Raw genomic sequence first — 45314 nt, 5'->3', positions numbered from 1 at the left:
TAACAGTACTGGTGCTAAGCGCGTAAAAAGCAGCAGCTTCTCTAACAGTCAGACCATTATCGATGCTAGACAGCACTTGTTTACGATAGTCGATTGAATAAGTCATGGTTTATCTGAATAGTTGATTAGTTTTTATGTATTGTATCGGTTTTATCTGAACTCTACTATAGCCATTAGCGCTTAGCACCTCATCTAATAAAGATAACTTAATGACTGCTGACAGTAATTGGCTCTTAAACATATTTATAAACGCTAGTATTCAAGATAACCCTTAATCCGACGCTTTTTAAATTCCGAAGCATCCGATTAAAGCGCTCGATGATCTTGAATTCTTCTATAGGCATATCTTAAACAACTGGGCTAGTAGGATTTACTACATTAGTTATAGTCTGCTATAAAATCATATTATCCCAGTTTATGATTATAAAAAAACCAATGAAACCGCTACGATATTTTCATAGCAGTTTCATTGGTTATACGGTCTTTAACGCTAAAAATTATTAGCCGAATACTTTCATACGCTTGTCTAAAGGCTGAAACGCTTTGTCGCCTGCTGGCTGCTCAATAGCGCCGAACACCATTTGCGCATTCAATTCCCAATCTTCAGCTATGTCCCAAGCATCAGCAACTCTCTGATCGATGACAGGATTATAATGCTGCAAATTAGCGCCGACATCAATGCTTGCCAATGCCGTCCAAATAATATACTGGTGCATCGCGCTGGTTTGATGTGCCCAGATTGGGAATTTATCCGCATATAAAGGTGCTGCTTCTTGCATGTTTCTCACGACGCCTTTGTCCTCGAAGAACAATACTGTACCCGCACCCGCTCTAAAGCCTGCAATTTTATCTTTAGTACCTTGGAACTTCTCGTCATCGCCAACAATCACTTTGAGTGTCTCTTCAGTGATGTCCCATAATTTTTTATGATCTTCACCGAATAACACCACGATACGCGTCGATTGTGAGTTAAAAGCGGATGGCGTATGCAAAACCGCATGCTCAACCAAATTAACGATTTCGTCATTTGATACTGGCAATTGATTACTCAATGCATAGATAGAGCGACGTTTTTCTGCCAATTGCTGTAATGTTTTTAGGTTTGACATTATTTTCTCCAGTGATTATTTATGAGTTTACGTGATTAAGAACTAAGTTATAAAGCTAAATGTTAACCAACCTTTAACCTTTAAAACCTTGAGGTAATTCAGGTGCTGGCAAACGTTTCATATCAGAGTCGACATTACCGAAACGCTCATGACCATTATTCCAGTCGATGATGGATTGCTCGATCTCTGCTTTATTGTCCGCAACAAAGTTCCACCATAGTAGCACCTGGTTATTCAATGGTTCACCACCGATAAACATCACACGTGTGCCTTTTTTAGCCGCTATTTTAATGCTTTCATTATTAGCAACATCGCTATCGTGGAAACGAAAGAGTTGATCCTGCTTACATACCTTTCCTTCAGATTCTATCTCACCCTCTGAGACTAAGATGCCGTATTCAAAGCCTAGTTCTAAAGTCAGTGTAGCCTCGCCATCTTGGGTAAAGTACACGTCGATACCGACCAGCTTGGAGTATTGGATAGTAGGCGCTTCAAAGTGCTGACCTGACACATTGGTATAGCTACCGGTGGTCAGAGTCATCTCAACACTATCTTCCGTCCACGTTGGTAGCTCTGGATAATGATGAAAACCGCGCTCAATCTCTTGATCAGTCGGTAGCGCAATCCAGAGCTGTACCATGCTGAGGGCACGCGCCGCATCCGACGAACCTCCTGTATCTGGAAAGACGCTTTGTTCCGTATGACTGATACCTTGGTTTAGACCAGTGCCTGCGGTCATGACGTTGACCTGGTTCTTGGTAATCACTTGCTCGTTACCTAAGCTGTCCTTGTGCAGTACTTCGCCATTAAGCATCCAGCTAAAGGTTTGTAAGTTGATATGTGGATGACGACCCACTTGCATGCCTAAATCGTCTTCACCAAAGTCAGCAGGACCAGCGTGATCCAAAAAGCACCACGCACCGATAGGCTGTTTTCCTTTATTGGGTAATAAACGGGCAATCGGAATACCGCCAACATCAGCCAACCTTGGCTCTAGGGTTTGAATACTCATCATTCACCTCTTATTATAGATGGTTATAGATTATTGAATGCTTACTGATAAATTACTACTAGGTTTTGTATGGATTGATACTGCTGTTGACTGTATAAATGTTTAATACAAGATTATTCAATAAATAGGTACTGAATAATTAGTTACCTAATACATAGGTACTTCCATTAACAATACTCTAGCGTTTTCGGTCGCATCCATCGTGAAGCTTTTAGTATCCCAAACGCCTAAACCATCGCGAGTAGCTAAAATGTTACCGTTGATAGTCACTTTACCCTCTAGTACCAAGACATAAACAACGTTATTGACATCTTTTAAATCATAAGTCTGGGTAACGCCTTTGTCTAAATTACCCATATGGAACCAAGCGTTTTGATGAATCCAAACCCCAGCGTCGTCCGCGTTTGGAGATAGCACTTGGTTGAACTCATTAGCTTTCATGTGCTCATCCATACGCACTTGCTGATAACGCGGCGTCACGCCCATTTTGTCGGGTATCACCCAAATTTGTAAAAACTTGACAGGCTCATTGGCATCGCCATTCATCTCGCTATGAGTAATACCTGTGCCCGCTGACATAACCTGAATCTCACCCGTTTCGATGATGCCTTGGTTACCGATATTATCGCCATGAGCTAACTTCCCACTTAGAGGAATACTGATAATTTCCATGTCGCGGTGTGAGTGCTTGCCGAAACCTTGACCACCAATAACAAAGTCATCATTGATGACCCGTAGCGCGCCAAAACCCATACGCTCTGGATTATGATAATTGGCAAAGCTAAAAGTATGCTTACTTTTGAGCCAGCCATGGTTAGCATCGCCACGAGAATCTGCTGCATGATAGATCGTTTTCATAAGTTATCCTTTATTTTTAATTGGCTTGTTTAAGCTATGGTCCTATTATAATTGTTGACCATATATAGATAAACAGTGCTTATTGCAAATGACTATTCTTATTTATAGAACAATAAGTGCTTAGAATTAACGTAATATAATAGTCACGCCATCATTCGCGTTACCCGTCAGTACCAATAAACAGGTGCAAAAAATATTAATGATAAAGAGAGAATAACAATGTCAAATCAGCATACAACGCATTACGATGTGATCGACAATAAAAGCCAAAATCGATTTGAGATTCATATTGATGATCAAATTGCCTTTGAAGACTATGAGTTTTTTACCACATCCACAGGTGAAGAAGGTATTGAATATAAGCACACATTTGTGCCTGATTCGCTTAGTGGTCGTGGTATTGCAGGCTACTTAGTTAAGGTTATCTTAGATTGTGCAGCCGCTAGAAAACTGCGCGTAAAGCCAACTTGTCCTTATGTGAAGTCTTACATTGATAAGCATCCAGAATACCAAGCCAATTCGGTGTTTCATGGTGCGAAAGCCTAAGACAATATGCATAAAAAAAGCCATGATAAATCATCATGGCTTTTTACGATTAATGACATTACTCAATGTAGGTAAAACTTTTATTAGCTAATATGCTGTAAGAACTCTGAATTACGGGCTAGTAGCGATAAGTACAGCACAGGGATGACAAACAAACCGACTGCCCAATAACTGAGGTTGACGTACAGCACCGCCCCAAGTAGCGCGCCAATCACAAAGCTGATAACCAATGCCGCGCTATGCCCCAATTTTTTGGCATTATCAGCGCTACGGTTGGCAATATAATCTGACAGTCCAATACCTAATTGCGTCGTATTACCCGTCATTAATACCGTTGGACTCATGTGTTTGATGACTGTTTTACTAGCCGTATTACGAATAGCAAGTGCTGTTAAACCTAGACCACCAGTAATGGCGACGGTTATATCTCCAGCCTCAGTGAAAGGTTGAAAGGACAATCCTGCTATCATAAAGGTGGTCAAAAATAGTGCTTCTGCCAAAAATAAATGACTGAGTACTAATTTTTGCCTCCGACTTTTATCAATGTATATTTTGGTAATAACCACCGTTATTATAAAAAGCGGTACCGATGCTAGCTTGATCCACAAGCCATCTTCACCTTTAACCAAACCGCTACCAGCCAGTACTAAGTTACCCGTGACATGAGCGGTAAAAAAGCCAAATAAAGTGATGAAGCCAATCGTATCAATCGCCCCACCAACTATCGTTAATAGGATAGGCGCTTGATAGCGTTGCCAAAAGCTTGGTGTCTTACGATCTAGAGTGTTGTTATCAGCGACAGCTTTAGGCACTGGTATTCCCTGCAAAATCCACAAAATCAGTCACAAAGCGCTGTAAGAATTTCTGTGTGCGCGGGCTAACACTGCCATCTTCATTTAAGCTGTCCGTTGCACGGCTTAAATGAATTTCAGGATCAATCATCATTTGTGCCGAGAGCATTTGCATGCTTTTTCCGACATCGAGGCCACTATTGATACCGCCAAAGCTGCCTGGCGAGGCCGTCACTACCGCAACTTTTTTATGGGTCCAAACACTTTCTTTATAAGGACGTGAGGCGATATCTACGACATTTTGCAAGGCGGCAGGCATAGTGCGGTTATGCTCTGGCGTGACAATTAATACGGCATCAGCGCCTTTCAGCTGCTGACGCACACGCTCATAGCTATCGATAGTCGTATCATCATAATCTTGATTATAAAGCGGTAAGTCTGCGATATAGACTTCTTTTATAGACACGCTTTCAGGCATCTGCGACACCATATATTCTGCAAATTTACGATTGATAGATTCTTTTCGCAATCTGCCAATAATTGAGGCGATGTTTATGGATGCGCTCATAGCGGCTCCTTGATTATGATGATAAGACGATATTTTCTAAGCCATTTACTCTACTATATTCTGCGATGATTACTGTTATCAATTGAATAAGCACCTGCCCCATGAGCAAATATCATTAAGAAACCACCCGCCATCGCAATGTTTTTCATGAAAGGATTCATCTGTGATTCATCTATCCAGAATTGATGGAAAAGCAGCGCTGATATAATATTGAATCCAACCAGTAAAATAGCAACAAAACGCGCTTTGAAACCAAAGAGAATAGCAAGGCCGCCGAAAAGTTCAACCGCGATAACCAGTGGCAATAACATCCCAGGCACACCCATTGATTCCATATAACCTTGAGTGGCCGCGTAGCCGGTAATTTTAGTAAAGCCTGAAAAGATAAAAATCATTGATAAAAATAGGCGACCAATTGGGGCGCTAAGCTCTTGTAGTTTATCCATGGGTTTTCTCCAGTAATAGAATGTTTTTTAAATTTTATTTGATTATGTGACAGGACTATTGTATTCGTTGCTTATAACTAGATAAACCGTGATAATTACAAATGTAAGTTCTTATTTAAAGAACAATTAAGAGGTGGTTCACATGGGACAATTAGAAGATATGGCAATGTTTGTGCGTGTTGTCGAAGCAGGCAGTATTACCAAAGCCGCAGAACAACTAAACATCGCAAAATCTGCGGTAAGCCGGCGTTTAAAGGAGTTAGAGACACGCTTGGGCAGTCAACTGATTAGCCGAACCACGCGTCAATCAAACTTAACCCAAGCCGGTGAGCAGTATTATCAAAAGGTGTACCATATACTCAGTGAAGTAGATGCGCTGAATGAAGAGACGAGTGGTACTCCGACGCGTATCGAAGGGACATTAAAGATGACTGCACCACTGTCCTTTAGTTTAATGCATTTAAACGATGTCATCGATGAATACGCCAATCAGCATCCTGAGTTAAAGTTTGAGCTAGATTTTTCTGATCGGCATACTGATTTGATTGAGGAAGGGTTTGAATTAGCGATTCGTATTAGAGAGTTGCAAGATTCCAGTTATCAGGCCAAACGTCTGGCACTGATTCGTTATGCGTTATGCGCCAGTCCTGAATATTTAGAGAGAATGGGTACGCCAAAGACTTTTGACGATCTGACAGAACATGAGTTTGTACAATATGGTATGAGCAAATCTAGCGCGATAGAATTGATAGATGAGCAAGGTAAGAAGCATCAAGTCACCGTAAACGGTAAAATAAAAGCCAATAATGGGGACTTTTTGCGGGAGATGGCAGTCAAAGGTCATGGCATTGCTTTTCTGCCAACTTTTATTACGTATCAAGCCTTAATCAGCGGTGAGCTTGTGCCTATCCTCCAGCAGTATCAATTGCCCACTTTAAATGCTTATGCGGTCTATCCTAAAAATCGATTTTTATCGCAGCGTTGTCGTTATTTGATTGACTTTATTGCTGAGCGTTTTGGTGATAATCCGTACTGGGATAACTTTTGATAAGCACTTACGGCTCAACACTTAACGGACAAGCTTAAATGATCACTATACCTACCATTAATACAATAAGCGCCCGCGATTCCAATGAACCAAATCGACCCTCAACAACGCTTGAGTTATTATTTGATTTAGTCTATGTCATTGCCGTTTCAGCAGCAGCAAGCGGGCTACATCATCGTTTGCTTGAGCATGACTTTTTAGGGTTTTTGACCTTTATCATCGCCTTCTTTATTTTATGGAATGCTTGGACGAGCTTTACATGGTTTGCTTCCGGCTACGATCCTGATGATTGGTACTATCGTCTCTCAGTATTGCTGCAAATGTTTGGCTCATTAATGATCGCCGCCAACATCAATCAGTTTTTCGAACAAGGACTAACATGGATAGGAGTCACTGGTTACGCGATCATGCGATTGGCCAGTTGTAGCCAGTGGTGGCGTGTTTATCAGCAAGTTGAAGGTCACAAACGGGTGGCTGGTCGCAGTATTATTGGCTTACTAACGCTACAAAGTGTTTGGATACTTTGGTTGTTTCTACCTGCTTCGATACAAACGCCTGCGTTATTTTTATTTATAGCTGCTGAACTACTGATGCCAATATGGGCGCGTGCCGCACAGAACATCAATTGGCATCCTCATCACATGGCTGAACGTTATGGTCTGTTGAGCATTATTGTTTTAGGCGAGGGTGTGCTAGGCGTCAGTAACAGTATTCGAACCTTTTTAGTCAATTCCGAGTCTGCTGCTAGCGCTATTATATTATTAGGTTCAAGCCTTGTGGCATTGGTTTTCGCCTTATGGTGGCTCTATTTTACTATCCCGTTTGGTACTATTTTGAACAATGAGCGTCGCCGTTATGATTTATTCTTATTTGGCTATGGGCACTTTTTTGTTTTCGCTACGCTTGCAGCGTTAGGCAGCGCGCTTAATTTAGTGACCGATGCTTGGGCAAATACTTCAAATCGTACGGTCACTCAGCCTTATGCTATGGGATTATTGATGATAATGCTATTTGGCTTTTTAGTGACACTAACTTTGCTTCGAGCCTTAATGTGCCGCAAATCAAGTCACAATATGATGGCTCTTATACTTGCCACCTGTATTATTTTTCTGAGCTATACCGTAGTAGCGCAAGGACTATCGATTACTTATGGTATTTGGTCAAGCATACTCGCACCTATAATAATGACGTGGTACTTTCATCAAGATAACAAGCAGTGGCAAGCCTAAGCTCTAATTTAATATTGCACGATAACAATGACTTGCAGAAAAACTCTAGTTTGCATTATCATAATTTTTTTTAATTATTTGACTTCCAACCTAATATTTATCTATAAGGATTATTATGAAAAACTAATGGCTGCGGCTCCTATTGTGCTACTAACGCACCTATGACTAGCACTGATCAAACAACTATTATGTCCTGTCAGGATAATGGTCAAATTGCCAATCTAAATGTGACGTTGCCTAAAGTGGGTATAAATAATAAAAAACTCACCTTGAATCAAGCAGTTTCAGCTTCTGGTGCTCGTTATGTTAATAGCCCTGACCCTTAGATGAGCTATGATTGGCATACCAAAGCAAACTATGGTGTCATGAACGTAAACATGGCAAACGGTCAGACATATAGTGTCAACTGTAAAATATAAGTATTGATATTAGTGCTATAGTCAGTCCACAATAAAATTAGTACAGCCCATATCATGAAACAGTTTAGACAGATCGTTCTCCATCCAGCTTTGGCGTAGAAACTTTGCTTGTGCCCATTTTTTCTCGATGGGATTTAAATCAGGGCTGTAAGGTGGCAACCATAGAATACGATGGCCATTTCTGTTTAGTAGCTTTTGAATGCATTTGCTTTTATGAAATCTAGCATTATCCATAATAATCACGCATTTAGTCTTAAGGCTTGGGATAAGCGTGTGTTTGCACCAGTGATAAAATATATTGCTATTGATATTCTGCTCAAAGTAATCAAGCGCAAACAGCATTTTTTCATAGAGCGTACCAATAATATTAGTACGCTTTCTTGCTTGCCAGTTATAGCGATCAATACAAGTTTTACCAATAGGTGCATATCCGTAAGGTCTTATGCTTACAGCCTCAAAGCCACTTTAATCCATATGAATAATGGGGAAGCCTTACTGCGTAAAGCTATCAAGCTTATTCTGATATATCGCACTTTTTATTGGACAAGTTTTTGGATGCTCTAAGGTCTTTTTTTGACTGATTCCAAGACGCTTTAAAGCAGTGTGCATACCTGTCTTACTACCGTTAAAGCGCCTAGCCCGTTCATACAGATAATCATCAGGATATTATTCAACGTCTTTTAAAGAGTGCTTCATTCGGTATTTTAGTTGGTGGTTTATCCCTAGTTTTTTTGAGAGCCAACTTCTGTGCCAGCTACGAATGGTGATGGTACTCAGGTGATAGCCGCTTCTCTTATCGTCATGCTTTTTTTAATGCTATGCATTACTTGCTTGCGAAATTCGATTCAGTAATACATCGTTCCTCTAATTAAATAAAGTTGTTATAAAGACTGTATCAGTTTTACATATTATTAATTGCATAATCCCTTTTCAAATAATCTGAATGAGTTGACCACTACTTTGATAGACCGCTAAATAATATTAATCTCATAACTGAATTTTTCTGCCAGTCCATATGATTCTCTATATTCGATAGGATCGCCTTCTAGATTCTTCGCAATGCGGCATACCTTAACTAAGTTTTCTTGCTTATTGTTGCCCAGATAATCATCACTGTGATCGGTTATAAAATACAGCGTCTCTACGGCAGACGACACAAACTGGCCACACTTTGTATAGTAAAACGGATAGAGAAGATTCTCGAAATCTTCAGGATTTAAGGTTGCAAAAGCTTGGAAGCGACTCTTAGGTAACCAAATCTTTTCACTTAACAATACTCTGTCTTCAACCATACGCGTACGTTCTATATAAATAAGCGCTTTGTTTTTACCTATATTTAGTTTTTTATTAATGTCATCAATACCGTCTATAACCATGATTTTTTTAATTATGCCCGTCGGTGTGACATAGCGAGCATCTTTATCACGAAACTTAAAAAACCTTAATAATGAGCTTGCAAAATCTGGACGTTTTAAGAAGGTGCCTTTGCCTTGCTGCTTTATTAACACCCCATCTTCTACCAATTTTTCGACCGCTTTTCGGACAGTTCCTACAGATACTTCATACTTATCTGCAAACTCCTGCTCCGTTGGTAAGGGTGTATTTTCATCCCACTTACTCTCTGTCAGTAACGTCTGTATATGCCATCGCACTTGTTCATAACGTGGCATTTTAAACTCTTTGAAATTATTTAGCATTTTTTTCACCACAGTGGAAAGGTTTTTATTAATTGGCTCAATCTTGTCAAGCGCCGTTATTGTTCTACAAGGAAGTATATGTCTGGTCATACTACCTTAAGCCTTAAGTAAATTTTATATGTAACGCTGCAACTGACCTATAAATTGGTGATCAATTTCATCTAGTTAGTGTGACCTTTTTTGCTATCATTCTACTCAACTAAATGCGCTTTTAAGACTTATGAGATTGTCTAGTCTAAAAAGCTATTTTCGATATTATTGTAATGCTCTTTACTCTGTAAAAACTGCTATGGTTTTTTATAGAACTCATACAGTTAAGGTCAAGGAGTAGTCGTGACTCTTTATATTCTCGCCGCCATCGTGATATGTATCATTTTGGGCTATACCACTAAGATTAATATTGGCCTATTTGCTATTGCATTTTCATATCTGATCGGTTGTTTCGGTATGGGGATGAAGGCACATAAAATTGTTGAGCTATGGCCTCTCAAAATTTTCTTTGTTATTTTTGCAGTGACGCTTTTCTATAACTTCCCCCTAGCTAACGGTGCTTTAGAGAAGCTATCTAATCATTTAATCTATAAGTGCCGTCACTTTCCCGAATTTCTACCTTTAGTCATTTTCCTTGTGGCCACGATTATTGCGGGCTTAGGGGCTGGTTATTATACGGTCTTAGCGACGATGGCACCGATGATCCTGCTGTTGTCTAAACGCACTAACTTGAATCTTGTCATTGCTACTTTATCGGTGAACTATGGTGCCTTAGCGGGTGCTAACTTTATCACCTCACAAAGCGGTGTTATTTTTAGAGAGCTGATGCGCGGCGCAGGCGTCGCAAATGATAATACCTTTACTTATGTGTTAGGGATATTCGCTGTCACTTTTATAATGCCTATGATTGTATTGGGTGCTTATAGCTTTATCAATGCCAAAAATAGCAAAATAGCGATTCAGACGACCATACCAGAACCCTTTGACAGTAAGCAAAAACAGTCTCTTGTGCTGATTTTTATCATGATGGCTATTGTACTTATCGTGCCCATTTTAAATCTACTCATGCCACAAGTATCAGCAATTCAATTTTTGAACGCTCGGATTGACATTGGTTTTATCGCCATATTTTTTGCTTTAGTGAGCTTATTTCTAAAATTAGGCGATGAAAAAGCAGTGATTGCTTTAATACCTTGGAATACCCTCATTATGATTTGTGGTGTTGGTATGTTGATCAGCCTCGGAGTAGAAATAGGCGTTATTTACGAGCTGACAGAATGGCTAAGTACCAATGTGCCTATCTGGATGATACCGATTTTAGTCTTCGTTATTAGCGCCATTATGTCAATATTTGCTAGTACCCTCGGGGTAGTCGCCCCTACTTTATTCCCTATGGTGCTACCCCTAGCCGTTGCTTCTGGACTAAGCCCTTTATTATTATTTACCTGTATTGTTGTGGGCGCGCAAAGCTCATCACTCTCGCCTTTCTCATCAGGAGGTAGTTTAATGTTAGGCGCTTCTCAAGTCGTTATAAACAAAGACCAGCTTTTTAATGCGCTACTATTCAAGGCAGTGCCCTTAGATATTGGTATTGGAATACTCGCAATTTTACTTATCCAGCTGATATTTTAAATTCTCATAGGCAAAATATACCGTGATTTTTTAATATTTTTACATATGCTTGATATATTTTGATCCCAATATATCTATTTTTCTCACTAAATGCACAACTTCTTAAATCGTTGTCATAGCCTCGTAATGGTACTGATATCAACGTTACTTTTAGGATATCTCAATAATCTTCGCCATCAACAAATCATCTTATCTATTTGTTTTAATTAATTTAAATATTTTTTTCGAAGAAATAAATATCATTTATTCATCCTGCATATTGCTACAACAGGAGACCTTATGCCGCCTTCAATTTAATATATTACTATAAAATTCATATATACATACATATGTTTCTTGTTATTTTTAAAATATTCTGTTACTTTTGCATAGCAATGAAAAGCATACGTTTATGAAGTTAATGAGACACATTAATCGAATGCTACCTTCACCTGTAATAACTTTATATTTTGGCCAAAACTCTATTGAATTTTTACTGTAAAAATACACACAAGGAGTGTCGTGTGAAAAAACTATCCTATCTGGCTCTTGGCCTGTCTGTCCTATCTTTGACCGCTTGTAACAATGCAAACGAAACTGCCAGTACAGATGCGACTGCCGCAGATGGCTCAACTGAGCTCACTGCCCCTTCACGTCCAGAATGTATCGCACCTGCCAAACCGGGCGGCGGCTTTGACTTGACTTGTAAGCTTGCCCAAGCTGGCTTAAGAGATACTGGTATCTTAAAAGATCCTATGCGCGTCACCTATATGCCAGGCGGCGTCGGCGCTGTTGCTTATAACAAAATCGTTGCCAATGATCGTGACAATGGCGATGCGATTATTGCCTTCTCTACCGGCTCTATCCTTAATTTATCGCAAGGTAAATTTGGTAAGTTCACTGAAAAAGACGTGAAATGGCTCGCGGGTGTTGGTACTGATTATGGCGCTATCGCAGTCAATGCAGACTCTCCTATTAAAGATTTGGCCGGCTTAGTTGCTGAGCTCAAAAAAGATCCAAAAGCGATCAGCTTCGGTGCTGGTGGTAGCGTTGGTGGCCAAGATTGGATGCAAACGGCCATTTTAGCCAAAGCCGTCGGTGTCAAGCCTAGTGACATGACCTATGTTGCCATGGAAGGCGGCGGCGAGGCGATCACAGCGGTGATGGGCAATCATATTACGGTCGTTAGTGCTGGTATTGCCGAGATTATGCCGCAAGCCAATGCAGGTAAATTGCGTGTATTAGCGGTATTTGCAGATGAAAGATTGGGCGGCACGATGACCGATATTCCTACTGCGAAAGAGCAAGGTTATGATGTGAGCTGGCCAGTCGTTCGTGGTTACTACATGGGTCCAGACGTAAGCCCTAGTGCTTATAATTGGTGGAAAGAGGCTTTCGATAAGATGCTTGTTGATCCGAAATTCGCTGAAATACGTGAGCAACAAGAATTGCTGCCTTTCTCTATGACTGGCGATGAGCTACAAGCCTACGTTTATAAACGTACGGGCGAACTACGCGAGTTATCTGCTGAATATGGTCTTGTTGAAGCAGCACCAACCAAATAGTTACGTTGAGATTTAATAACCTTTAGCAATTGAATATCAAATATTTTGGTATTTCTCAAAGGGCTGGCAGGATGTCTATCTGTCAGCCTTTTGCCCCAAAATTCAAGGAATGCTCCTTATGACAATGGAACGTTTGTTTTCCGGGCTGATGGCACTGGTCAGTATATTCTTAATATACTTAGCCATTGGTTATGTTGCCCCTATTGCTTATGACCCAATTGGTCCTCGTCCTTACCCTATTTTAATCTTTTCCCTGCTTGCCTTTGGCTGCTTAGTCGTGGCTTTTCGTCCCGCCAGTTTTACTAAAACGATTGAATTGGGTTTAAATAAAACGATCATCCGTAATCTTATTTTATGTGCGCTTGCCTTATTGGTCTATGGTCTCATTTTTGAAGTATTGGGCTTTATTCTTGCCACTATTCTGATGTCTTTCGCCGTAGGTTTACTGTTTGCAGGTAATCCTCTCAAGAGTTTTATCTTTTCAGTGTTAATCAGTATTGGCTTATATGTCTTATTTGACCTATTTTTAGATGTCAAATTACCACTCGGATTGTTGTCAGGGATAATAGGATAGCCAATATGGATACTTTTGATTTTTTGATGCATGGCTTTGCTGTTGCATCTACCCCAAAAAACTTACTGCTGGCACTAATCGGAGCTTTTTTAGGTACGATTGTGGGCATGTTGCCGGGTCTTGGCCCGATTAATGGTGTAGCGATATTACTGCCATTCGCTTTTGCCCTTGGTTTGCCGCCTGAGAGTGCGCTCATTTTGCTAGCAGCCGTTTATCTTGGTTGTGAATATGGTGGTCGTATTTCTGCCATTCTTATTAACGTACCCGGTGATGCCGGCGCCATTATGACGACTTTGGATGGCTATCCATTGGCAAAACAAGGCAAGGCTGGTATTGCACTGTCTTTATCTGCTATCAGCTCTTTCGTCGGTGCCACTATCGCGACAATCGGCGTGGTGCTATTTGCGCCATTATTAGCCAAATGGGCAATCTCATTTGGACCTGCTGAATATTTTGTACTGATGGTATTTGCTATCACGTGTTTAAGTGGTTTGGTAGGTGATCAGCCAGTTAAGACGGGTATTGCCGCATTAATTGGTCTTGGTCTAGCAACTGTTGGGGTTGATGCCGTTACGGGTATTTATCGCTTTACCTTTGATTCCGTCAACCTATCTGATGGTATTCAGTTTACCACCATTGTTATTGGTTTCTTTAGTGTGAGTGAAATTCTAATCTTGCTCGAAAAAACAACGACTGGACACAAGGTTATTGAACAAGGTAAGCGCAGTTTATTAAACTTTAAAGAGTTTACTTTTGCTTTTGGAGCCATGCTACGTAGTGGTCTAATGGGCTTTGTCGTTGGTATCTTACCAGGTGCAGGCGCAACGATTGCCAGTGCAATGACTTATGCTAGTGAACGTAAAATCGCTGGTGATACTGGAACCTTTGGTGATGGTGATCTTCGCGGTGTTGCATCGCCAGAAGCAGCTAATAATGCCTCAGCTTGTGGCTCATTTGTGCCAATGTTGACGCTAGGTGTGCCAGGTTCTGGTACGACAGCAGTCATGATGGGTGCGTTGACGTTATATAACATTACACCGGGTCCACAGTTATTTACTGAGCAGCCAGATATCGTATGGGGTCTGATTGCCTCATTATTTATCTGTAACGTTATTTTGCTAATCATGAACATCCCTTTGGTAGGTTTGTTCGCCAAACTGCTTGATGTACCAAACTACATCTTGATACCAGCCATTGCTGCGGTCAGTTTCGTTGGCGTATATTCTATCCATAGCACGACTTTTGACTTGGTATTTATGGTGGCACTTGGTGTCTTCGGTTACTTCTTACGTAAACTAAACTTCCCCTTATCAGCGCTTATTTTGGGCTATGTATTGGGTGAGCTCATGGAGTCTAATTTAAGACGAGCCCTATCTATCTCTCAAGGCGAGCTTAGTATCTTATGGAGCAGCCCTATCACAGTAGTGCTATGGTTGTTGGCTATTTTGATGGTATTCATGCCAGTTATACGTAGTATCTACCGTAGAAAATTTAAGCCTACTATTTAAGTTTTAGTTACTCTGTTCTCAAAATACTCTCCGGTGGTGGTTATACTCTATGTATGACCACCATTTTTTTAGGAAATAGTTACACCCGATACTTTCAATGAACGCGTTGAAATTGCTAGAGGAATAAAAATGCTACTCTAATAAAACCTCTTATCAGTTAGCCAGATTTAGTTGACTACTACCACTTGATGTCACTCATGAAATAGGATTTTATAGTGCTCCTTGTTTTAGATTTACTACAATCCATCCCAAGTTGGCATTTAGTAGGCTTGTTTTTCGCTGGCATGGCCGCTTTTATCATCTCTACTATATCGGGTGGTGGCGGTGCCATGTTACTGATACCAGCCACTTCTTGGATGATAGGGACAGCGGTTGCACCACCTGTGATCAATTTGGCTACTTTGATTAGCAATACATCTCGACTATATCTATTCTGGAATGATATTGATTGGTCGTTGACCAAATATTACGTACCAAGTGCCATTGTAGGTGTGTGGCTAGCAGCATTTGTTTTTAGTCGTTTAGATGCTGGCTGGATTCAGTTATTGGTTGGCGTGTTTTTGGTGTCTACCATATTCCAATATAAGTTTGGTAAGGTAAATAAAACTTTTGATATGCCAAAAGCAGGTTTTATACCTTTGGGCTTTATGATTGCTTTCATGAGCACATTAGTGGGCGGTCTCGGCCCTATCCTTAACCCTTTTTATATGAATGCTGGACTAGAAAAAGAAAACCTTATTGCTACCAAAACGGCTAATTCTTTTTTTGTAGGTATGGTACAAATCGGCAGCTATTCTTTTTTTGGTATATTCACCGTCAAGCTTTGGGTATATGGCATTGTTTTAGGATTAGGTGCCGTTATTGGCAATATCATCGGCAAACGCTTTTTGGCCGGTATGAGTATTAGTCAGTTTAGAATAATGCTACTCATGCTAATGGTTATTAGTGGCGTAATAATGATAATAAGAAACCTGAATGTGCTGTTTTAATAAGCCTTTCATTCGATGCTGTGACTATTCACAGCAAATTTACATAGATAATCGCGGTGAGTTTACATCGCTTATCCTTACCAATTTAGCACATGCACATGATACATTTTTTGAAATGTACTCAGCTTGGTTATCCTTGACCTATGCTGTCAATCCTGTAGAAACTAGCTTGAGAGAGTCTAACTAACCAACTGGACAGTAAAATTCAAACCCCTAGCAATTTTGTTCACAAGGCAACCTCGTAATTTGTACTACGCTCAGAAGCATCATATTTTTCCAACATCCCCTTCTCTATCAAATCATTGATACTTCGTAGTACTGGGTCTATAGAACACTTGGGCATCATTGCCCATTTCTTAGTACTCAGCCTGCGATAAAAATCAGTGAATAAAGTATTACCTCTACCGTCAAATCCGTAGAAACAAAATTGGGAGAACATTGATTCTAATAGGTACAAATACGATACTGGATATATTTCTAAGGTTTTGCCCTTCTCTCCCGAAATGGATATTGAATTTCCTATATAATGTGAGCCATCTCTTTGTTGATAACCCCTTTAATTTAGGCTTTTTTCTTAGTAAAAAAATGCTGCTTATCAGGTAAAACGGTGCTTTATGTTTAACGCTTCCTCAACTCGTTTAAATAAATACATCAGCGAAAGCGGTATTTGCTCCAGGCGAGACGCTGACCGCTTTGTTGAACAAGGTAATGTATACATCAATGGTAAGCGTGCTCAAGTAGGTGATCAAGTGGTTGCTGGAGATACGGTAAAAGTCAACGGGCAACTCATTGAGCCGCGAGAGGCGGATGATTTTGTGTTTATTGTCTTGAATAAACCCGTGGGTATTGTGAGCACTACGGAAGCTTCAGAAAAAGATAATATCGTTGATTTCGTTCGACATAGTACACGTATTTTTCCGATTGGACGGTTGGATAAAGACTCTCAGGGTTTAATCTTTTTGACCAGTAATGGTGATCTGGTTAATAAGGTACTTCGTGCTGGTAACAACCACGAAAAAGAATATTTGGTGACGGTGAACAAGCCGATAACAGATAGTTTTATTGAGGGTTTAGCTGGTGGCGTGCCAATGCTTGGGAAGGTGACCAAGAAATGTCCAGTTACTAAGGTGGCACCCACCGTGTTTAACATCACGCTAGTGCAGGGTTTAAACCGTCAAATTCGTCGTATGTGTGAGCATTTTGGCTATGAAGTGGTGAAGCTTGAGCGTACGCGGATCATGAATGTCAGTCTTAAAGGTACTCCCGTTGGAGATTGGCGAGATTTAACCGAAAAAGAGTTGTCTGTTTTACTTAAGTCCATAGAAGGTTCTTCTTCAGATGCCAGTAATCCGGGCAAGAAATCTCGTAATGCGCCACGAAAAAATGCTCGTACTGATGATTCATCAAAAACAAAAACGTCTTCGAAATCAGCGGGGGCAGCAAAGGGCAACAAGAAACACGCCAAGGATGACGCTAGAAAACCAGCGGGTTCTAAAGGTAAAGATAGACGTCCTTTTGGTAATGGCAAGAAGGCTGTGGGCAATGGCAAACCTGCTACAAATGGTAAGCGCCCTGCAAAAGGTCGAAGTTCTAAGCGGTAGCAGTATCGCGACTATAGATTGATGGTTAATGGTTAACTAATTAAGACAGCTGATAAGAAATACTGCACAAAAAGCCAGACAACTTAAATTGTCTGGCTTTTTTGTGGTCTGCAGATTTTCTCAACCAAATATTTTTTATTATAAAGCCAACTCATAACTAGGATGTGTCTTCACGAAGTACCGTTGGTATGGGCGGACTAAAAATAGCAGAGTCTAAGACAGTTAGCAGATGTCATTGTTTAAAAATTCGATTATAGTAGATATCAAATCATACATTTAAAAGTTGAGGACAAAATAATGAAGACACTAAGTTTATGTATTGCAGCAGGACTGGGTTTAAGCGCTTGTGCTGGTGGAATGACAGGGAGCACGGGTCAAAACAATAATGACAATGGTATCGTCACTCAATACCCTGTTGAAACTGCCATGCTCAACATCTATACCAAACAACGCAGTGATAAATTAGTTGCAGTTGTCGGCAGTCAAAGCGTGTCAGCAGAGATTCAAGTGACGCCTAAAGGCAGTATGGTATTTAATAATAAGTCTGTACAAGGTACCGAAATAAACACCATCAATAAGATGAATAATCAAATCACCAATCAATCCGTCGCTATCAATTACTTCACCCTAAATCCACTGATATTCCATGGTTTTACAGACGGTACAGGTAAATACTCACTATCTAACCAGACGACCACCATTCCTAAAGTGGCGACAGTGGGCGCTTCTAGTAAGCTACTGACGGAAAATGTCTATGCCGATAGCAGTATGCGTAACAAGATAGGGACTTATAACCAAGACTGGTCTTTATCGCGTGATACGAATAATACCGCATGGTTCTGCATAGAAACCTCAGGCAATCTATTACTCAGCTTTGACCCTGCAGGCACTTCATCAGAATGCTACAAGATCAATGCCAAAGGCGATATCTTAGCAAGCAAAGTGACACTGAGTCAGCCTAGTAGTAATGGTAGTACTAAGACGGTGACTTTAAACAGTCAGTAGTGATTATCATGGTGACATGCCCTTTACCATATAGCCTTGTTACATAGCTTTCGTCACATAGCACTTATTACATAACAACGAAACAAAAAAATAGCGCCTAATATGGGCGCTATTTTTATATCAGTCAGCTGAACGATTAAGAACGATGTCCATGAGTATGCTTAGCTTGATATTTGCTTTTTGCTTTGAGATGAGCCGCTGGTTTTTTTGATTGATGCTTTGACACTACTGCCTTTTTCTTCACATGCTGATGTTTATTATCAAACTTTGCATTGACCTTTTGATGCTTCACTTGAGCAACATGATGCTTAGCGATTTGCGGCGCAGCACTTGCTTGGCTAACCATTGTGAAGCAAGCAGTAATGGCTAGCATTGAACTTATCATTATTTTTTTCATTATTTTTTCTCGTATAAAGTCATATTGGTTATGAGTTGTGGTTGAAACTGCCTTACTCAATATCAAGCAAAGCATTCACGTGATAAAAAGCATCGTGATAAAAATCTGCTCTATCGACAACGAGAATGATAAATGATTCAAACGTTAAGTAGATTTATGAAGATTAAAGAAAGGTAGCCTTAATGAGGGAAGGTTTCTTAAGTGGTACGCTATAAGCGTCATATTGGCGCTTTTCTAGACGGGCAAGTAATAGCGAATGAAAAGATATCTTATATATAGATTAGGGTGACTGGCTTTGGCATATTTTTTATAAAGCGTAGACGTTGTCACGATACTTTCATTTCCACCCTATAAAATGCGTTGATTATTCAAAGCCATTGATGATATGCCGCATCACAATAAAGTCTTTTAAAGAGTGAAGACCAAACTAAGCAGGCTAGATAAGTATTTTGCAAGAGTCGTTGGGGTTGGGATTTTTTTAAAGTAGCCAAACTTATGGTCTTCTGAATAGCAATTTTGAAATAACTGAGAATCGATGTAATGAACCATTACTTATGTTTGACAGATTATGAAAAAAACTTGATTGATAGTGCTTTGCTCATTCTGATGAAAAAAAACATCCAATATAGCGATCAATCAAAAGAAAACTCAGTGCAACAATACTATCAAGATTTTAATCTCACACTTTTTGAGCTATGTGCAAAAATAAAAGCACCTGATTTTGATAAGCAAATGGATTTATCTTCGAAAGAAATCAAAGCAATTAAAAAAGCTCTAACCTCACTGTATAACCGTATCTATCAAAGAACCCTTAAGGACATAGAGGGCAATCAAGAAGATCACTATAAGAGCTGTAAGTTACAGATTATAGAATTAGAGAGAAAAATCGATATTATCGAGAAAAACAATATAGAGAGCAATAGTTGTTAAAGTGTTCTTTTTTACTGAAAAATTTCACTATTTTTAAGTCGCTAGCACCATCAATATTGGTCACGTAAAACAAAAAATCGCACTCCGCATTACATTAGCCTATCTTTTCCGCTGGGTCTTATTAGCTCTTTCCCATTTGCTTGGTTATCGTCTAGCTAATTCAGTCATATAGTCTTCTCAGTACAAGATGAATAGGTACAGCAAAGGATAATACGGCAAATAGCAGGCTGAGCAAACATGACGACGCTGTGACCGATTTCTCTAGAATGCCCGATATATCTCTATACAAGACTTGTAAAGAGCATACCCCTTGTCTTAGAATGGCATTGTTAATGATAATGTCTATTTTGTTAAGTATTCTTTCTAAAATGCTTTAAACTGACGTTTCAAGTTAGCACACCTCCTTACTTATAAATGTTACCTATGCATCATCAGCATGCTGGTAATACGATGAACCCTATCATGTCTACTAAGCGCCGTAAGCTTGTTTTACGATATTCATCACCGGTAACGATGTGGTTCGGCATGTTGGTCGCATGTTTTGCTTGGATCATGCACATCACGCTGTTGCTCACACCTCTATGGGATGATAATGCCCACTTAGGTCATGGTATCTGTGCAGAGCTTGCACCGATTGTATCGGCAGCTAAGCAGTATGAGCAAATACAGACTGATATTGCGCAAACGAATCACAACATACCCATTGATAGTGCCGCCCGTCATTTACTTCATCATAATGCATCCTTATCTTTAGCATCGCCTGCGACCGTTGAGCCAGTTATAACGGTTGACGCCGCACCTTCGCACGAAGCTTTGTATAGCAAAGATAAGGTTGAAAGCTCTGAATCTAACCCTGATGCCGTAAAATACACTGGCTGTGACCTTTGCACTGCCATGTCTACGGCACTATTGCCAGTCGCTTTTACACATACTGACTCGGCTTTGATTGAGCTGTCTACTGTCTCAGTCACGTTTTTGTATCGCTCACATACCTACTCTCCTAGTAATTTTTTACGACCCCTCGCACGCGCTCCTCCAGTCATACCCACATAACTATCTACATAATTATCCACATTTATAGTCCAATATTTTTAGGGCGTGTCCTCATTTTAAAAATGGTGATAAACATGAGATAAATTGCTGTCAAACAAGGAAAGTAGCGCAAATAATATCGAGATATTAATAAGCTATTTGATGATGTTTGGCAAAATTTAGCCATTTTTAGCCCATTTAGAAAGTAATCAATTGAATTGAGGACACGCCCTAGAGCATTAGTGACCATGCTCTCAATCAACGCGCTTATTTGACGCTCTGATTGAGGCACTTGTATGCGTTTGCCTAAAACATTGCGCTCAAAACTGTGCTCATAATATTGTGCTCAAAATGCTATCTATTTATATCGGAAAATATTCGGCAAGTGCTTAGTCTAAGTCCATAAATGGCTTGGCTTACCTTGGCTTACATTGCCTCTTAGTAAAAACTGAATAACCGATTTCATAAAATATTTTTGCGAATTTCTAGGAAAGTAAGATGTTATCTTCATCAATAAACGCTGTACCTATTTTAAAACTAAGTGTTTTAGCTTTGTCTTTATTGCATATCAGTAGCGCTTATGCGGATTCCACAACCGTAAAGGCGCACATGCCTACTACCGATGATGAGCCACATATTCAATTGCCAGAAATCGTCGTTTATGCGACAGCAGCGGATAAGCGCTCTAGTACCAATGCACTTGGGACAGCCGCCACCCTTGATCAAAAGTTTATTAGCAGCAAACAAGTGGCAAGCAGTGATACGGCCACTATACTGACAAAAATACCCGGTCTAAATGTCCAAAGTGCCGGTGGCATCTCAAACTTGCCCGTGATGAGAGGCTTGGCGGACAACCGTCTGCGTATCTTAGTGGATGGCGTTGACTCAATCGCCTCCTGTCCAAACAGTATGAACTCACCCTTGTCTTATATTGCGCCCAGCGCTATAGAAAAGACCACTGTCTATGCAGGTGTGACGCCTGTGAGTGTCGGTGGTAATAGTATTGGAGGTACCATCCTCGTCGAAACAGCGGAGCCTATGTTTTCAACGGATAGCGACATATTAACATCAGGTGAAATCGGCACATTTTATCGTAGTAATGGTGACGCTTATGGTGCCAATGTATCTACCACAGCAGCAAACGAGCAGCTTAGCCTCACCTATAAAGGCAGCTTTGCGCAGGCGGATAATTATAAAGCTGGTGGTGATTTTAAATCTTATACAGAGACAGGGAACGCTGGTAAAACCTTAGCGAAAGACGAAGTTGGTTCAACCGCCTATGAAAGCAAAAACCAGTCAGTAGATGTGGCTTATAAGAACGGCAATCATCTGCTACAAGGCACTTATTTGTGGCAAAACGTCCCAAAAGAGTTATATCCAAATCAGCGGATGGACATGCTCGACAATCAGCTTGACCGCATTAATTTGCGCTACAAGAGCGAGTTAAATTGGGGGCAGTTAGAAGCACAGGCCTATCATGAAGATGTCGATCACTATATGAACTTTGGGGAAGACAAACAGTTCTTGTACGGTAATGCCAAAGGTATGCCGATGTACACCAGTAGCGAAACCATCGGTGCCAATCTTAAAGGTATTATTGATCTAACCAACCAAGGCACGCTCAATATAGGTGCTGAATATCAAGACTACACTCTCGATGACACGTGGGCGGCATCTGGCGACGGTATGATGTCACCAAACGACTTTCAAAATATCAACAATGGTCAGCGTCAGCGTATCGGTATCTATGGCGAATGGGAAAAAGACATCTCGCCTGACTGGAGCACCCAGCTTGGCGCTCGCTATGAAAACGTACGTACCAGTGCTGATGAAGTACATGGCTATCAAATCGATGGTCAAAACAATATGACCAATCAGCTGCGAGATAGCGCTAACTTTAATGCCAGTGACCGCCGAACCACCGATAACAACTTTGATTTTACTGCACTCGCACGCTACGACATTGATTCACAAAAAAATCTAGCCTTAGGTCTGTCGCACAAAGAGCGCACGCCAAGCTTATATGAACGCTATACCTGGTCCACTTGGAAAATGGCGGCTATCATGAACAATACCTTTGGTGACGGTAATGGCTATTTTGGTGATCCTAATCTACGCCCAGAAAAATCTAACACCCTATCTGCCACCTTAGACTGGCGCGGTGCTGATGATAGCTGGGGCGTTAAAGCCACTCCTTACTATTCAAAAATTGACGACTATGTCGATGCCGTACAGTGGAACCCCATGGCAAACACAGCAGCTAGCACTCAAACAGCGAATCAATATAATGTGCTGCGCTATACCAACCAAGATGCTGAGATATATGGCATAGATATCTCAGCCAATCGGCAGCTGGCAGCAAATGCTTGGGGGTACTGGAATATGGTAGGCTCCTTAAGCTATACCAAAGGGAAAAATAAAGACAGCGGCTCAGACTTATATAACATCATGCCATTCAATGGCAGTGTTGCCCTGAATCGGGAAAATAACGGTTGGACAAACCAAATCGAAGTGGTGGGCGTCGCGGCTAAAAATGATATCTCAACCCCTCGCAACGAAATTAAAACGGCGGGTTATGGCCTCTTAAACCTCAGTACAGGCTATCAGTTTAAAGAGGTAGCAATTGAGGCTGGTATCGATAACGTATTCGATAAAAACTATGACCTACCTCTAGGGGGCGCATACATGGGTCAAGGCAAAACCATGTCAATGAATGGCGAAATAGGCAACGGTTCTAACTGGGGCACTGCCGTTCCTGGCGCAGGCCGATCATTGTATGTGGGTGTCAACTATAAGTTTTAGGTGTCATTAAGATAGGTCATTAACTGACTAACATAACGATTAAACCTTCAACGGATTTTATTTATCTTATATTTTAGGAAGCACCTTCATGACTATGGCACTATTAATTGCAGCATTTTTAATGGGATTTTTTGGTTCGCCGCATTGCTTAGGTATGTGTGGCGGTATCGTCACCGCATTTGGGCTATCGATGAAAGAAACCAGTCCAGCAAAAAAACGCGGCCTCATTGCGACTTACCATTTGGGGCGCTTACTCAGTTATGCCCTATTGGGCTTAATTGCTGGAGTGATTGGCACCACGGTATTAACCCCTCTGATGGTTGGCAATAGCACACCTCGCATTCTACTAGGGTTGGTCTTGGTATTTGTAGGATTAACCATGCTAGGGTTGCCTTTTTTAAACAGGCTTGAACGTCTTGGTATGCATTTTTGGCAAGCTTTATCACCTCTGCGGCAGAAAGTATTCCCCTTAAACACCTTTCCTCGAGCATTGACGGCAGGTTTATTATGGGGATTTTTACCCTGTGGTCTCGTTTATGGCGCATTACTTATTGCGGTCGTCGGTCATGACCCGCTCACGGGTGCCGTATTAATGTTTGTCTTTGGTCTAGGAACCGTACCCATGCTCGTCGCCACGCACGAAACGGTCAACTGGATGCGCAATCAAATCGGGCGTTTGCGCCTAAGGCAAGTGAATGGCGCAATCATGATGCTATCTGGCTTAGCCGTCATAGCGGTGCCGATGGTCATGGCCAATATGCATGGTGGACACGGGCAAATGAACCATGAGCAAATGAACCATGAGCAAATGAATCATGAGCAAATGAATCATGAGCAAATGAATCATGAGCAAATGAATCACGAGCAAATGAATCACGAGCAAATGAATCACGAGCAAATGAATCACGAGCAAATGAATCACGAGCAAATGAATCACGAGCAAATGAATCACGAGCAAATGAATCACGAGCAAATGAATCACGAGCAATAAAAACGTCTCTCATGTACATAGGAGGCAATGATATTTTAAACTATGGATAGGGCATTCTTAGCGTGCCCTATTTTTTTATCTACTAATGCGCCAACCTCTGAATTTAGCAAAGAAACCTTTTAGCCTTTCAGAAAAGTTAAAAGCCTCTGACTCCGGCACTTCTTCAACATGATGACGAGCTGCCAGTATCGGCTGCTGCACCAATCTTTCGTGATGATCAAAAGCCCGATCAAGACTGATACTCATGATAGAGAAGTTAGTCGGACGTGGTAGACAGCGATATACCTGACCCTTATTAATTAAATCAATGACCATATGGGCATCTTTGAACTCAGTCAACATAAGAACCATCAGATCTGGCTGGATATTTTTTAAGGCATAAACGATGGGCGTAATATTTTCTTTATTGAGCGTCGAATCTGTAATCGTGACACCAAAGCGTTTTTTTTGTAATAACTTTGCGGCCTGTTCAAGGTTACTCGCCCAGCTCACAGTATAAGCGCTCTGAAAATGACTTTTTATTTGTTGATAGACACTCTCATCATCGTCTAGTACCAATATATTGCGATTGCTAACCGTGCCACTATTAACACGGTTTTGAGTTGCATCATTTTCCATAGTATTTTGTGTGATTTCTTGCGTTTGCTGAGCAATTTCTGTGGCTTTATTAACGATTTTTTTGAGTTCGTCATTTTGCCATGGCTTAGTGATATAGCGATAAATTTCGCCCTCATTCACAGAATCCATCACAGCATTCAGATCCGCATAACCAGTTAACAAGATACGAATAGTATTTGGTGAAGCTGCTTTGATGTCACTCAATACTTCCGTACCTTGCTTATCTGGCATGCGCTGGTCGCTGATGACCACTTGTACTTCATTCGTGCTGACATATTCCATTAGCTCAGTGGCATCGGTAGTAATAAATACGTCATGTGACTGGCGAAAATGCATTTTTAAGCTGCGCAAGATACGCGGCTCATCATCGATAAAAGCGATTTTTGGTTTTTGCATGACGCTCTCTTTAAATAAATGGTTGGAAGTCTCTCAACTTTCAAATAAGGCTTGCGAAGGTTTCTTTTCATGAACGATAGACTGTATCGGTAGCATGAGGGTAAACGTCGTGCCCGCACTAATGACTGAGCTAACCTCAATGCGTCCACCATGTTGTTCGATGATTTGTGCCGTAATGGCCAATCCTAACCCTATGCCATCGCCTGCTTTTTTGGTGGTAAAAAACGGCTCAAAGATATGCGTTAAAACATGCTCTGCGATACCGACACCATTGTCTATAATGCGTACTACGATATATTGCTGCGCCTCATCGACAGACGAGCTCACTTGCAATGTCCCTTTATGATCTGGCGGCATGGCTTGGGCGGCATTATTAAATAGGTTTAGTAATACTTGGTTAATTTGTGAAGGATTACATTGAATCAGCGGCAGCTCCGCTAGATTGGTATTAACGTCTAAGGTTTTTAAATTATTGCGAGCCATAATCAATGAGGTATTGATGCAATCATTGATATCGACATCTTTTATTTTGGATTCGTCTAGTCGAGAAAAGTCGCGCAAGCTGACGACCAGTTCAGCAATTTGGTCGACGCCATAAAGTCCATCTTTGATTAAATCTGCCAAATCTTCACTGACTTCATCTTCTTTGATTTCCTCGCAACATTGTAAGGTTTGCTCTATCAGCTGCTTGACTTGCTCTTGATTGATAGTTGGCGCTTTTAACGCCTGCAATAATTGATCGGTATGCTGTAACAGTTCATCAAAACGCACGAGATTATCACCGACCAGCTCCATATTACTTCGCACGTAGCCCAGCGGTGTGTTGACCTCATGCGCCACGCCCGCCACCATTTGGCCCAGTGTCGCCATTTTTTCGGAGCGCACCAGATGCACTTGTGAGGCTTTTAACTCATCCATAGCTTGCTGCAAGTCTTGCGTGCGGGCAGCGACTTGTTTTTCTAGATGGACATTGATTTCGGCAAGCGCGCCTTCATTTTCGACGACGCGGTCAATTAATTGGTTGGTCTGCTCGCTGATGATTTGAATCTCGCTGACATTTGAGTGTGGCAGTTTAAGGGCGCTTAATTGTTGATATTTTTTTTGCTCAATTAATGCACCCATATCAGCCACTGCTAGTGCCATATATTTTAGCGGTCGCGTAAAGTAGCGACGGAACACCCACGCGGTCAACAACAGGATAGGAATAAAACCCAGTAGCATGGTTTGAATCAGCTGGTTCGACAACGCATTTGCCACGCTCATCATGTCATTATTGGGCTTGACGATGACCATCTTCCAATAGGTAAATGGCATGCGAAACACAAAGGCGGTGGCGGGCTGCTGCAACACAAAGTCATTGGGCACAGCGATGGTCTCAATCAAGTGACTGTCTACCAGATTAAACGTTTGGTCAATATTCAATAGCAGCAATGCTGACAGCAACTTGGATTCTTGTTCGCTGATTTTATTCAGATTGGTCGTACTCAAAATACTACGCGCCGCGAGCGTATAACGACCTTCATCTTTGGCAACGGCCTCATCGATGAGTGTTTGGTTAATATTATCTAGGCTGTCCGCAATAGGTGCAAAGGTAGGGTTTTTCTCGGCCAATTGATGCGCAGTTACCATCTCGCCTTGGGGATTATCCTCAGTCACTTGCGTGACCATAGATTGATCAGGAAAGGTCAAAAATCGATTGTCCAAGTCTACCAAAAAGACATAACCACCCAGCTTATCTTGCCACTTTTTCATAGCCTCATCGAGGTTATCTAATAGCAGATTAAAACTCACCACTCCATCAAAAGCCTGATTGCGACTGTCATACAATGCCTTGGCACACGTCATCATCGGCTGATTGCTTTGCGGATCAACATACGCACGGCTCCAGACACAGTGGTCATGACGTGCGTACATCGCAGGAATGTACCACCACTCTCTATAATAAGGACTCGGCGTTTGGCGCACTTGATTATACTGCTCTAACGGTTGCATGTTGCCTGCGTCATCCCGCGCCCATACAAAGGACTGGCGCTCTCGGTTTTGAGCGTACATATTTGGATCAAACCACACGCCGCCGCCCACAATCCGTTGATCGGTCTGTTGCATGAGATTGCCAAAGGTTTCTCTATAAAGGCTGTCTTCTTTTGGCAAACCGCCCGCCATCGCACTGGTTGCCTTTGCCAGTCCGTCGACATGGCTGATGTTCGCCATAATGCTATTAATGGCTTCGTTACCCGTTTCAACCACTGTCTCTGAAGTCATCTCCAGTATACGCGGCTTAGCTTGAGTCTCAATAACCCAATACACCATCAGGATAATTAGTAAAAAAGCCAATGCTAAAATAATCAGCATGCGTGTGGAAATACTACCAAGCCGACCAGCAACACTCATAGATAAACCTTATATTGATGCGTCTACCATCATCAATGCATCACTTAATGAATAAAGACACCAGTGATACGCAACCACCATTTATAGTGGGCTCAAGGATACGATGCCATCATGACAATATGATGACAAAAGTTTTGTTTTCTTATCTGTCGACCAGCACCTTTTAATTAACAACAGTTAGCTTGCCGTTGGTAAATACAACCTTGTACTCATTTAGCGCTGCTCTCTTTTTATCATCAATAACATCATGCACCTTATTAAGCGCATAGCTGTACTATCCGCCATTGCAAGGCACAAAAAAGCCACTTATTGTTTAAGTGGCTTCTTCATATTCAAGTCAATCGCTAATTTTTCTATTTATGTCATCAATATATCTATGATTATAGAGTCTACCAAGTTTATCTTGTTCTGTACTGTGAAATTTTATACATATGTTATATTAATAATACTAATATAGAGGGTGTGTTTGTATTTTATATAATATCGCAGATCACCGTCACTTATCACTGATTGCAAAGCCTGTCTGTTGTACACTCAGAGCTTAATATAACTCGCTCATACAGCCATTCAACTAACCCTAAAGAAAGGCACTCACAAAGTCTTTCTCTTTTAAATATTAAAGGAAAAGCGATGCGTCCTTTGTTTTTTAGTACTTTGTGCTTAGCAAGTAGTCTTTCACTAATGGCTTGTAGTAGTCATCAACCAACCACGGCAAAAGAATCAACAGCTATCATTACCAATACGACAAAAGAGAACGCTGACGAACAGCTAAGCATGGAGCCGTCCAGCCCCGAAGAACCGTTATCAGCGTTCACCGCTTTTGGTAATACAGAAAAAAGTTGGCGCACAGTAATTAATGGCAACCAACTCAGCATTGAAGCAGATTTTTTGAAACCAACGACCATCGTTGTCTCTCGTTCGACCTATGCCGAAGGTGTGGAATACGTGAGTACCGTTAGCGGCAAACCTATTATTATGAATATAAATAGCCAGATTTGTACCGATGATAATGGCTATCAAAATGAATTTACGGTGACGTTAACTTATGATAATAAAAGCTATCAGGGTTGCGCCGTTGCTGGAGCGTATGAAACAGCGCCTACGTAATTGCATAGAATTTATTGTGGTTAGCAACCATCATAAATAGCCAGCCATTAGCCAATGGATAACGCATAATTTGGCAAATAAGTACTTATATTACTTTCAACCGATGTCATTATTGTTTAATAAAAATACCCTATAGTCTGTCTATAACCCCTTCATTTTAGTCAAATAACCTTTTATATCAGTCTTACTCAATAAGGATGAACCTATGAAAATTATAAAGACTCAAACCAATAATCCGGTAGACCACGACACATTTATCCATCAGCCTGATGCCAGTAAAACCCGTGTAGCAAACATACCAGGCAAACGCTTACCCTTCCCTGATCAAATTGGTAATTATCAGCGCAATATTGGGACGCCCAATGATGCTTATCAGGACAGTAAGGTTTACATCGTTGGGGGCGGTATTGCAGGTTTGGCCAGTGCTTATTACTGCATCCGAGATGGCAAAGTACCCGCTGAAAACATTACCATTTTAGAGCATCTTGACGTGGCTGGTGGCTCTTTAGATGGTAGCGGCAATCCTGAGACGGGTTATATGGTGCGCGGCGGTCGTGAAATGGATTTCACTTACGAAAACTTTTGGGATTTATTCCAAGATATCCCCGCTCTTGAAATGCCTGCGCCTTATAGCACCTTGGATGAGTATCGCATAGCAAATGACACCGATCCCAATTACTCTATTGCACGCCTGATCCATAAGCAAGGTGAGATAAAAGACTTCAGTCAACTGGGATTGAGTAAAACCAATCAACTCGCTTTAATTCGTTTGCTATTAAAACCTAAGGAAGAGCTAGACGATATCACTATTGAAGATTATTTTGATGACAGCTTTTTGAGCAGCAACTTCTGGACATTTTGGCGAACCATGTTTGCTTTTGAAAACTGGCACAGCTTACTTGAGTTTAAGCTTTATACGCATCGCTTTTTACACGCATTGGACGGTCTAAACGACATGTCTGCGCTGGTATTCCCAAGATACAATCAATTTGATAGCTTTGTTAAGCCACTACAAAATTATTTAAAAGATAAAGGTGTGCAGTTTCAGTATGACACGCTCGTTACCGATTTAGACCTTGAGTTTGAGCATGCTGATAAAGTAACAGGCACCAAAAAGGTCAAAGCCATCATCACGGAGAAAGCGAGTGAGCAAACCACCATTCCTATGGGTAGCAATGATTTCGTTATCGTGACGACTGGCTCCATGACCGAAGATACCCGCTATGGTGATGATAATACTGCGCCGACGCTAGATTTCACAAAAGACAGCATGGGGCAATCGTCTGGTTGGAAAGTATGGAATAATCTGGCTAAGCAATCTGCCGTCTTTGGTCACCCAGAAAAATTTAATCAGCATGTGGATAAATCTGCTTGGATGTCGGCGACGTTGACCTGCCAGCCGTCTGCCTTTATTGATAAACTCAAAACTCTGTCTGTCAACGATCCTTATACGGGTAAAACAGTGACCGGTGGCATCATTACCATTACGGATTCAAACTGGTTGATGAGCTTTACTTGTAACCGTCAACCCCATTTCCCTGATCAGCCGAAAGACACGTTAGTCGTATGGCTATATGCCTTGTTTATGGATAAAGAAGGCAATTATGTCAAAAAACCCATCCCAGAATGTACAGGCAAAGAGATCTTGAGCGAACTCTGTCATCACCTTGGCATCCTCGATGATATAGAGAATATCATGGCCAATACCATCGTCAGAACGGCTTATATGCCCTACATTACCTCGATGTTTATGCCTCGTGCTAAAGGCGATCGTCCTGAGATAGTACCTAATGGTTGTGTCAATATGGGTCTAGTCGGTCAGTTCGTCGAGACACATAATGATGTGGTATTTACCATGGAGAGCTCTGTTCGTACTGCTCGTGTCGCAGTTTATGAGCTACTAAATGTGCAAAAACAAGTCCCCGATATTAACCCATTACAATACGATATCCGTCAATTACTAAAAGCCGCCAATACACTCAACGATGGTAAGGGTTTCATCGGCGAAGGTCTATTGACTAAGCTCCTTAAGGGTACTTACTACGAGCACATATTGCCAAAAGCCAATCAATCCACCAACGGCAATGACTCAATATTTACTCAGCAATGGGAAGCAATCAAAGGACTTTGGCATAAGTAGTTCTGGCATCAGTAATGTTAGTTTTGATAAAAGCAGCTTTGATGAAAATGGCTTTAGTAAAACTAATGACGAAGAATAAAAACAATAACGCTCTAGGGCATGTCCTCATTTTAAAAATGCAGATAGAAATGAGGTCATGCCTTAGTCAGACTTGGATAACTGCTGTAACTGTTCAATCAGCCAACGGTGTATACCACTGTGACTGGTACGTGGGTGCCATGCTGCTATCACCTTAAATGTGGGTGGCAGGGCTTCCACTTTAAGCTCTTTAACCCGACTGTTTGGTAATAAACGCGAAGGATAAAATGCAATCATATCGGTTGTATAAAGGATATCTGGCACCGCAGAAAAGCTAGGAACGGACATAACGATGTTTCGTTTAAGACCTTTTTCTGCAAACCACTGATCATGAGAACCACGCAAGTTAGCGCGTGAAGGTGACACCACCAGCTGCGAGTGTGCGGCAATTTGTGCCAGTGACAGCGGCTCTGTTGTAAAATCGTTATTGCAACCAGTAATGCAGAAATGTTGTTCTTCAAGTAGCGTCACATAAACCAAGTTATCAGGAATAAATTCTGGGAAAGTAATCAGCAGATCAAGCTCGCCTGCCGCAATAAGCTGATTGACATTGTCTGAGGCAAAATCACGCACGATTAATTTCAAATCAGGCGCGTCGCGGCGCGTTATATGAAACAACTGCGGTAATAATGCCTGCGTCGCATAGTCGGTCGCGCTAATCGTAAATACGCCTTTATAAGTCTGCGGCGAAAACACATCCGGCTCTAACAGTGCTTCTAACTGCTCTAATATGCGACTAATGGGTTGCTGCATCGATAGCGCTTTGGGGGTTGCCACCATGCTATTGCCTTGACGAATAAACAAACGATCATCAAACAAATCACGCAGCTTACGTAATTGTTCGCTGATTGCCTGTTGTGTCAGCCCCATTTTGCGCGCGACTTGTGAGAGATTTTTTAGATCAAGCAACGCATGTAGCACTCTCAGCTGCTTGATATCGAGTCGGTTAATTCCATTCATAACATATACCATTAATAATTGTATCTTAAACAACAAAACCCTGTTTCCAATTGTATCTATAAAACTCTATGCTTACCAACCTTACTTACGCAGTAATAAAGCATCAAAACAAGCTCAATGGTTTAAACAATAACCCCGTCCATTTGTTTTAAAAGAGAGTTTTATGGAACCATCTAATATCGATACCAGCCCATTATTTGCATCTGTCACACTTGGACCATATACGTTAAAAAACCGTATTGTCATGCCACCGTTGACACGCTCTCGCAGCACGCAACCGGACAATATTCCTAATGAATTAATGGCAAGCTACTATACACAGCGCGCCTCTGCTGGTTTTATGGTCACTGAAGGCACGCAAATTGAGCCAAGGGGTCAAGGTTATGCGTGGACGCCAGGCATACATTCGCATGCCCAAATCGAAGGCTGGAAAAAGGTCACTCAAGCGGTACACGCAGCAGGTGGTATCATTTTCGCTCAGCTTTGGCATGTGGGTCGCGTGTCTCATACCAGCTTACAACCACAAGGCGCTCAGCCAATTGCACCATCAGCTATCACTGCTGACAATGTAAAAGTATTTATCGAAACAGCACCAGGTGCAGGCGCGTTAGCCGATCCTAGTGAGCCACGCGCACTCAGTACTGATGAAGTTAGTGAACTGGTCGCTATGTATGCGGCAGCCGCGCGCAATGCATTGGAGGCAGGTTTTGATGGCGTCGAGCTGCACTGTGCCAATGGCTATTTGGTGAATCAGTTCATCTCTGAGCATAGCAACACACGTGATGATCAGTATGGCGGTTCATTGACCAATCGCTTGCGTTTCTTAAAAGAAATCGTAGCTGCCGTCAGTGAAGTGGTTGGCGCTGATCGTTTAGGCGTACGTTTCGCACCGCTGTTTGCTAGCACAGATGAGACTCGCGTGTATTTAGGGCTAGTGGAATCAGATCCACATCATACGTATATGGAAGCGATTAAAGTACTTGAACAAGCGGGTATCGCTTATTTATCTATTGCAGAAGCTGACTGGGACAATGCTCCTGATTTACCAGAGACGTTTTATCAAGCCGTCAGAGCGGAGTTTTCAGGACGTATTATCTATGCGGGTAAATACACGACGGAAAAATCGGTTTATATGCTAGCTAAAGGTTATGGCGATTTATTTGCTTTTGGTCGTCCCTTTATTGCTAATCCCGATTTACCTGAGCGCATAGCCAATCATTGGCCACTCAACGAGGTAGATCCTACCACGATGTATGGTGGCACCGAAATTGGCTATAATGATTATCCTTACTATCAAAGCTCTTAATACAATAAGGCCATTCGTGGCCTTATTTTTTTGCTTATGAATATGATATTTTTAATAGCTGATTCATATATATAGCCCTTATGATTCATCCGACTGATCAAACAACTTTTCGATAGGCTTGCTGTGTATCTTTGAGCTATTGAACAGCGACTTATTACCAGTATCCGCTTCTGTCCAAAAATTAATATTGAATTGGGCATCATCACTTAATTCTACGCAGTGCCAATATTGAGGCGGACTGACAGCGAACTGCCCTGCTTTAATAACAATGGTTTTTTCAGGTTCAGTGGCGGCTTCATCAGCAAAGCCATAAAAGGTAACCGTGCCTTGCATGACACAAATTTGGCCGTATACGCCCTCTGCTGTATTGTGATGAGTCAACAAGGCTTTTGGGACTTTATCTTTAGTAAAAAAGTGGGTCGAACGCTTTATTTTCCAATGGCTGGGTATGACGGGGTTTGAGGCGACAGTATGACTCATGGTAACTCCTTGGCTAATTTGATGGGTGTATCCCAATCCTTTTTATTAACAGCTTACTTGAGAATAAAATTCTATTGATAAACGAGAAAAGCACACACAGTAATGGTTATTATTACTATAGCGCATCATATTTTCAAATGTATTGCTATCCTCATATCATCTTAGTTAACCATCAATATATAGGATATTAAAGCCACTTTTTAATCCCCATTAAGTAGTATGTGAAATGACATTCATACTGCTTTCGCCTAATGGTTAGCGAGCTTACTTATTGCTACATTAACTCCATCTAAACTATCCAGTTCGACGGTGGAGAATACTTGTCATGCATGCAAAAGAGCTACTTGAGGTTGAACGCCGTGATATAAGAGCGCTTCACTATACGTGGATTGCTTTTTTTCTGACCTTTTATGTCTGGTTCAATATGGCACCACTAGCCACTTCTATGCTAGAGGCCGAAAGCTACTTAACTTCTGAACACATCAAATTATTTCTCATTGCCAACGTTGCTTTGACCATTCCGGGGCGAGTGGTAGTCGGCATGGCATTGGATCGCTTCGGTCCGCGTCGCGTGTTTTCCATACTGATGGTCGTCATGGCGATACCGACATGGTTCTTCGCTTTTGGTGATTCCGCGATGCAGCTGTTCGTCGCTCGCCTATTTATGTCTATCGTGGGTGCAGGGTTCGTCGTTGGCATTCACATGACCGCCCTTTGGTTTAAGCCAAAAGACATTGGCTTTGCCGAAGGGTTTTATGCAGGCTGGGGTAATTTTGGTTCAGCTGCCGCAGCGATTACCATTCCGACGGTTGCGCTACAGTTCTTTGGTGGTGATGACGGTTGGCGCTGGGCAATTGCATTATCTGGCTTACTGATGGCCGCTTACGGGGTGGCTTACTGGTTTTTAATCACCGATGGCCCTACACAAGATACCCATAAAAAAGCACGTAAGGCAGGTGCTTTAGAGGTATCAAGTTGGAGAGATTTATTATTATATTGCCTATTCATTATTCCTTTATATGGCGTATTGGGTGTATTGGTTTATCGTACCAAAAACATGGGATTCCTGAGCGAAACGGGCGCTTGGGGGTTTTATACTCTCATCGCTGTGGTGGTTATTTACCAAATTTACAAAGCCATCAGTGTCAACGTACCCATTCTCAAAGCGGGTATCCCTGAGGATGACAAATACCCCTTTACCTCTGTTGCTGCCCTAAATGTCACCTACTTTGCTAACTTTGGCGCAGAGCTGGCGGTCGTCTCTATGCTACCTATGTTCTTTGCCGCAACGTGGAAGCTCGACCCTACCGTCGCAGGCTTAGTCGCATCGACTTTTGCTTTTGTTAACTTATGGGCGCGACCACTTGGCGGCTATATCTCTGACAAGGTTGGCAATCGTCGCTTGGTAATGTTGGTATACATGTTCGGTATCGGTATCGGCTTTGGATTGATGGGATTGCTGAATGCAGAGTGGCCATTGTTTATCGCGGTCGTCTTTACGATTCTATGCTCAGTCTTTGTGCAAGGGGCAGAAGGCGCAACTTTTGGTATTATCCCCTCAATTAAACGGCGCTTAACGGGTCAAATTTCTGGTATGGCGGGGGCTTATGGCAACGTTGGCGCTGTGTTCTACCTATTTATATTTACGTTGGTCGAACCAAATCAGTTCTTTTTTATCATTGCGATAGGTGCATTTATCGCTTGGGTACTTTGTTTCTTCTGGTTAAAAGAGCCTGAAGATGCCTTTGGTGACGAATACAAAATGTCCTCGGTCGATCGTCAAATTGCCGCTGAAGAAGGCTAATTTGATTAGCTTATAAAATAAAAAAGCCACCCAGCATCACTGCTCGGTAGCTTTTTTTTGACTGATATAGAGAGCTATCTAGACATGTAATAGGAGTTATCCAGATGACCCATGATGTTTTTATAAAAAGTAATGCTTTCAAAAAGTAGCGATTTCAAAAAGTAATATTTTCAAAAAACAATTACTTCGATAAATAACCATTTTGACAAACGACTACTTTGATAAATGATTCACGGTCCATACTGCCGCCTCTACCCGTGTGCGTAGTCCAGTTTTGTTCAAAATATGCTTAACATGCACTTTTACTGTGGATTCTGCGATATCCAGTTTGTTGGCGATCATTTTATTACTTAAGCCTTCAGCAATCATTTGAATCACTTGCAACTCTCTAGTAGTAAGATTGCCAGCGATATCTTCAATGCTTGGTGTACGTAATGTTTGCGCCAATATTGAGGCTAAATTGGGACTGATAACCAGCTCACCGCGCAACACTTTTCTAATATCGACGATGATTAACTCAGGCTCCATATCTTTTAGCAAATAACCATCCACCCCTAATTTCAACGCTTCTTGTACGTCTTCTCCGCTGTCAGAAACTGTAAATAGCAAGGTAGCCACGTCAATATTTCTGGCTTTGATTTCTCTTAAGGTTTCGATACCAGTCAACACTGGCATTTTATGATCTAGAATGACCAGATCAACTGGGTTGTTTGCCAAAAAATCCAACGCTTCTTGTCCGTTATTTGCCTCACCAACGACCGTTACATCACTTTCGAGACTGAGCAGTTCTGCGACACCGCGGCGCAGCATAGGATGGTCATCAACTAATAACAGCCGAGCCGGAGAAGCAGACGTATAAACTTTAGTAGTCATAAAATACTCACAAATTGAAAAATGCTACAAAAAATACAATGCAGTGGTTAAGAGCGTTTACTAAGCCTATTCACTTAGTTTTGCTCAGCCATATAATCCGTAAAGAAACTGGGTACAAACCTGACGATGACGCTGGTACCTGCGGGTACATTATTAGAGATAATCAAATCACCGCCTAATTTATAGGCACGCTCTTTCATAATCATTAGACCATGATGCTGGGTCTGATTGACAGTCCCTGATATGCCGATGCCGTCATCATTGACCATCATCGCTACATAATTACTTTCATCATCATAAACCAAATCGATAGTGACGCTGTTAGCATGGGCATGGCGACTGATATTCGACAGCGCCTCCCTTATAATTTGAATGAGATGTACTTGTTCGGTTGCCGTTAGATTCAAAGATAGGATTTGATTGTTGACCTTTATGTCAAACTGCCCTTTTACAGCAAACTCATCAGCCGCCTCATATAAAGCTTCATCAAAATTGCCGCTATCAATCGTCAAGCGAAAAGTCGTCAATAAGTCTCGCAGCTCATGATAAGCAGAGTTTAGACCCATTTTTATTTGACTGATATGCTGCCCAACCTTGATTTGACTTTGCTCATCAAATACCACAAGCCCACTGTCTTTATCAGTAGACAGTTGCAGATGTTTTTCGAGCACGCTGACTTGTATTTTTAGATAAGACAATGACTGTGCTAAAGAGTCATGCAACTCCCTAGCAATGGTCGAGCGCTCTTCAAGTAGAATAAGCTGATGGTCTTGCTGCCTTTGTCTGCGTAGGGATAAGGCGGTGCTGACGAGATTGGTCAGCACAACGATCAATTCATTGTTTTTAGCAATCAAATAACTACTATCTACCTCTACTACCTTGATACGTGTTGAATCTTCCTCGCTTTTTTTCTTATCTTCTGCATAAGCTTGATTGGTCATTAAGACAGATTTTGGTCTGACTTTTAGCTCACCAAATTCTATATCTTGATGAATAATCGGAAACGTTTTGGTATAAACGTCTTCTTTAATAGAGCAGCTATCACAAGTGAGTTTGGTACATAGCTCTTTCATCCTATCATCGTGCAGGGCTATAGAGTTTTTATTGGTGAGAATATTGCTTTGAATACACAGCGTAAAATCTAAATATGGGAATATACACCCAAAGCCAGTAATCAATTCATCAAGCCGATGTAAGCTCACAGGACTACTGGTCAATTGCTTTGAGAAATCATAAAATAATGATAAGGCTTGGTTGGCTTTTACCAGATGCTGAGTCTTTGTCTGTACCTCACTCTCAAGTGAGCGCTGATACCTCTCAATAGTACTGGCCATACCGTTAAAAGAATTACCAAGCGCTTCAAATTCTCTATAACCGCTGATAGACACTCTCGTATCATATTTGCCTTCTTTAAACGCCCGATTGGCTTTAATGAGTTGTTGAATAGGCGTTAGCACTGAGTTCTGTAATCTCCGTACGCCTATCAGCATGATAATCATGCTCAGTATCAGTGAGAGTATTTGTAGGTTTTGCTGCCATGTCTGACGCTGCTCATTTCTATCCTGTAACGCGCCAACAAAACGATTAACATCGTCAATATACTTGGTTGAATCACTATAAAAGCCTTGCTTGTCTTGTGCCAACAATGCTGGTTTTAAATCACGAAACCATTGTGATTTTATCTGGCTCCATTGCTCACTGATCGCCTTATCTCTGTTGGCACTGGTCAGTTGATACGCTTGTAATTTGTTGAGACGACTCTCCATGTCTTCAACCAGTATGTCTATTTTTTCAGACTCGCTTTTATTGGAGAAATCCAGTCTGTCTTGCTTTTCTACCTGCGGCGCATTGTCACTATCTAAGCCATCTTGTTTGATATTTAGGCTTGAGCTAAAGGGATGGTTATCCGCAAAGTCAGTCGCTAGCTGAAAGCTAATGCGATACGTTGCCATGCGTATCGAGCCTGCGGTATTAATCGCCTCAGCATCAGACTTTGCGACCCAAGCGAGCGCACCGCTGCCTATCGCTGACATCAAAAACAAAGTAGCGATGATCGTAATAGCAATCCAAGTATGAAGGAACAAAGACTGCCGTCGTAGATTAGACATGATTAATAGCGCTCCCATCAAACACTTTCTGCGCAAAAGATTTTAGATCTTAAAATTGAACGTCGCAAAAGCAAAAAACATACAGCATAAAAAATACTACAGCGCACTTATCAGTCCATCGACAAGCAAAACCTTAGTGATAAACCTGCCCGCAATATACCCCTTTTAGTCATCAGTATACCACTATGTATGAATACTCTTCATCGGGATAACACAGTACCGTGAGTTATCATTTTTCGAAAGAGCAAGTGATTCATAGCGCTCATAAGCCAGTACGGCGGCTCTTTGTTATCAATATTAACAGGAGTAAGCGCTACGGTTTACTGTAAGTTTAGACAGCCATTTGATGATAAAAAATACTGAACATAACTAGGCATAGCTGATACTAAGTGAGGAATAACATGGGCAATAATTACAACTTCAAAGGTGGTAAGCTCATCACTGACTGGCGACCTGAAGTAGAAGAATTTTGGGAAGGAGGCGGCAAAAAAGTCGCCCGTAGAAATTTATGGATATCCATTCCATCGTTGCTATTGGCATTTGCAGTATGGATGGTATGGAGTGCCGTCATCGTCCGTCTACCCGAGATTGGTTTTGATTTTGATGATGGGCAGTTGTTTTGGCTCGCCGCGCTGCCCGGACTATCAGGGGCAACGCTGCGAATTTTTTATTCTTTTATGGTGCCTATCTTTGGTGGGCGACGTTGGACAGCGATATCTACCTTATCCTTGTTGATTCCAGCATTATGGATGGGCTTTGCGGTTCAGAACCCTGATACGCCATTTATGATATTTGCCATTATTGCCCTACTTTGTGGCTTCGGTGGTGGTAACTTTGCCTCCTCCATGTCCAATATCTCGTTCTTCTTTCCAAAAGCAGAACAGGGCACTGCTCTTGGGCTAAACGCGGGTTTGGGTAACCTTGGCGTGTCGGTGATGCAGTTCGTTGTACCGATGATTATATTGGTAGCAGCCTTTGGTAGCTTAGGCGGCGACCCACAAGTCTCTGCAAGCGGTCAGCTGTTTTATCTACAAAATGCAGGCTTTATTTGGGTACCCTTTATTCTGCTATTTTCAGCACTGGCATGGTTTGGCATGAACGATATTGCCACTGCTAAAGCTTCCTTTAAAGACCAATCCGTTATCTTTAAACGCAAACATAACTGGATCATGTGTATCCTATATATGGCAACCTTTGGCTCGTTCATTGGTTTTTCAGCCGCGTTTCCGATGCTGATTAAAAACTCATTTCCTGCCATTGATGCGCTTAAGTTTGCCTTCTTGGGTCCTTTAGTTGGTGCGCTATTTCGCCCCTTAGGTGGTTGGATATCTGACAAAACCAGTGGCGCAAAAGTAACTTTTTGGAACTATATCGTGATGGTATTGGCGGTAGTGGCGGTGATGTATTTCCTCCCTAGCGAGACTCATGAGGGCAGCTTTGTCGGATACTTCATATCCTTTATGGTGCTGTTTATCACCACGGGTATCGGTAACGGCTCTACCTTTACCATGATTCCCGTTATCTTCAGAACCTTTCATGAACGCCTTGAACCTCAAAAAGCAGGTACAGAGGATTTGTTTGTCGAGATACGTAAAGAATCAGCAGCAGTGGTTGGCTTTACCTCAGCGATAGCGGCCTATGGCGCATTCTTTGTCCCAAAAATGTTTGGTTCAGGACTGGGTGTTGATGGTACTTTTATCGCTTTAATTGTCTTTTATGTTCTCTGTATAGTGTTGACATGGTGGTATTACAGTCGCCCTAATGCTGAGATTCCTTGCTAAAGCAGCCTTGTATAAATCATCCTCTAAAAACAGATTTTCAAATTAAAAACATCTCTCTTTATAGTGCTACTTGCCAGCGTAAGTAGCACTTTTTTTATTTTTACCAATCCATATTCTGCTTATAAATAAGCCCGACTCATAAATACTTAACGATTTTTTAAGCCAATTTTATCATTTACCGCTACTACTAAGGTGGTAGTGCTCTGCTCATGTTAGCGGATAGCAAGAGAGCGATGGCTTACTTAAAATAATACCATCGAAAAACATTTACAGCTTGGGCAAAGGGTTGTTTTTACCACGCCATTCAGCTTTAGATACCCCATAGGCAATAATACAGAGGATAGCGAAATGAGCCATTTACTCGACCAATTCCGTTTTTTTAAACGTAAAAAGGGCGAATTCTCCGATGGGCATGGTGAGACGCGCGATGAGTCTCGTGACTGGGAAAATGTGTATCGTAGCCGTTGGCAGTATGACAAAGTCGTGCGTTCAACGCATGGGGTCAACTGTACTGGCTCTTGCTCATGGAAAATTTACGTAAAAAACGGCTTGGTCACGTGGGAAACGCAGCAAACTGACTATCCTGAAACCCGTCCAGACTTACCAAACCACGAACCGCGTGGCTGTCCTCGTGGCGCAAGCTACAGCTGGTACATGTATTCAGCGAACCGTGTGAAATATCCTAAAGTACGTAAGCCGCTTCTCAAATTATGGCGTGAAGCCAAAGCGCAGTATCCTGATCCAGTCGATGCTTGGGGCAGTATCGTCCAAGACCCTATCAAAGCAGAACAGTATAAATCCAAGCGCGGTTTGGGCGGTTTTATTCGCTCAACGTGGGCGGAAGTTAATGAAATCATCGCCGCTAGTAATGTCTATACCGCCAAAACTTTTGGTCCTGATCGTATCGTTGGTTTCTCTCCGATTCCTGCGATGTCGATGGTCAGTTACGCAGCTGGTAGTCGCTATTTATCACTTATCGGCGGTGTTTGCTTGTCATTCTATGACTGGTATTGTGACCTGCCACCAGCGTCGCCAATGGTTTGGGGTGAGCAAACCGACGTGCCAGAATCAGCCGATTGGTACAACTCTGATTATATTATTGCGTGGGGTTCAAACGTTCCGCAAACGCGTACACCAGACGCGCATTTCTTTACCGAAGTTCGTTATAAAGGCACTAAGACAGTCTCCATCACCCCTGATTATGCTGAGGTTTCTAAGTTAACTGACTTATGGCTAAACCCAAAACAAGGTACTGATGCGGCTGTGGCGCAAGCATTCTGTCATGTCATTATCAAAGAGTTTTATCTCAAGCAGCCAAGCGATTACTTCTTAGACTACGCCAAGCGTTATACCGATTTGCCCGTACTGGTCATGCTAGAAGGTGAAGATGGCGCGCGCCGTGCTGGTCGCTACCTGCGTGCTTCTGACTTGGTCGATGACTTGGGTCAAGAAAACAATCCTGAATGGAAAACCATCGCTTTAAATAATGACGGCGAATTGGTTTCTCCGCTGGGCTCAATTGGTTACCGTTGGGGCGAAAAAGGCAAGTGGAATCTTGAGCAAAAAAACGGCACCACAGGCGAAGATATCGATCTGACGCTAACCTTAAAAGACAGTGCTGAGACTTGTGTCGTGGGCTTTGATTACTTCGGTCATGTGGATCATCCGCATTTTACCTCAGTACCAGGCGAGCCTATCCAGCAAAAAACCGTTCCTTGTAAAACCATTACCCTTGCCGATGGCAGCACCGCTATCGTTGCGACCGTCTTTGATCTAACCGTTGCCAACCTTGGGGTGGATAATGGTGTTGGCGGCGAGCATGTCACCGACGACTATAACGATGCCACCGTACCGGGCACGCCTGCTTGGCAAGAAGTCATCACCGGTTTGAGCCGTGAGCGCGTCATTCAAGTCGCGCGTGAATTCGCTGAAAACGCCCATAAGACTCATGGTAAATCGATGATTATCATCGGCGCGGGTATGAACCACTGGTATCACCTAGACATGAACTATCGCGGCGTGATTAACATGCTGATGCTATGTGGCTGTATCGGCAAATCTGGCGGCGGCTGGGCGCATTATGTTGGTCAAGAAAAACTGCGCCCTCAAACGGGCTGGTTGCCATTGGCCTTTGCGCTTGATTGGCATCGTCCACCGCGTCATATGAACGGCACGAGCTTCTTTTACAATCACAGCTCACAGTGGCGTCACGAAACCATTTCTGCCCATGAGATACTCTCGCCTCTCGTCGATAAAAAGTTCTTCCCTGAGCATATGCTTGATTACAACATTCAAGCAGAACGCGCAGGCTGGTTGCCTTCAGCACCACAACTCAACCGTAACCCACTGACCATCGCTGCCAAAGCCAAAGAAAGCGGCAAAGGCGTGGAAGAATATGTGGTCGATTCTCTCGAAGATGGCAGCTTACGCTTTGCTTGTGAATCACCTGATAACCCAGCCAACTTTCCTCGCAACATGTTTATCTGGCGCTCAAACCTATTGGGCTCGTCCGGTAAAGGTCATGAATATATGCTGCATTATTTCTTGGGCACCAAAAATGGCTTGCTCAATAAAGAAAATGCAGAAGGTCACCTGCAACCAAAAGAAGTCGATTGGGTAGAAAAAGGACCGACTGGTAAATTAGACTTGGTTGTCACGTTAGACTTCCGCATGTCTTCCACCTGTTTGTATTCTGACATCGTGCTACCAACTGCAACTTGGTACGAAAAAGATGACATGAATACCTCAGACATGCATCCATTCATTCACCCATTAACCGCCGCGACTGACCCTGCGTGGGAATCTAAGACCGATTGGGAAATTTATAAAGGCATTGCCAAGAGCTTCTCTGAAGTATCAAAAGGTCATTTAGGTGTTGAAACTGACGTTGTCACCTTGCCGATGCAACATGACACCCCAGGTGAATTGGCACAGCCATTTGGTGGCACTGACTGGAAAACGGCTGGCGAAAAACCGGTTCCGGGTAAAAACTGCCCGATGATTAAAGTGGTTGAGCGTGACTATCCGAGCACTTATAAAAAGTTCACTTCTATGGGTCCTGCCTTAGAAAAACTGGGTAATGGCTCAAAAGGCTTGAATTGGGATATGAAAACCGAGGTCAAACAGCTCGGTGATTTAAATCATAGAGTGACTGATCCCGGTATTTCTGAAGGTCGACCAAGTCTTAACACCGCTATCAATGCTTCTGAAATGATTTTGATGCTCGCGCCTGAGACCAATGGTCATGTGGCGGTAAAAGGCTGGGCTGCACTCTCTGAATTTACTGGTCGCGACCATACCCACCTTGCCAAATCTAGCGAGCACGAAAAAATCCGCTTTAAAGACATCGTCGCACAGCCACGTAAAATCATCTCAAGCCCGACATGGTCAGGTATTGAGTCGGATCAGGTCAGTTATAACGCGGGTTATACCAACGTCCATGAGCTGATTCCATGGCGTACGATTACTGGTCGCCAGCAGTTTTATCAAGACCATCCTTGGATGCAGGCGTTTGGTGAGCAAATGCAGCAGTATCGTCCACCTATCGATACCAAGACCACTGAGCTGCTCAAAGACGCTAAGCCAAATGGTAATAAAGAGATTGTACTGAACTTCTTAACACCGCACCAAAAATGGGGCATCCACAGTACCTACTCTGAAAACTTGCTGATGCTGACCTTAAGTCGCGGCGGACCTTGTGTCTGGATGTCAGAAGTCGATGCCCAAAAAGCCGGCATCGTCGATAACGACTGGATTGAGCTGTTCAATGCTAATGGGGCAATCACTGCCCGTGCCATCGTCAGCCAAAGGGTGAAAGAAGGCATGACCATGATGTATCACGCCCAAGAGAAACTGGTCAACATTCCAGGCTCTGAGCAAACAGGCACACGTGGCGGTATCCATAACTCGGTCACTCGGACGATTTTGAAACCGACGCATATGATTGGCAGCTACGCCCAGCAGTCTTATGGCTTTAACTATTATGGCACCGTCGGTTGTAACCGTGATGAATTTGTCGTGATTCGTAAAATGTCAAAAATCGACTGGCTAGAAGATAAGCCAGATAACGAATTGCCACGTCCGTTACCAACCAGCATTGAAGGGTAACGCTGTTTCTTCTATCGAAAAGATATCCTGATTTCAGGATATCTAGGAAGAACATAAAGCTGCTTTTTTACTATTATTTGGAGCACAGATCCATGAAAATTCGTTCGCAAGTCGGCATGGTGCTTAACCTTGATAAATGTATCGGTTGTCACACCTGCTCAGTCACCTGTAAAAACGTCTGGACCAGCCGTGAAGGTATGGAATACGCGTGGTTTAACAACGTTGAATCAAAACCCGGTATCGGTTATCCCAAAGAATGGGAAAACCAAACCAAATGGAAAGGTGGTTGGATACGTAATGCCAACGGCACTATCAATCCGCGTATCGGTGGTAAATTTAGAGTATTGGCAAATATCTTTGCTAACCCTGACCTACCAGAAATTGATGACTATTATGAGCCGTTTGATTTCGATTATCAGCATCTGCATACCGCACCTATCAGCAAC

General features: G+C 42.0%; 37 protein-coding genes (1 of these 37 cut by a window edge). 22 read left to right on the top strand and 15 right to left on the bottom strand.

Annotated features, from left to right (window positions below):
- Positions 1-500: 500 nt before the first annotated feature.
- The 3 genes from JMW94_RS01890 to JMW94_RS01880 form a co-directional block, all read right to left on the bottom strand.
- Positions 501-1109 carry a nitroreductase family protein gene (locus tag JMW94_RS01890; protein WP_201600301.1) on the bottom strand — a complete coding sequence of 203 codons (609 nt, stop codon included), beginning with the start codon at positions 1107-1109 and terminating at the stop codon, positions 501-503.
- Between the two features lie 73 nt (positions 1110-1182).
- Positions 1183-2121 (bottom strand): pirin family protein, encoded by a 939-nt coding sequence (locus JMW94_RS01885; RefSeq protein WP_201600288.1) that lies wholly within the window; start codon positions 2119-2121, stop codon positions 1183-1185.
- Between the two features lie 147 nt (positions 2122-2268).
- Positions 2269-2979: a pirin family protein gene (locus JMW94_RS01880; protein WP_201600285.1), complete on the bottom strand. Its 711-nt coding sequence runs from the start codon at positions 2977-2979 to the stop codon at positions 2269-2271.
- 219 nt (positions 2980-3198) lie between these two features.
- Between JMW94_RS01880 and JMW94_RS01875 the strand changes: the two genes are divergently transcribed.
- Positions 3199-3525 (top strand): GNAT family N-acetyltransferase, encoded by a 327-nt coding sequence (locus JMW94_RS01875; RefSeq protein WP_201581711.1) that lies wholly within the window; start codon positions 3199-3201, stop codon positions 3523-3525.
- An 83-nt stretch (positions 3526-3608) separates the two neighbouring features.
- On the opposite strand, the gene JMW94_RS01870 is transcribed toward JMW94_RS01875, so the two are convergent.
- Genes JMW94_RS01870 through JMW94_RS01860 form a run of 3 tightly spaced genes read right to left on the bottom strand, consistent with a single transcriptional unit; the run spans position 3609 to position 5330 of the window.
- Positions 3609-4337, bottom strand: a complete 729-nt coding sequence (locus JMW94_RS01870; protein ID WP_201600282.1) for a YoaK family protein — start codon at positions 4335-4337, stop codon at positions 3609-3611.
- Entirely contained in the window at positions 4330-4884 is a 555-nt protein-coding gene (locus JMW94_RS01865) for an NADPH-dependent FMN reductase (RefSeq protein ID WP_201600279.1), read from the bottom strand. Before JMW94_RS01865 ends, JMW94_RS01870 begins: the two co-directional genes overlap by 8 nt.
- A 53-nt stretch (positions 4885-4937) precedes the next feature.
- Complete coding sequence (locus tag JMW94_RS01860; RefSeq protein WP_201581714.1) at positions 4938-5330, bottom strand: DoxX family protein; 393 nt, start codon at positions 5328-5330, stop codon at positions 4938-4940.
- A 142-nt stretch (positions 5331-5472) separates the two neighbouring features.
- Between JMW94_RS01860 and JMW94_RS01855 the strand changes: the two genes are divergently transcribed.
- The 3 genes from JMW94_RS01855 (at position 5473) to JMW94_RS01845 (ending at position 7933) form a co-directional block, all read left to right on the top strand.
- Positions 5473-6378, top strand: coding sequence for a LysR family transcriptional regulator (locus JMW94_RS01855; RefSeq protein ID WP_201600276.1), 906 nt, complete (start codon positions 5473-5475; stop codon positions 6376-6378).
- Positions 6379-6416: 38 nt separating this feature from the next.
- Complete coding sequence (locus tag JMW94_RS01850; RefSeq protein ID WP_201600273.1) at positions 6417-7607, top strand: low temperature requirement protein A; 1191 nt, start codon at positions 6417-6419, stop codon at positions 7605-7607.
- A 161-nt stretch (positions 7608-7768) separates the two neighbouring features.
- Positions 7769-7933: an MliC family protein gene (locus tag JMW94_RS01845; protein ID WP_201600270.1), complete on the top strand. Its 165-nt coding sequence runs from the start codon at positions 7769-7771 to the stop codon at positions 7931-7933.
- A gap of 114 nt (positions 7934-8047) precedes the next feature.
- On the opposite strand, the gene JMW94_RS15080 is transcribed toward JMW94_RS01845, so the two are convergent.
- Positions 8048-8431, bottom strand: a complete 384-nt coding sequence (locus tag JMW94_RS15080; RefSeq protein WP_367119192.1) for a transposase — start codon at positions 8429-8431, stop codon at positions 8048-8050.
- Between the two features lie 566 nt (positions 8432-8997).
- Complete coding sequence (locus JMW94_RS01835) at positions 8998-9723, bottom strand: GntR family transcriptional regulator (protein ID WP_201600361.1); 726 nt, start codon at positions 9721-9723, stop codon at positions 8998-9000.
- Between the two features lie 333 nt (positions 9724-10056).
- On the opposite strand from JMW94_RS01835, the gene JMW94_RS01830 reads away from it, so the two are divergent.
- From JMW94_RS01830 to JMW94_RS01800, 7 genes are all read left to right on the top strand, one after another.
- The gene (locus tag JMW94_RS01830) at positions 10057-11346 is read left to right on the top strand and encodes an SLC13 family permease (protein ID WP_201600254.1); all 1290 of its coding nucleotides are present in this window, start codon (positions 10057-10059) and stop codon (positions 11344-11346) included.
- Between the two features lie 503 nt (positions 11347-11849).
- Positions 11850-12890 carry a Bug family tripartite tricarboxylate transporter substrate binding protein gene (locus JMW94_RS01825; RefSeq protein WP_201600251.1) on the top strand — a complete coding sequence of 347 codons (1041 nt, stop codon included), beginning with the start codon at positions 11850-11852 and terminating at the stop codon, positions 12888-12890.
- A gap of 118 nt (positions 12891-13008) precedes the next feature.
- A complete protein-coding gene (locus JMW94_RS01820; protein ID WP_201600248.1) occupies positions 13009-13464 on the top strand; it encodes a tripartite tricarboxylate transporter TctB family protein in 456 nt (151 codons plus the stop codon).
- 5 nt (positions 13465-13469) lie between these two features.
- Complete coding sequence (locus tag JMW94_RS01815; RefSeq protein WP_201600245.1) at positions 13470-14972, top strand: tripartite tricarboxylate transporter permease; 1503 nt, start codon at positions 13470-13472, stop codon at positions 14970-14972.
- 215 nt (positions 14973-15187) lie between these two features.
- Complete coding sequence (locus JMW94_RS01810; protein ID WP_227685371.1) at positions 15188-15961, top strand: sulfite exporter TauE/SafE family protein; 774 nt, start codon at positions 15188-15190, stop codon at positions 15959-15961.
- Positions 15962-16575: 614 nt separating this feature from the next.
- On the top strand, positions 16576-17562 hold the full coding sequence (gene rluF, locus JMW94_RS01805) for a 23S rRNA pseudouridine(2604) synthase RluF (protein ID WP_201600242.1): 987 nt from the start codon (positions 16576-16578) through the stop codon (positions 17560-17562).
- Positions 17563-17859: 297 nt separating this feature from the next.
- On the top strand, positions 17860-18567 hold the full coding sequence (locus tag JMW94_RS01800) for a hypothetical protein (protein ID WP_201600228.1): 708 nt from the start codon (positions 17860-17862) through the stop codon (positions 18565-18567).
- Between the two features lie 136 nt (positions 18568-18703).
- Here JMW94_RS01800 and JMW94_RS01795 read toward each other — a convergent pair whose 3' ends face one another.
- Complete coding sequence (locus JMW94_RS01795) at positions 18704-18952, bottom strand: hypothetical protein (RefSeq protein ID WP_201600226.1); 249 nt, start codon at positions 18950-18952, stop codon at positions 18704-18706.
- Between the two features lie 552 nt (positions 18953-19504).
- On the opposite strand from JMW94_RS01795, the gene JMW94_RS01790 reads away from it, so the two are divergent.
- From JMW94_RS01790 to JMW94_RS01775, 4 genes are all read left to right on the top strand, one after another.
- Positions 19505-19894, top strand: a complete 390-nt coding sequence (locus JMW94_RS01790; protein ID WP_201600224.1) for a hypothetical protein — start codon at positions 19505-19507, stop codon at positions 19892-19894.
- Between the two features lie 423 nt (positions 19895-20317).
- Positions 20318-20947, top strand: coding sequence for a hypothetical protein (locus JMW94_RS01785; protein ID WP_201600222.1), 630 nt, complete (start codon positions 20318-20320; stop codon positions 20945-20947).
- 477 nt (positions 20948-21424) lie between these two features.
- The gene (locus JMW94_RS01780) at positions 21425-23728 is read left to right on the top strand and encodes a TonB-dependent receptor (protein ID WP_201600220.1); all 2304 of its coding nucleotides are present in this window, start codon (positions 21425-21427) and stop codon (positions 23726-23728) included.
- Between the two features lie 88 nt (positions 23729-23816).
- Positions 23817-24719: a sulfite exporter TauE/SafE family protein gene (locus tag JMW94_RS01775; protein ID WP_201600218.1), complete on the top strand. Its 903-nt coding sequence runs from the start codon at positions 23817-23819 to the stop codon at positions 24717-24719.
- Positions 24720-24794: 75 nt separating this feature from the next.
- On the opposite strand, the gene JMW94_RS01770 is transcribed toward JMW94_RS01775, so the two are convergent.
- The gene (locus JMW94_RS01770) at positions 24795-25733 is read right to left on the bottom strand and encodes a response regulator (protein WP_201600216.1); all 939 of its coding nucleotides are present in this window, start codon (positions 25731-25733) and stop codon (positions 24795-24797) included.
- Between the two features lie 33 nt (positions 25734-25766).
- The gene (locus JMW94_RS01765) at positions 25767-28124 is read right to left on the bottom strand and encodes an ATP-binding protein (protein WP_201600215.1); all 2358 of its coding nucleotides are present in this window, start codon (positions 28122-28124) and stop codon (positions 25767-25769) included.
- Between the two features lie 630 nt (positions 28125-28754).
- Between JMW94_RS01765 and JMW94_RS01760 the strand changes: the two genes are divergently transcribed.
- Positions 28755-29231, top strand: a complete 477-nt coding sequence (locus JMW94_RS01760) for a hypothetical protein (RefSeq protein ID WP_201600214.1) — start codon at positions 28755-28757, stop codon at positions 29229-29231.
- Positions 29232-29436: 205 nt separating this feature from the next.
- Complete coding sequence (locus JMW94_RS01755) at positions 29437-31371, top strand: oleate hydratase (RefSeq protein WP_201600213.1); 1935 nt, start codon at positions 29437-29439, stop codon at positions 31369-31371.
- 141 nt (positions 31372-31512) lie between these two features.
- On the opposite strand, the gene JMW94_RS01750 is transcribed toward JMW94_RS01755, so the two are convergent.
- The gene (locus JMW94_RS01750; protein ID WP_201600212.1) at positions 31513-32409 is read right to left on the bottom strand and encodes a LysR family transcriptional regulator; all 897 of its coding nucleotides are present in this window, start codon (positions 32407-32409) and stop codon (positions 31513-31515) included.
- Between the two features lie 178 nt (positions 32410-32587).
- Here JMW94_RS01750 and JMW94_RS01745 point away from each other — a divergent pair, with 178 nt between their 5' ends.
- The gene (locus JMW94_RS01745; protein ID WP_265088298.1) at positions 32588-33715 is read left to right on the top strand and encodes an alkene reductase; all 1128 of its coding nucleotides are present in this window, start codon (positions 32588-32590) and stop codon (positions 33713-33715) included.
- Positions 33716-33793: 78 nt separating this feature from the next.
- Here JMW94_RS01745 and JMW94_RS01740 read toward each other — a convergent pair whose 3' ends face one another.
- A complete protein-coding gene (locus JMW94_RS01740; protein ID WP_201600208.1) occupies positions 33794-34195 on the bottom strand; it encodes a DUF1971 domain-containing protein in 402 nt (133 codons plus the stop codon).
- Between the two features lie 325 nt (positions 34196-34520).
- On the opposite strand from JMW94_RS01740, the gene JMW94_RS01735 reads away from it, so the two are divergent.
- Positions 34521-35999: an MFS transporter gene (locus tag JMW94_RS01735; RefSeq protein ID WP_201600206.1), complete on the top strand. Its 1479-nt coding sequence runs from the start codon at positions 34521-34523 to the stop codon at positions 35997-35999.
- Positions 36000-36212: 213 nt separating this feature from the next.
- Here the strand turns inward: JMW94_RS01735 and narL are convergent, their stop codons facing one another.
- Entirely contained in the window at positions 36213-36872 is a 660-nt protein-coding gene (gene narL / locus JMW94_RS01730) for a two-component system response regulator NarL (RefSeq protein WP_045447151.1), read from the bottom strand.
- Between the two features lie 74 nt (positions 36873-36946).
- Complete coding sequence (locus JMW94_RS01725; protein ID WP_227685370.1) at positions 36947-38980, bottom strand: histidine kinase; 2034 nt, start codon at positions 38978-38980, stop codon at positions 36947-36949.
- Between the two features lie 401 nt (positions 38981-39381).
- Between JMW94_RS01725 and JMW94_RS01720 the strand changes: the two genes are divergently transcribed.
- From JMW94_RS01720 to narH, 3 genes are all read left to right on the top strand, one after another.
- Positions 39382-40761 carry a NarK family nitrate/nitrite MFS transporter gene (locus JMW94_RS01720; RefSeq protein ID WP_055125085.1) on the top strand — a complete coding sequence of 460 codons (1380 nt, stop codon included), beginning with the start codon at positions 39382-39384 and terminating at the stop codon, positions 40759-40761.
- Between the two features lie 348 nt (positions 40762-41109).
- Positions 41110-44868: a nitrate reductase subunit alpha gene (locus tag JMW94_RS01715; protein ID WP_201600202.1), complete on the top strand. Its 3759-nt coding sequence runs from the start codon at positions 41110-41112 to the stop codon at positions 44866-44868.
- Positions 44869-44960: 92 nt separating this feature from the next.
- Positions 44961-45314, top strand: partial view of a nitrate reductase subunit beta gene (gene narH / locus JMW94_RS01710; RefSeq protein ID WP_055125087.1) — the beginning only. Its footprint extends 1185 nt past the window's final position; only the first 354 of its 1539 coding nucleotides appear in the window; its start codon is at positions 44961-44963; its stop codon lies off the right edge, out of view.

Source organism: Psychrobacter immobilis (assembly GCF_904846185.1).
GTDB classification, from domain to species: domain Bacteria; phylum Pseudomonadota; class Gammaproteobacteria; order Pseudomonadales; family Moraxellaceae; genus Psychrobacter; species Psychrobacter immobilis_B.
The sequence above is the reverse complement of the archived record's forward strand: the minus strand, read 5'-3'. Positions and strand labels throughout refer to the sequence as shown.

Excerpts from the sequence above, each read along its gene's own strand:
- JMW94_RS01815 (WP_201600245.1), top strand. The coding sequence starts at position 13,470 with ATGGATACTTTTGATTTTTTGATGCATGGCTTTGCTGTTGCATCTACC.
- narL (WP_045447151.1), bottom strand. The coding sequence starts at position 36,872 with ATGACTACTAAAGTTTATACGTCTGCTTCTCCGGCTCGGCTGTTATTA.
- JMW94_RS01845 (WP_201600270.1), top strand. The coding sequence starts at position 7,769 with ATGACTAGCACTGATCAAACAACTATTATGTCCTGTCAGGATAATGGT.
- JMW94_RS01800 (WP_201600228.1), top strand. The coding sequence starts at position 17,860 with ATGAAGACACTAAGTTTATGTATTGCAGCAGGACTGGGTTTAAGCGCT.
- JMW94_RS01720 (WP_055125085.1), top strand. The coding sequence starts at position 39,382 with ATGGGCAATAATTACAACTTCAAAGGTGGTAAGCTCATCACTGACTGG.
- JMW94_RS01855 (WP_201600276.1), top strand. The coding sequence starts at position 5,473 with ATGGGACAATTAGAAGATATGGCAATGTTTGTGCGTGTTGTCGAAGCA.
- JMW94_RS01740 (WP_201600208.1), bottom strand. The coding sequence starts at position 34,195 with ATGAGTCATACTGTCGCCTCAAACCCCGTCATACCCAGCCATTGGAAA.
- JMW94_RS01880 (WP_201600285.1), bottom strand. The coding sequence starts at position 2,979 with ATGAAAACGATCTATCATGCAGCAGATTCTCGTGGCGATGCTAACCAT.
- JMW94_RS01755 (WP_201600213.1), top strand. The coding sequence starts at position 29,437 with ATGAAAATTATAAAGACTCAAACCAATAATCCGGTAGACCACGACACA.
- JMW94_RS01795 (WP_201600226.1), bottom strand. The coding sequence starts at position 18,952 with ATGATAAGTTCAATGCTAGCCATTACTGCTTGCTTCACAATGGTTAGC.
- JMW94_RS01835 (WP_201600361.1), bottom strand. The coding sequence starts at position 9,723 with ATGCTAAATAATTTCAAAGAGTTTAAAATGCCACGTTATGAACAAGTG.
- JMW94_RS01785 (WP_201600222.1), top strand. The coding sequence starts at position 20,318 with ATGCATCATCAGCATGCTGGTAATACGATGAACCCTATCATGTCTACT.
- JMW94_RS01875 (WP_201581711.1), top strand. The coding sequence starts at position 3,199 with ATGTCAAATCAGCATACAACGCATTACGATGTGATCGACAATAAAAGC.
- JMW94_RS01775 (WP_201600218.1), top strand. The coding sequence starts at position 23,817 with ATGACTATGGCACTATTAATTGCAGCATTTTTAATGGGATTTTTTGGT.
- JMW94_RS01770 (WP_201600216.1), bottom strand. The coding sequence starts at position 25,733 with ATGCAAAAACCAAAAATCGCTTTTATCGATGATGAGCCGCGTATCTTG.
- JMW94_RS01790 (WP_201600224.1), top strand. The coding sequence starts at position 19,505 with ATGAACCATTACTTATGTTTGACAGATTATGAAAAAAACTTGATTGAT.
- JMW94_RS01750 (WP_201600212.1), bottom strand. The coding sequence starts at position 32,409 with ATGAATGGAATTAACCGACTCGATATCAAGCAGCTGAGAGTGCTACAT.
- rluF (WP_201600242.1), top strand. The coding sequence starts at position 16,576 with ATGTTTAACGCTTCCTCAACTCGTTTAAATAAATACATCAGCGAAAGC.
- JMW94_RS01885 (WP_201600288.1), bottom strand. The coding sequence starts at position 2,121 with ATGAGTATTCAAACCCTAGAGCCAAGGTTGGCTGATGTTGGCGGTATT.
- JMW94_RS01765 (WP_201600215.1), bottom strand. The coding sequence starts at position 28,124 with ATGAGTGTTGCTGGTCGGCTTGGTAGTATTTCCACACGCATGCTGATT.
- JMW94_RS01725 (WP_227685370.1), bottom strand. The coding sequence starts at position 38,980 with ATGTCTAATCTACGACGGCAGTCTTTGTTCCTTCATACTTGGATTGCT.
- JMW94_RS01760 (WP_201600214.1), top strand. The coding sequence starts at position 28,755 with ATGCGTCCTTTGTTTTTTAGTACTTTGTGCTTAGCAAGTAGTCTTTCA.
- JMW94_RS01850 (WP_201600273.1), top strand. The coding sequence starts at position 6,417 with ATGATCACTATACCTACCATTAATACAATAAGCGCCCGCGATTCCAAT.
- JMW94_RS01715 (WP_201600202.1), top strand. The coding sequence starts at position 41,110 with ATGAGCCATTTACTCGACCAATTCCGTTTTTTTAAACGTAAAAAGGGC.
- JMW94_RS01735 (WP_201600206.1), top strand. The coding sequence starts at position 34,521 with ATGCATGCAAAAGAGCTACTTGAGGTTGAACGCCGTGATATAAGAGCG.
- JMW94_RS01780 (WP_201600220.1), top strand. The coding sequence starts at position 21,425 with ATGTTATCTTCATCAATAAACGCTGTACCTATTTTAAAACTAAGTGTT.
- JMW94_RS01860 (WP_201581714.1), bottom strand. The coding sequence starts at position 5,330 with ATGGATAAACTACAAGAGCTTAGCGCCCCAATTGGTCGCCTATTTTTA.
- JMW94_RS01890 (WP_201600301.1), bottom strand. The coding sequence starts at position 1,109 with ATGTCAAACCTAAAAACATTACAGCAATTGGCAGAAAAACGTCGCTCT.
- JMW94_RS01820 (WP_201600248.1), top strand. The coding sequence starts at position 13,009 with ATGACAATGGAACGTTTGTTTTCCGGGCTGATGGCACTGGTCAGTATA.
- JMW94_RS01865 (WP_201600279.1), bottom strand. The coding sequence starts at position 4,884 with ATGAGCGCATCCATAAACATCGCCTCAATTATTGGCAGATTGCGAAAA.